Genomic DNA, 56,347 nt, shown 5'->3' on the forward strand with positions numbered 1-56,347 from the left:
AAACGCCGGAACAACAGGTCCGCCTGGAGGATCTACTGGCGGCCAACCAAGCGTTGATGACGGTCTACTTGATGAAGGCTGAACTCAAAACACTCTGGACCCCGAGTACTGCCTGGGGTTGGCGATCAGCCTGGAAGCAATGGCTGAGCCATGCTCAAGAAAGTGGAATACCGGCTCTGATCCAGTTCGCAAAGCGACTAAAGGGTTACTGGCGGGGCATCGTCAGCCGGGTTCGCTGGCCAATGCACACGGGCCAGCTGGAAGGCATAAACAATCGAATAAAGGTCATTAAGCGGATGGCGTACGGTTACCGGGACAGCGAATTCTTTTTCATGAAGATCAAGAGCGTCTTTCCCGGTAATCCGTGAAGAACCAAAAAAAAGCGGTGCCAGTGATGGGGGCGCTACATGCTTGGATGATCGCCCAGCGTGATCTTGTGCACGATGGTTCGGCTATCAGCAAAGCGTTGGACTACAGCCTGAAACGCTGGACGGCGCTATCGCGCTACCTCGATGACGGGGCCTTGTCCGTTGACAATAATTGGGCCAAGAACCAGATTCGGCCGTGGGCACTCGGGCGAAAAAACTGGCTCTTGGCAGGTTCCCTGCGCAGCGGAAAACGGGCGGCGGCGATCATGAGTTTGATCCTGTCGGCGCGGCTCAACGGGCGCCTACCGACGCAACGGGCAAGTGATATTGCGCAGCTGCTGCCGCATAGGTGGCAACCGGTTTAGTGACGCAAGACGGGAGACCCGGACGCATACCCTAGTTTGACGAATTGCATCGAGTGCCTCCTTGGGCTCTGTACTAAATATTATCGGACGAAGAGCGGTTACTGGATTCTTGGGCCAAATCCACCATAAGGTTTCAACGGTACAACAGAAGTAACTTCCAGCATCCCGGAATTTACCAATGGCAGCGTTGCCAGCTTTTCCCGAACGGCAGTCTCGTTTTCGGCTTCAACCAGTAGGCAGGCGCCCCCCATGTCACCACGGTGCCAGATGTTGCGGATAAATCCCTCCAGATAGAGAGCCCTGGCACGCTGAGCTTCGGCTTCGAGATGAGGCGCAAAATCCGCATCGGAAAAACGCTCCGAGACTCGACGCGAAAGCGTGATGAACTGCATATATATCCCCTTCAAGGCGTTCGTCGTTTAAACAGTTCACGGATAATTGCAAAAAATACTATTCTGGTCCAAGACGCGTTCTACATGACTTGAGACCCGATTCACATGACCTTAGATCTTCGATTGCTTGTTGCGTTTATCGCTGTCGCTGAAACTGAAAATGTCGGTCAAGCCGCCAGCCGTCTACATATCTCGCAGTCGCCTTTGAGTCGGCAAATCATTCAGCTTGAAGCGCAGCTTGGTCTGAGGTTATTCGAACGCGCACGTCAGCGCATGCGCCTGACTGACGAAGGACGTCTTTTCCTTCAGGAGGCGCGCAGCCTGGTCGCCCATGCATCTGAAGTCGAAGCAGCGGCGCGCTGTATCGCTCTTGGTGAGACAGGCCATATTGCCGTGGGTTATGTCGAAGCAGCCATGCACTCCAATGTATTACCGCGTGCCCTTGCGGGTCTGCAATCAGGCCATCAGGCTGCTACCTTCGAACTCCGTCCCATGGGCTCCTCAGAACAATCCGAGGCCCTGCTCGGTAGAGCGCTCGATTTCGGGCTGGTTTATTCAGTTCCTGAGAGCGCAGACATAGAGTCCATGGAGGTTTCAAGCGAAGCGCTACTGCTTGTTCTGGGAAAAAGACATGTTATGGCCACGCAAGCGAGCATTGCTCCTCAAGACTTGAACGGGGAGCGTTGGGTTGCCTTGGCCCGGTCAAAAAATCCTGCGGCCCGCCAGCGTTTTCTTGAGAACTGCTCCGCTTGCGGTTTCTTGCCTGACATCAAGGTAGAGGCGGATGACCTGCTGGCAGCCTTGCGGCTGGTGGCCTCAGGTTTGGGCATTACCTTTGTCCAGGCGAGTCTTCGGGATTTTCTTGCAGATAGCGTCATATTTCGCGAGCTGCCCTGGTTTCCTTCACGGGTCAGGGTCTATGCCATCTGGCGCAAGGACGACCCCAAGCCGCTTGTCGCGACGCTCCGGCAAGCGCTCTTGGCGGCCTAGCATTAATTCTGCAAGGACTAGATTCAACTCCATCTCCACATGAGGACTTGCGTGCCTGCGTGTTGGAGCCAAACGCACGCATTGGCCGTTTTGCCGTAAGCGCCCGCCGAAGGCATCTTGGCTAAGCTATTACAGAGTTACTGCCGCATAAATGGGCGACCGTTTAACTATGCAAGGTGTGTTCCGCGGACGCTTACTGTAAACCTCTGCCACGGCCAGCTCGCCAGCACAATTGTCCGACGCAAGGTCTGTTGGGCGGACGCTTACTGTTCAGGGCCAGGCCAGAAGGTTTTAGAAAACGCGGTTCAGTTGGAAGAGTTGTTCAGCTGCTGAAGCTCAAGTTGCTTGGCAGCACTGGCTTCGAGGTTTGCACGCTCTTCATCCAGATACCGATAAATGCTTTGGAAGTTGGCGATTTTCTGTCTGATTTCTGCCATCTTCTTTTCAATTAGCTTAGCGCCGTCAGCACAATCGATCAGCTTGTTCCTCTGCGCATCCAGAATCTCGCCTATTTCCCCCAGGGAAAATCCCATGCTTTGCGCGCGCTGGATAAAGTCCAGATCTTGCAGAGTTTGCGCTGTGTAAACGCGATAGTTGTTAGTTCGCCGCAGCGGTGAGATCAGACCGATTTGCTCGTAGTAACGCAGGGTATGGCGGCTGGCGCCGCTGCGGGCCTCGAGTTCGCCGATTTTCATGAATACATCGCTTGACTATAGAGTGGGGTCGATAGTTTACGCTTGATTTCTCACCTTACCAAGGAGCAGGGAAATGAGCGTGGAGTGCTTTGTCACGGGGGGGACCGGCTTCATCGGTCAACATTTGGTGGCGCACCTGAGTGCAAAAGGTCACACCATTCGGGTGTTGATGCGTCGCCCAGAGCGACTAGCTGCACTGCGGGAGCAAGTCGACAATTTGGGAGGGAACGCAACCCGGGTATTTGCCGTAGCTGGCGATCTGGAGCGGGACAACCTCGGGCTGAGTCTTGCTGACCGAGAAGTGCTAAGGCACGCCAGAGTCATATTCCACCTGGGCGCCCACTTCGCATGGGGGCTTTCAGTGGAGCATTCTCGTGCGGTGAATGTGGAAGGGGCAAAGCGCGTGGCGCTGTTGGCGGCTGAGCAAAAAAGCCGGTTAGTGATGATCGGTGGCTACATGCTGAAAAATCATGAACATCTGCAACGCATCGGAATTGATCCTCGTTATCCGGAGCTGACGAATTGGCCTGCCGTCTACCGACATGTCGGTGGTTACGAGGGGAGCAAGCTGGAGGCGCATTTTGCGACCCTGGAGGTCATGTCCGCCAAGGGCGGGGAGATTACCGTTGTCCACCCCGCGACGGTTTGTGGCCACAGCCGCACGGGGCATATCCTTAACGGTCAGCCGCTGGTGGAGCTGATACGCAACCTTGTGCAGGGAAAGCTGACTGCAGTACCCGGTACCGCCGAGCACTGGCTGCCACTGGTCACCGTGGATTACCTGGTTGAGCTGGTGGTGGTTTGTGCTTTTGATCCTGCCATGGTGGGCCAGGAACTGCTGGCGCTTGATGACCAAACTCCCAACTTGCGAGAACTCCTGGTACAGGTGGCACAACCTTTGGGCTTAAAGTCTCCCAAGCATTACATTTCACTCCGATTGCTGAAGTTGCTACTGAGTATTCCTCCCGTCGCGCGGTTTTTGAATACAAAACCCGAAGCCTTGGACTTTATCCAGACCACTCGTTTTGATACAGCGGCGGTCGAGCAATTTGCCAACAGGCATGGAATAGCCAAACCGGATATACGTCAGTCTTTGCAACACACTGCAACGTTCGTCAACTCATATTGCATAGCGAAGGGCAAGGCCCGCTGACTTCTCTTGGGGGCGACAAAGCCGTTAGCCCCGATTAAATGGACTTTCCTAAGGTAAGTAATGCGGATTCATCAACTTAGAAGTGCAACCATCGTGCTTGAAATCGGCCCTTGTCGAGTCATTGTCGATCCTATGCTGGGAGAGCAGGGTGCATATCCGCCTCTAAAGGTCTTCAGCAACAGGCAGCGCAATCCAACGGTGCCGTTACCAGCGACTGCAAATGTGCTGCTCGAGTCGATCACGCACTGTTTGATAACGCACTGCCAGAAAGGCCACTTCGATCATCTGGATCGGGCAGCAATAAAATGGTTGCGTGAGAAACAAATCCCGGTGATCTGTACGCCGCATGACGCCAGGTACTTGATCCGGCGCGGATTGAACGTCGCATCATTGCCAGACAATCATCACTGTCCGCAGCCATTTCTCGGCGGCAAGATCAGGACTGTTACATGCACCCATGGGCGGGGGCTTGTCGGTCGACTCATGGAACATGGTGTCGGGTATTTCATCGAGATTGTGGGAGAGCCCACCCTATACCTGGCCGGCGATACGGTACTCACCGACCAGGTTCGACGGTTTGTGGCTCTCCATCAGCCTGCGGTTTCGGTCGTTCCTGCCGGTGGTGCGTGTCTGGATGTCGGTAGCGAGATAATCATGGGGGTTGAAGAAGTCATCGAGTTCACACGGTCGGTTGCTGGCAGGGTCATTGCAAACCATTTGGAGGCCCTTAATCATTGTCCGGTGTCCCGCGAAGAGCTAGCAATGGCGGCAGAGCGCGCGGAAGTCGCTAAGCGATTGCTCATCCCATGTGACGGTGAGGTATTGAATATCCGAACCGTAAGGAGCGGGAGTAAGTACCGGGAAAATGGCCAGTTCTGCTGAAATAGTTGGCATTCGGGTTAAAAAAGACTTCGATAGATGACTTTGCCGGACGCATACGTTGCTGCCGCATAGATGGAAATAGGCTTAGCTCCGCAGAGCGTTTTGGCTCCGTGCGTGCTGTGCTGTGGAGTAGAATGAGAACTTCACTCTTTGGATAGAGACGGATGTGAATGGAAGCGTTAGCCACTTTTTCTACTAAGAATTTCAAACCAACAGGCCTGAGCCCAACCCCCGAGATTACTACCTCCTTGCCAGTGTCTATCAGCACTATGGAGAAATGTTACTCGGGTGCTATCGACGGTATTTCCTCAACAGTTTTTACTGCGGCATTCGACCAGACGACCAGGACGGGCAGTTACATCGCTATTGAGAGCTTCAAAGGTGCGGTGAATGGGAAAGAAGGCGCCTTCAATTTCATCCACTCCGCCTCCACAACCGGCACTGATCGGGCAGATGAATTTTTCTGCATAGTCGGAGGCAGTGGTACAGGTGATTTGAGAGGGATATCGGGATCAGGAGGAATCAAAATCGACACCGATGGCACGCACCATATTTGGTTGAATTACCAACTCGAATAGGTCAGAAATAGTTTTTGCCGCAGAGGACACCATTGCCCTGGATACTGCATCAGGGTAGGTGTCTTCGCCGGACGCTTACTCGAATAGGGCCATTCCAAGCGATGGGCGAGAGTAGGAATACTACGATAAGGAAAGCTACCTGGGACAGGTAGAACAGCTCCAGCCACTGTTGCTTCAATGCGACGTAAAAAGTGTTATGGATTACGTCGACCAAAATAATCGCTACCGTAAGCACGATTCCGGCTCTTGGCTTGATGAAAAGTAGCTAAGCTGCAAACGGGTCAAAAAACGTAAGCGCCCCCCAGAAAATACGGCTGGCCAAGTAAGTGTCAGGCCCGTATCCGTAATCCCAGAGCAGTCCATGCGAAACGTCTGTACGGATGTGATTAGCGGTTGCGATAAAAAGGCAGCCTGCGAACAAGATTCTGACGGCGAATGACAATTTTGCGGCTATACAGAGCCATGATCTCAGCTCTGAAAAGATAAGTTTTAAAGTCGTCAGCATTCATAATCACCGAGGCTCAGCGAGGCTGAAATCTTAGCCCCGCGACGCCAATGTACTGATCCTATTTTTGGCTGAGTGCCGCTATCGATACTCCCGAAGCAACGAAGGTGAGTCCTGCCCCCACGTTCAGGCCATTTACCAGTCGTGGCCTCTGGCGCAAAAATCGGGACAGTGCAGTGGCGAATACGCCCATCAGTGCGAATCCCACTGCCGTCAGTGCGGCGAACCATATGCCGTACACCAGCATCTGTACACTCACTGATCCGCGTTGTGGGTCGACGAACTGCGGGATGAACGCAAGGACGAAAAACCCAGGCTTCGGATTGAGTGCTGCCGAGAGTAATCCCGTGAGGAAAATGCTCGGCAGTGATTGCCGAGTGGCTGGCTGGAAACTAATCAGGCTACGAGAACGTAGGACTTTTATGCCAAGCCAAAGTAAATAACCGGCGCCGATGAGCTTGACGACCCAGAAGGCAACTGCGGACGTCTGCATAAGCAAAGTCAGTCCTAGCGAAGCGGTTGCCACATGAAAGAGAATTCCCGCCCCAGATGCCATGCCCGATACGATAGCGGCTATCCTGCCCTGACTGAGTCCTCGGCCTACGGCCAGCAGATTGTCCGGGCCTGGTGCAAGTACCAATAGCAAGCACGCGGCAGTATAGGCAAGCCAAATATTGATCGGAAACACGGCATTCTCCTTAAGCCTCACCGAGGCATCCATCCTCATGTAGCGCCAGACTGTGCCCGTGCCAGGTTGCAAAGTCAAAGCCACTGAGTTTAAGAAGATGTATTTGCCGAACGGTTGCGTTGTTTCACGCGTCACGCAGTGAAAAGCCCACTGAACCGGGGACGGTCAGTGGGCTTTTTTTGTTCGGTGTCTCGTCCTGAAACAGGTGTAAACCTGATTCAGGACGAGACATTGATTCAAGGATTCCGGTTGTTCGTGGCTTTTGACTGAAAACTTTAGGAGCTGAGGAGCTACCCTGGACTCAGGTGATTTGCCCGGGTGACTGCAATCGACGCGCTGCAGCCATTGAGATCTATTTGTTGTCGCTTTATGTTATTCGTTTTCATGGAGGAATCTGACTGATGGCACGCGTGGGCTTGATACTGACACCTGGTTTTGCGGACTGGGAATACGCTTTCATTGCAGGAACCGCATCCCCGTTTTACGGGATCGAGGTTAGGTTTTTTGCCTCTGCTACGGGGCAGTTCCGCTCGCAGGGTGGATTGGCTGTAACGGTGGATAGCAACTTGCAACAATGCCTCGACTGGAAGCCGGACGTTGTTGTCGTCATCGGTGGAATGATCTGGGAGCGTGCAGATGCACCGGATATTCGGGACTTTCTGCTTGCTAGTCGTTCAAGTGGAGCGGCAATTGCCGGTATCTGTGGGGGAACGCTGGCACTAGCGAGGGCCGGGCTTCTCGACTCGGTTTCTCATACTTCGAACAGCGCTGACTTCTTACAACAGAATGCCGTAGGTTATGAAGGCGCCGCGCTTTATCGAAGCAGTCAAGTAGCTGTGGTTGCCGACCGCATCATAACTGCTCCAGGCTCTGCACCCGTTAGCTTTACCGGCGCAGTGTTCGAAGCTGCCGGACTCTCTTCAGAGATCGTTTCGCAGTTCAGATCATTATTGGCAGCGGAACACGGGTAACTGCTTCGCCTAGAAAAATAGCCGATGAAGTGATGCGTTCGAGTGTCCGTTTCTGGCCAGGAAGCGGGCGCTGGAATCTACCCGAGGGAGCTCTGACACTTCTGCGTCGCCGAAGGATTCTTACTTTGCTATCTCGCTAATAATTGCTGAGTGCTTTGTAAGATATCCATGGGCTCACTCCGACAACCCAGCCAGCCTTAGTCCATCAGCAAACCGCGCAAAATCCTCGGAGCGTTGGATTGGCAGCCACTCCTTCAAGTTGGAAACGCGCAAAGACGGATCCAGCTCATGCAAACGCTGCATCGCCTGCTTCGCTTTGTCCATGTGTCCGCTGAGCGCATGACTGGCCGCCAGCAGGGCAACCGATGCCAAGAGGCAGGGCAGGTTTCTCAGCGCCTTTTCCGCCCAGGCAGCAGCGGGTTCGAAGCGCCCGGCGACGAAGTGCGCGAGCGCCATCCCGACCTGCATTCTGAACATTTCCGGATCCAGCGGGCTCAAGCGAACGGCATGCGTCAAATGCTCGATGGCGGCGTCTGTTTCACCGCGCAGTGCGCGCAGGATACCGCCGAGGAACCAGGCGGGGGCAAGGTTGGGGTTGAGCAGGCGTGCCCTGTCGAGCAGGGCAATGCCGCCATCGATATCGCCGGCGAGATGGGCAAGTGCATGTCCGCCTCGCGTCAGCGCCACGGCATCATCCCGGCCGAGTTCCACCGCCAGACGCGCAAGTCGTGCGCCCTCGGCGATCTCTCGAGGCCGATCGGTCATCCAGCCATTCAACTTGCGCCAGAAGTGGCACCAGGCTGCCATGCCGTAGGCTGATGCAAACTCCGGATCGAGCTCGATGGCCTTATAGAACAACGGCAGCGCTTGCTCGATGGCTTCGCGGGTGCCGTTGTGCAGTTTCGCCATTCCGCGCAGGTAATAGTCGTAAGCGTCCAGGCTTTCCGTTGGTTTGCGCTTGGCACGCTCGATTTCCGCTCGTTCCAGCTGCGGAGCAATGGCGCCGACGACACTCTCGGCGATTTGATCCTGCAGCTCGAAGATGTCGTGGAGCATGCCTTCGAAACGCTCCGCCCAAATGTGCGTCCCGGTCGTCGCGTCGATCAGCTGCCCGGTGATGCGTATCTTGTTCCCGGATTTGCGCACGCTACCTTCCAGTACGTAACGCACGCCGAGCGTCTGGCCGACGCCCTGGACGTCCACGTCCCGACCCTTGTAGGTGAAGCTTGAATTGTGTGCGATGACGAACAGCCAACGGATACGCGACAGGGCGGTGATGATGTCCTCTACCATGCCGTCGGCGAAATACTCCTGCTCCGGATCGCCGCTCAGGTTGTGGAAGGGCAGGACGGTAATGGAGGGTTTGTCCGGCAGGACGAGGGTGGGCGGAGGCGTTTGTTTCAGGTCCACGGGCGTGGGTTCTTCGATGTCAGGCTGTCGCGTTTCCCCTACCTCATCCACCTTGATTTCGCCTACGAAGCGGTATCCCTTGCGGGCGACAGTGCGCACCAGGCGCTGCTCCTCGCCGGTATCGCCGATGGCCTTGCGCACCGCATTGATGTGGCTGGTGATGGTCGACTCCGAGACGATCCGACCGCCCCACACGGCCTTGAGCAGGTCGTCCTTGCTCATCACGCGATCGCAGTTGCTGACGAGCTGCAGCAATAGATCGAAGACCTGTGGCCCGACAGCCACGACTTGCCCGCGCAAGGTCAGTTCCCGGCGCTCCTGATCGAGCACGTAGTCTTCAAACACGAATGGCAAGGTGAGGATCCCCTGGTCGAGCGCCCTCGACTCCGTGTCCGAGCTGGCGATGGGTAAGTGGTGTCGATAATACGGCAGCGCCCGCGGCAAGAGATACCCATTGAATAGCAGTTTTTCTGGACGAAAAACCAAGCTTCCCTGAAGGCAAACCCAAGGCCGGCACAAGGACTTCCCTGACACGCGCTGGCACTCTCAATCTAAATCGACAGCAATGGTGCAGTCGAGAAGCGGAGAGAAACCATGAAGATCGTCGTCATTGGAGGCACCGGCCTCATCGGATCGAAACTTGTGAATATCCTCCGCGAGCGCGGCCATGACGCGCTCGCAGCCGCCCCCAGCACGGGCGTGAACAGCATCACCCGCGAGGGCCTGGCCCAAGCGATGGATGACGCCGATATCGTCGTCGACGTGGCGAACGCGCCTTCGTGGGAAGACCAGGCCGTTCTCGACTTCTTCGAAACGTCGAGCCGTCACCTGCTGGCTGCGGAGGCGGCCGCCGGGGTTCGCCATCACGTTGCCCTGTCGATCGTCGGCAGTGAGCGGCTTCCCGAGAACGGCTATTTCCGGGCCAAGGTCGCGCAGGAAAACCTGATCAAGGCGTCCGGCATTCCTTACACCATCCTGCGTGCCACACAGTTCTTCGAGTTTGTCGGCGGCATTGCGCAGGCGGCCACCGTCGGCGAGGAGATTAGCCTGTCGCCGGCGCTGATCCAGCCGATGGCGTCTGACGACGTGGTGGCGGCGCTCGCCGAGGTCACGCTGGCAACGCCGGTCAATGGCACGGTGGAAGTCGCCGGTCCCGAGGCCATGCCACTCGACGAACTGGTCAGGCGCTTCCTGCGGGTCACTCAGGACACGCGTAAGGTCGTGCCGGATGTGCACGCGCGCTACTTCGGCTCGGAGCTCGACGATCAATCGCTGACCCCCGGCAAGAACCCGCGCCTGGGCGCGATCCGCTTCGAGGACTGGCTCGGTCAGTCGACGGCCAAAGCCGGGCGCTGAGGCTACCCAAGACTCATCAGGAAAGCGTCGGCTCGGTAACGGGCCGCGCCATCACAACACATACGCATAAAGGAGAATTGCCATGTTTACCCGATATCTCTTGGCCGCTGCCTTCGCAGCGCTGTCGATCACCGCAGCGTCGGCCGCTGAGCCGCCCGCAGGCAAGGTGACGGTCGTATTCGACCGCCCAATTCCCAACATCCCAGGCAAGAGCATGAAGGGTGTGCTGGTCGAGTACGGGCCGGGCGCCGCGTCGCCGTCCCACACCCATCCGAAAACGGCCTTCATTTATGCAACGGTCCTGGAGGGTTCGTTTCGCATCAAAGTCAAAGGCGAGCCGGAAAAGATCTACAACGTCGGCGAAAACTTCGTAGAGGAGCCGGGCTCCGTGCACGAAGTCAGCGCCAACGCCAGCGACACGAAGCCCGCACGCCTGCTGGCCGTGTTCGTCCTCGACAGCAACGAAAAGGAGCTCGTTACACCTATTAAGAAGTGAGCCGATCAACGCGCTCATCGACGCTCAACAGCCGGGCGGCAGGTCACTGCCGTCCTGTGGCTGCTACAGGTCCTTGGCATTGAACAGGAAACAAAAACATGAACTCGCTTCAGGACAAGGCCGCCACCGGCGCAAGCGTCGAGATCCCTGTCGTGGTGGCGCGGCAAAGCAAGAGAAAGGTGATCGGCATTCTGCTGTGCATCGGCGCCGTGGCGGTCTTGGCTGGCGGATGGGGCATGGCATTTTCGAGCGGTGCGACCTCCACCGATAACGCTTATGTGCGCGGCGACCTCACCTCGCTCGCCGCCAAAGTTGCCGGCTATGTCACGGCGGTAGAGGTCGAGGACAACCAGACCGTCCGGGCGGGTGACGTCCTGTTCCGGATTGACGATCGGGACTATCGCGCACGGCTTGCTCAAGCAGTGGCCAATGTCAGCGCTGCCCAGGCCCGCCTGACCCATGTCGATGCCGAAACCCAGCTTCAGCGTAGCCTGATTCGACAGGCCGAAGCCCAGCGACGCTCGGCCGGCGCCGAGATGAATCTGGCGACCAAGACCCATGATCGCAGCCGCAAACTTATCGTCAGCAACGCGGTCAGCCAGGCCCTTGTCGATGAAACCGGCACGGCACGCTCCAGAGCCGAGGCGACGGTATCGGCCGCTTCGGCAACGGTCGAGGCTCAACAGCAACGCATTGCCGTCCTTGTGGCCCAGCGAGAAGCCGCGGTTGCTGCTGTGGCGCAGGCACAGGCCGCGCGCGATTTGGCCCAGATCGATCTCGACAGCACCGTGGTACACGCACCTGTTGATGGCGTTGTCGGTAATCGTCAGGTCCGCGTCGGCCGGTTCGTTACGCCGGGTGGGGCCTTGCTCGATATCGTGCCGGTCAATGATGTGTGGGTCGAGGCGAATTTCAAGGAGACCCAGCTCGAACATATCCGGCCCGGTCAGCGCGTGCGCATTACGGTCGACGGCTACCCGAACGAGGCGCTTGAAGGCGTGGTCGACAGCTTTGCGCCGGGTAGTGGGTCGGCCTTCAGCTTGCTTCCCGCAGACAATGCCACAGGAAACTTTGTGCGTGTCGTGCAGCGGGTTCCGGTAAAGATCCGGCTTGCCCATAACCCGTTGCCGGGCCGCATCGTCCCTGGTCTGTCCGCGCGTGTCGAGGTTGCACAAGGGGGCGGCTCATGAACACGGTTGCCAGCGCCAGGCGGCGCAACGCCAGCGCTACGACCGGTGTCCTGCTCATTGCAGGCATCGTGCTTGCCACGCTGACGGAAGCGATTGCCAGCACCGTTCTGTCGCTCGGACGCAGCGACCTCATCGGCGACACCTATGCAACGCCTGATGAGTTTGCCTGGCTGGATATCGGCTACATCGCGCTCAAGCTGATCGGGTTCATGACCGCGCCTTGGCTGATGAACCGTTTCGTTGCGCGTCATGTGATCATCGGCTCAACCCTGGTCATGGGCTTGGCGTGCGGCATTGCCGCCATCACCGCTCGGCTGGATCTGTTGGTCGCACTTCGGGTTATTCAAGGCTTCGCTGGCGGCACCCTGCTGGTCGGGGGCCAGGCGATGATATTTCGCGCTTATCCGCGGTCCCGTCAGCCAATCCTCCAGGCCCTGTTTGCCATGGGCTCCGTTGTCGCGCCAGCGACGCTCGCCCCGGCGCTTCAAGGGTGGTTGATCGATAGCCAGTCCTGGGCATGGATCTTCTTCAGCGTTGTCCCGCTTGCCTTGGCGGCTAGCGGACTTTTGCTGATCGCAGATGGCCCACTGCCCGCCAAGGTCCGGCACCGGCCGTTTGACTGGATCGGCTTCTCGCTGATCTCCATCACCCTGTGCTGTTTCACCTACGTTCTCAGCCAGGGCAGCCGATGGGACTGGTTCGAGGAGCCTCGCATCCTGTGGCTAACCGTGATCGGCGCAGCCGCTCTGCTGGCATTTCTCGGTCAACAGGTGTTGGCCAAAGGGCAGGGGCTGCTTGATTTCACCCTGTTCAAATCGAGCGATTTTTCCTTCGCTTTTATCGTCAGTTTTGTCGCCGGCGCGGCCTTGTTCGGCAGCGCGTTCCTGATTCCGGCGTTTGCCCTGTCGGTCCTCAGTTTCACGCCTACCGATGCCGGCCAGCTCCTGTTGCCCAGTGGCGTTTTTTTTGTCGGCGCGCTCCTCATATCTGCCTGGCTCATGCAGGCCCACCGCGTTGCGCCGTTCGCCACCGTGCCTTTTGGAATCCTGATGATCATGGTGGCGATGTGGATGCTGTCCGGTTCGACCAGCGAAAGCGGCGCGGACAACATGATGGCCGCCATCCTGTTGCGCGGCCTGGGGCTTGGCTTCCTGTTTCTATCGATCACGCTGATCGCTTTCAGCCACCTCAACAGCCGAAACCTCGCTAGCGGAATAGGCCTTTTCAATACGGGTCGCCAGCTAGGTGGCCTTATTGGAGTCGCAGGGCTCCAGACACTGATCGACCATAACGTCGTCACCAATGCCGTGGTCCTCGGCGCCAACGTCACCCCAGGCGGCGCCGCGGTCATCGAACGGATGACGACCACGACAGCCATGCTGAGCGCGAAAGGAATGGATGCAGCGGCCGCTGGCCGGGCAGCGACGAGCCTTCTGGGCCGGTTAGTGACAAGTCAGTCCATGGTGATTGCCTTCGACACAGCGTTCATCGCAGTGGCCCTGCTTTTTGTCATCGCTGCCCCCATTCTGGTCGGCATCAAGATCGGATTCTCGCGATACGAGAAAGTGCGCGCTTCGCGAGCAGTAGCGTGAGACAGCCCCGGCTTGAGCTTTCGACTACTCCTACGGTCACCAGCTACCGAAGGGAACTCCGTACTTTTCAATGTAGTGCTTGGATGCTTCAGACTGCGGTCGGCTATTGCTCATGAATTACATTGATCGCCCCTGCCAACTGTTTGGCAACCGGTTGAATCCACAGCCAAGAGCGGTCGTTGGTGACGGGGGCTACGAGCTCGGCTGTCGGTGCCGGGCATAGAGTATTGAACCACCCACTCCCGACGTTCCTCTAGTTTGCAGTTCAAACGTATCCGGATACCCCTTGATCAACTCACTGAGCTTTTTATAACCATGGGTGCGAGGGTCGAACTCAGGTCTCAATTTGCTGATGTTGGTGCCCAGCGCACCCAAGTGAGCCCAGCCGTCCTCGTCGGCAATGTCATCCAAGATTTTTGCGATGAAACTTACTGGTGCCTTGGGTAGCTTTTTTACTTCGGGCGTACTGGCGACTTTGACGGCCTCGATTTCGGCGGGTGGCTCAGGTTCGGGTCGACCATGTCCATTGCTTGCAGCAACAAGCACTTCACCGCGCAGCAATTCGGTATAGATGAACTTGTCGCAGGCCGACACGAACGGTCTCGGGGTTTTTTCTTCACCAAACCCGTAGACCGTCAAACCCTCTTCTCGTAACCGCGAAGCGAGGCGGGTGAAGTCACTGTCGCTCGAAACCAGGCAGAAACCGTCGAAGCGTCGGGTGTACAGCAAGTCCATTGCGTCGATGATCAAGGCACTGTCTGTTGCGTTCTTACCTTTGGTGTACGCGAACTGTTGGATAGGTTGAATCGAATGGTCGAGTAGCACCTTTTTCCATCCACCCAACTGAGGGCCAGTCCAGTCGCCATAGATCCGCTTGACGTTGGCGATACCGTACTTGGCGATTTCTTCGAATAAACCTTCAACAATTGCTGCGGGGGCATTGTCGGCGTCGATTAACACTGCCAAGTGTTTTTGCGTGGGGGTGGGTGCGTGGATGGCCATGGGTCGTCCTTGAGTTGAGGACTTCAACATACCGTTAAATCACGGATGAACAAAGGGATCACCGCTTCGCGCTAGAGAGCGTGTTTTGCCAACGGCTACGGGTTTGCGGTGATGTGCAAAGCGGAACGATTAGCCAATGACTTTTAATCGACCGATAGCAGCCGCTGGACAGACTAGTGGCAAATAGTTAGCGTCCACCTTCTGCACTGAATCTTTACCGCAGCTGAGCTTGGCGTCATCCATGTCTCGTTTCTCCCTGGGCTATGTCGCGTTTAAACGCGACAGTGATGTCGCCAAATAGTAGTTAGGCGTATTAGTTGGAGGAGTTGCAATGACAACAATCGATGTGAAATCCCGATTCGAAGCAAAGCTTCTTCGTCCGGCAAAGCCTGGCAATGATACGTCGTGGGCGTTCGTAGTACTGCCAAGAGACGCGAGTGAACAGCTTCCGAGGCGAGGAAGGACGACAGTTGAAGGCACAATCAATGGGCACCATTTCCAGGCAACCCTTGAGCCGGATGGTCAGCTGAGCCATTGGCTGCAGGTAAGTAGAGAGTTACACGAAGCCGCAGGCGCGGCCGTTGGGGATATCGTTACAGTAGAGCTAACCCCTGTGAAGAAGGAACCCGAGCCTGACATCCCACCAGATTTTCAGGAGGCACTGGCAGCCACTCCTGAGGCTCGTAAAGTTTGGAACAATACGACGACCATCGCACGAGTAGACTGGATACACTGGATTACTTCAGCCAAGCAACTTAAGACGCGCGCAAAACGAATTGGTGATGCCTGCGATATGCTTGCATCCGGCAAGAAGCAGGTTTGCTGTTTCGACCAGTCTGGCTACTACAGTAAGGCCTTCCGTGCGCCCGAGGCAGAAAATTTTTAAATGGAACATTCCGTTGAATACGCCTAACAAGGCGCTCAACACCGCTCGCTTCGCTCACTGGACTCGCAAAAGCTACGCTTTTGCGAGTCCAGTGAGCTTAATCGTTAGGGTGCACTCAATGGTCGCGAGATGGGAATGCGTCTGTAAAAGTGAATCATGAGCCTGATCCAATCAGCAAAGCTCAATGGGCATGATCCGTATGCTTACTTAAAGGGCATCCTCACGCGCCTGCCGACACAACGGGCGAGTGAGATTACCGACATGCTGCCGTATCGCTGGGTGCTCGTAGGGTGAATCCACAGCGAGTCCGCCCGGCGGATGAGTTCAACGGCATGCCTACCCGCTACCAACTACACTTCCTCCAGCCAGTCCGGGCAATCGTCCGGGGGCACACTCCAGGAGGAATCATGACACGGAAGAATGTCTCCAGCCCCGAACCAACGGGTACAAAACCCAACGTGCTATTGAGCCCGCCTGACATAGGTGCTCTCGCAGAGATATCCATCACCGATCCTGACAAAACGCACCCTGCGTGGATCAAGGCGCAGTTCCCTGAGTACGTGGACCCGCACGCAGGACATGAGGCCAGGACTGTTCGCGAGATTAACCACAAAGGACACGTTGTCCGGATCGTGACCACCTACCAGGTGGAGGTCGATGGGACCCCGGTCCAGGCGCATCTGTTTGTGGACGATGCGGGCCAGGTCCATACGCACGCAACCCCATTCGTCACTTACGGATCGGCTCTCGATTTGATGACCGCGGTGATCGATGCCTATCCGGAATCCTTCGCCAAGGGCGATGGCGATGGGGGAGAGCACCCCGACCACCATGCCCACGGAGCACATCATGATCAGGTCTAATGCGGTCAATGATCTCCCGGCGCTTAAGAAATACGTTGAAGGGGTAAAGCGGCTCAAGGACCCCGCGCAGAATCCCTGGCCCGGACAGGCGAATCTCTCGATTTATGACTCCTTCGTGGCCTGGCACCACCGGGCCATGATGATTTCAACGCCTGCCGGGCAGATGGCGAGGAACGCTGCGCATGGCGGGCCATCATTCTTGCCATGGCATCGCTACTTCCTCGTGAGGTTGGAAACGTTACTTCGCAAGGCGATAAGCGACCCCAACTTTCGAATCCCGTACTGGGACTGGAACACTGACGCGGAACTGCAGGACCCGAGGGCTTCACTCATCTGGTCGGATGAGTACCTCGGACAGTTCGTAAGTGGGAAGTGGCGGGTGCGATTGACGGGTAATGGCCGCACCATGGAACTAGACAGGGTAAACCGCCCCTTGGTGCGCTATCTGGGAAGAGGTGGGTCGCTGCCCAGCCGAGCCAATGTGCGCAAGGTCATCCATGAAAACCCGGTGTATGACAAAGCGCCCTACAACGCGGCGCAATCCACCGGTGGTGCGCGCAACAGCATCGAGGGATGGGCGGGCGAAGAACGCATTCATAACAACGTCCATGTGTGGGTCGGTGGTGACATGGGGTTGTCGTCCTCGCCGAACGACCCAGTGTTCTTTCTACATCATTGCAATGTCGACCGGCTCTGGGCGGCATGGCAAGCGAAGCATCCCGCCGCAGCCTACGTACCGGCGGGAAATGCCCCGGATTCGCTCAAGTTCCATCGGATTGATGATCCGATGTACAGCCCCTTCCCGGAAAAGGTCACACCCCGGGATGTGCTGAATTACAGCCAGTATTACAAGTACGACACCTTGGGTGACTTGCTTTAGGCAGCGTCAAACGGTGGCGCCTCCAGTGAGAGTGAACACCTGCTCTTGCAGACTGGTTTGTATCAACGCAGCCAATTGTCGGGTGGCAGGCGCCAGGTGTTCTGCTCCACGATAAAGCACGTAACCGAGGGTCGGCAGCGTGGGTAGACCGGCAATGACGGCGAGATGTCCAGGCAGTCCAATGCGGGTTCGCAGCGTGAGGCCCAAACCGGCAGCAATGGCTGCCCAGATTCCACCAACGCTGGGGCTGGTCAGCGCGATTCGCCAGGGAATCCGCGCCTCATCCAGTGCCTGGGTTGCCGCGCTGCGCAACACGCAAGGGGCGTCGAACAGGATCAATGGCAGGGGCGAATCTACAGAGCAGTTGAGCGATGGCGTGTCGCGAAGTCCGATCCAGTGCATCTGCGTTTCACCCAGGCGCGTGGCATAAGGGGACTTGTGCCCTGTGTCCCAAGTCAGGGCCAGGTCCAGGCCACCGCTGTCGATCAACCTAAGCAGTTCGGTATTACGCGCGATCCTGACTTCGAGGCTCACCCTCGGGTACATCTTGACGTAGCGTCGCAGAATGTCGCTGAGAAAGTGCTCACCAAAGTCTTCCTGAAGCCCCAGACGTACCGTTGCGGCGGTCTGGCTTTCGTGCAGGGTCTGGAAAATGCTGTCGTTCAGTTCAAGCAGTCGGCGGGCATGGCTGAGCAAGGATTCACCCACCGGCGTCAACACCAGCCCTCGACCGGATTTGGACAGCACTGGCGTGCCTATCTGTTCCTCAAGCTTCTTGAGTTGTGCACTCACGGCAGACGTCGAGCGATTGAGCCGATCCGCCGCTTTGGCAAAGCTGTTGAACTCCACACCGGTCACGAAAGTACGCAGCACATCAAGATCGAAGGTCGGACGGCGCATCGAATCATCCACTCATTCAGGACTATGGTCGCCATTAAATCTGATATTCGGAATTATCGCGACTTGGTAGTTTTCTCCTGTCAGTGGGTTTTTCAGGAGTAGACCGTTATGCCATTTGCACGTATTTCATTGCACCGGGGAAAGTCGGCCGAGTATTTACAGGCCCTCTCACAGGGGCTGCACGACGCGTTAGTAGAAAGCTTCGAAGTGCCGATGGCTGACCGGTTCCAGGTCATTCACCAACATGAAGTGGGCGAACTGGTATTTGATCCCGGCTACCTGGGCGGTCCGCGCAGCCATGACTTTGTGCTGATCGCGATTACTGCCGGCCGTCTTCGAGACATCGAAACGAAACAGCGTTTCTATCGCAACCTGGTCGAGAGACTGAGTCGAGCGCCAGGTATCGACTCTGAGGACGTCATGGTGGTGATTACCACTACCGCGGCAGATGAATGGTCGTTTGGTGGCGGGCGGGGTAACTAGTTTTAGGCATGCAATAAAGAAGCTCTGGGCATTCGGTTCTATATTCCTTATTTCCTGTCACGCCATCGACTTCGCGCATGAAGATAAGCAGTCAAATCGCTGTAGCCCAATTGGGCTGCAATCTCCGTTAACGACTCGCCTTGCAATTCAAGATGCAGTTCCAGTTCTGCACGAATCTGATCGAGTAATTGTCTGAAGGTCGTGCCTTGCTCTTCCAGGCGTCTGCGTAATGTCCTGGGCGTCTGGTGCAGCGCCTTTGCCAGATCGTCCAGATTTGGCGTTTCACCCCTCACCAGAGATCGTCGCGCACCTTCGGCAACCTTGGCTGACCAACCGCTGAAGTTGCGATGCGCGGCGATCCGTCGATCCATTTCCTGAGTCAATAACTCCAACATCCCGTGATGACGGGTCTGCATCGGCAGACTCAAGCTTTGAGCACGGAAATAGAAGCAGTTAACCGGGCAGTCAAACTCGATACGGTCTCCAAACCACTGGCTGTATTGCTTGTAATACGACGGACGCGAATGCATGAATTTTGCCAGAATCGGCTGCACATCCTGCCCGGTTCCACGTCGCAATTGCGCGATGGACATCACGCCGTAGTGTTCGATGACATACCGCGCCAACTCTCCTGGCGCATCAACGCACAGTTCGATCCCCACGCCGTTTTCGTCATTCACCAACCTCACATTGTCGGTGTCCGATGCAAGCGGTGCGTACCGGGCCCAAAGGTGCATCGCCGACAAAACGTCGGGGCTGTACAGGCAAAGATAAGCCAGGACGTGCCAGTCCTGCGGCGTGAACAGTGCGAACAGTTTCAACCCGATTGCCGGATCAATGCGCGCCGCCTCGCGCCAAAGCTGATCCAGTTCGATCAGGCTGTAATCCGCGCTTTTTCGGGAAACCTGGCTATCAAGGAAGCGCTCCAGCACTTGGCCCAGCCTGCCTCGATGAAAGCGCTGGGGCGGGCGATTGGCCGGTTCTCGCTCAATTCTGTCCATTTCGCGCATTGGGAGGGCTGACTCCTGGGTTTCTAATGACAAGGCATTGCCCGCAAGGGCCTAAATCGAGAGTGCCATGAATATAACAATGCTCGCCAATAACCCTGCTTTGATAGTGGCCGGGATTTTCCTTGCCTTCATTTTGCTTGAGCTTGCCTGTTCCTCGTTTCGTCAGTCGTCAAGCGGTAAACGTGACGTACTCATTGAAATCGTCGGTTCCGGCATATTGGTGGCGATTACATTTCCTTTAGTCATGTGGCTAAGTGGCCAGATACTGAATCAGGCTGTACCGGACATGAAGGGCGCGCTGGCCGAAATTCCGTGGATGGCAGGATTTGTATTGTTTTTACTGCTGGATGACATGACCCAATATTGGTGGCATCGCCTGACTCATCGGGTTCCCGCACTTTATGCGTTGCACCGTGCACATCATTCCGCACCCTATATGAGTGTACGCATCGTCTATCGCAACAACAGTTTCTACTATCTTTTGATGCCCGGTATCTGGCTATCAGGCATGCTGATTTATCTTGGGCTTGCACACGTTTATTACGTTTATTTGATTGTGAAAATGACCGTGATCTTCGCTGCACATAGCAGCATTGCGTGGGACGACAAACTGTATCGAATCCCCGCGTTACGCCCGATTGTCTGGGTGTTGGAGCGAACCTTCTCCACACCCTCCACTCACTCTGCGCATCACGGTTTGACTGCCGAGGACGGTGTTACATATTACAAAGGCAATTTCGGCAACCTGTTATTTCTTTGGGATGTACTGTTCGGAACAGCAAAAATTACCCGTCGGCGTCCGCCGGCCTACGGAATCGAACGCTTGTCACCGATAAGCTGGAAAGAAGAATTGTTCTGGCCCATCGTGCGTTCCCGCCGTTCCGCACCCAAGGTAAACGCTAACCAGAAGGTGGCGCGATGAGTCGTCGGATTGTTCGGGGTTCGGCGTCGTGCTGATCCGTTTTTTTTTGGGCTATCTGCATCTGTAATGCACCACGCCTGCGGCTCAGAATGACAGCACGGTCAGCAGCTGCGGTAGCCACTGCACCGCAATCTCATAACGTAGGAGGCCCCATGGGCAAGATGGCATTTTTCCTGGGTGGATTTCTGGTGTTGACCCTTTTGATTGGTGCGCTCGCCACGATTTCTCCTGTTTAATCTTCCTGCGATCAGCAAAAAGCACAACGCCTCCACACAGGGAGGCGTTGCGGGTTTTCAGCAATGCTGCTCACCTCATCTCAAATCAAACCGATCCAGATTCATCACCTTGTCCCAAGCCGCAACGAAGTCTTTCACAAACTTCTCCTTCGCATCGTCGCAGGCATAGACCTCAGCCAATGCCCTCAACTGCGCATTCGAGCCAAACACCAGATCAACACGTGTACCCGTCCATTTAAGGTCGCCAGTTTTCCGATCGCGTCCTTCAAACTCTTCATTGGCCTCCGACACCGGTTTCCATTCCACGCTCATATCGAGCAGGTTTTTGAAGAAGTCGTTGGTCAACGCTTCTGGCTGTTTGGTGAAGACGCCGTGTTGGGTTTGTCCGACGTTGGTATTGAGCACGCGCATACCACCCATGAGCGCGGTCATTTCTGGCGCGGTGAGTGTCAGCAGTTGCGCCTTGTCGATCAGTAAGGCCTCGGCCGGTACGCTGTAGCGGGATTTGAGGTAGTTACGGAAGCCATCGGCGGCGGGTTCGAGGAAGCCGAAGGATTCAACGTCCGTTTGTTCTTGCGAGGCGTCCATCCGTCCCGGCGTGAAAGGCACCGTGACGGTTTGGCCGGCGTTTTTTGCCGCCTGTTCGACGCCGGCACAACCGGCGAGCACGATCAGGTCTGCCAGCGAGATTTTCTTGCCGCCGCTGTTGAACTCGTTCTGGATGCTCTCGAGTTTCGCCAGCACGTTCGCCAGTTGCTCGGGTTGGTTGGCCTGCCAGGATTTCTGCGGGGCCAGGCGCAGGCGTCCGCCGTTGGCACCGCCGCGTTTGTCGGAGCCGCGGAAGGTGGAGGCCGCCGCCCAAGCAGTTGATACAAGCTGCGAGACAGTCAGGCCCGAGGCGAGGAGTTTGCCCTTGAGTGCGGCGACGTCGCTGTCGTTGACCAAGGCATGGTCGACCTCCGGAATCGGGTCTTGCCACAGGAGTTCTTCGTTGGGCATTTCCGGGCCGAGGTAGCGGGAGAGGGGGCCCATGTCGCGGTGGAGGAGCTTGAACCAGGCTCGGGCGAATGCGTCGGCCAACTGGTCCGGGTTCGCCAGGAAGCGTCGCGAAATCGGCTCATAGATCGGGTCGAATCGCAGGGACAGGTCCGTGGTCAGCATGGTCGGGTTACGCCGTTTCGACGGGTCATGAGCATCCGGAATGATGCCCGCGCCAGCACCGCCTTTCGCCGTCCACTGGTTGGCACCCGCCGGGCTCTTGGTCAGTTCCCACTCGAAGCCGAACAGGTTTTCCAGGTAGTTGTTGCTCCATTTGGTGGGCGTGGTGGTCCAGGTCACTTCCAGGCCGCTGGTGATGGTGTCGCCGCCCTTGCCGCTGCCGAAGGTGCTCTTCCAGCCCAGGCCTTGAGCTTCGAGGCCAGCGGCTTCGGGCTCGGCGCCGACGTTGTCGGCAGGGCCGGCACCGTGGGTCTTGCCGAAGGCGTGGCCACCGGCGATCAGTGCCACAGTTTCTTCGTCATTCATCGCCATGCGCCCGAAGGTTTCGCGGATGTCCACCGCAGCGGCGAGCGGGTCCGGGTTGCCTTCCGGGCCTTCCGGGTTGACGTAGATCAGGCCCATTTGCACCGCGGCGAGCGGGTTTTCCAGGTTGCGTCCTCCGTCGGTACGGCTGTCCTCATTTTCCCCCGGCTCAGCAACGAGTGGGCCTTCGCCGGGTTCTTGCATGGGTTCCTTTTTGTCTTTTTCGTAGCGGGTATCGCCGCCCAGCCACTTATTTTCCGAGCCCCAGTAGACGGCCTCATCCGGTTCCCAAACATCTGGCCGACCGCCGGAAAAGCCGAAGGTCTTGAAACCCATGGATTCCAGCGCGACGTTACCGGTGAGCACGATCAGGTCGGCCCAGGAGATGTTGCGACCATACTTTTGCTTGATCGGCCAAAGCAGCCGGCGCGCCTTGTCGAGGCTGACGTTGTCCGGCCAACTGTTGAGCGGCGCAAAGCGCTGCTGACCGGAACCGGCACCGCCACGACCGTCACCGGTGCGGTAAGTGCCGGCGCTGTGCCAGGCCATGCGAATAAACAGCGGCCCATAGTGACCGAAGTCCGCCGGCCACCAGTCTTGCGAATCGGTCATCAGCGCATGCAGGTCTTGCTTGAGCGCCGGAAAGTCCAGGCTTTTGAACGCTTCGGCGTAGTTGTAGCCCTCGTCCGTGGGGTCGGACAGCCGCGAATTCTGGTGCAGGATCTTCAGGTTCAGTTGGTTCGGCCACCAATCGCGGTTCGTCGTACCACCGCCCGCGGCGGCGTGATTGAACGGGCATTTCGATTCATTTGCCATGTGTGCGCTACCTTTGGTCGTATTCATCCGGCTATCCGGCCCGGGGTGGGCGCGCAATAGCGACGAGCGAAATCAATGACATAGGCTGCAGCCGTTCGATCAACCGATCGTCGTGGTCACACGGGAAATCTGGAGAGCAGCAATCGAGTTGCCAATACGGTGGCCCACGGCAAGCCTAGTACGCTTCTGACTCATTCGTATCTTTTATCAAGTCTCAACCGGCCGGCTGACGCCAGCGCTCCAATAAGGTTAGACGCCTATAAAGCAGTCAGCTAATAGGTGGAGTATTGGGGGGTGATAGGCATTTTCTTTTATCTGGTCCTTCGCAATATTCACCATCGGCGTTTCCTGGGCCGGGATTTGCGGTGGGTGTTTGGGCCTCTTCGCGGGCAAGCCTCGCTCCTACAGGTTCTGTGGCGTTTGTAGATTCTGTAGGAGCGAGGCTTGCCCGCGAAGACGGCAGCACAGACGCAGCAACTCTCGGATCAGCCCGGTATCGTATGATGAGCCCTTTCCATCGACGCCCACCCAAGGACCCTTACCCGATGTCTTTAAGCAAACGCGATCAGGCCCACATCGAACGTCGCCTGGTCGCCACCCTGACCGAGGCGTGTGAAACCGCTAAAGCGGAAATAGTCGGGTTCTGCTGGCTGACCCACGAAATCGACTACGACGTCTTTCCTTCCAGCCTGCGGGTGATCTGGGTCTTCGATACGCAGGCCAACAAGGATCAGGCGCTGGCGAGCGGGCAGGGCGAGCGCATGGTCGAACTGACGGCCATGGCGTTAAGTGAAGCGGACGTTCTCGTCAGCCCGGTAGCGGCCCATGTGCAGTTTGATTCTGAAGAACAATGTCAGCGCGCCAAAGCCGGCAACTGGCAGCAACGCCTGGCGCCCAAGCGCTCGACGCGGGGTTGAAACGTGGCCAAGGATATCGAAAATCCGTGTGTTTCCATTTGCCAGCTGAGTGGCGAGCTGTGTGTCAGTTGTGGCCGCACCAAGGACGACATCAGAAAATGGAAACGCATGAAGCGTCCGGAAAAAATGGCGGCGGTACAGCGGGCGAGTTTGCGGTTGAAGGGGCTGCAGAAAAAATGAAGCGGTCAGGTCTGAAATTCTAGGGCTGCGCACAAACCTCTCGAACACAACCACGCAACCACCGATGCGCTGAATCGGCATCCATCCGTGGGTGCCAGAGCATCGAAATGGTGATCGGCGGCAGGTCGAACGGAAGGTCAAAACTGTGCAGGCCGGCGCGCAGGTTTCGGGTGTGTTGCGCGGGCACGGTGGCAATCAGGTCGGAGGCGCGAGCGAGCGCCAGCGCGGCCGAGAAGCCGCCGACGATGGTGGTGATCTCCCGCTCTAGCCCCAGTGCTTCCAAGGCTTCATCCATCGGCCCCTTATCGAGCCCGCGCCGTGAGACCAGGATGTGTTTGCCAGCGGCATAACGGGAAGCGGTGACCTGACCCTGGTTCAGTGGATGCCCCATACGCACGACGCCGATGAAGCGATCTTCGAACAACGCCCGGCTGCGCACTTCCGGGCTCGTCGTGCCGCCGACCACGCCAGTTTCCAGGTCGACCGAACCGTCGCGTAGCGCGGCGCTGTCTTTGTTCAGCTTCTGCACAAAGTGCAAGCGCACGTCGGGCGCTTCCTCACTGACGCGAGCTATCAACGCCGGGCCGAAGTTTTCGACGAAACCGTCGCTGGTGCGCAGGGTGAACGTTCGCACAAGTTGCTTGAGGTCGAGTTGTTCGGCGGGGCGCAAAACGGCTTCTGCGTCTTGCACCAAGCGACTGACATGTTCGCGCAGTTCCAGCGCCCGGGGCGTCGGCACCAGCCCGCGTCCGGCCCGGACCAGCAGCGGGTCGCCGGTGGTTTCGCGCAACCGCGCCAGCGCCCGGCTCATGGCCGACGGGCTCAGCCGCAGTCGTTGAGCGGCGCGGGCGACGCTGCCTTCGGTGAGCAGCACATCCAGGGTGATCAGCAAATTCAGGTCGGGAGTCGTCATGCCTCAACGTTAGCACGGTGTGTGGGTGACATGGCGTCAAACGCATCTATCAAGTGCAAGTGGTGCGTCTTCCGCCATGTCACGGCCAGGCATACGCTGCTGATCTACCTTTCAGACGTGGCCAAACCATGAAACTCATCACTCAATCAGGCTCGGTCCGCTGGGCACTCGTCAGCCTTTCGCTGTCGATGTTGATGCCCTCACTCGATACCAGCATCGCCAACGCGGGATTGCCGACACTGGCCGAGGCGTTCGATGCTTCCTTTCAGCAAGTGCAGTGGATCGTTCTGGCATATCTGCTGGCGATCACCACGCTGATTGTGAGTGTCGGACGACTCGGTGACCTCGTCGGCCGTCGACGTTTGCTGCTGGCGGGCATCGGCATTTTCACCCTGTCATCGCTGGCGTGTGGTGTCGCGCCGTCGCTTTGGTGGCTGATCGGTGCCCGGGCGGTGCAAGGGCTCGGGGCAGCCATCATGCTGGCGCTGACCGTGGCGTTTGTCGCCGAGACAGTGCCGAAAGCGCAGACCGGCAGGGCCATGGGATTGCTCGGCACGATGTCGGCGATCGGCACCACGCTGGGGCCGTCGCTCGGTGGGATGTTGATCGCAGGCGCAGGCTGGCAGGCTATTTTTCTGCTCAACGTGCCGCTGGGTGTTCTGAATATCTGGCTCGCGTATCGCTATTTGCCGGCGGATCTTCAGCGGTCGAAAGCGCGGCGGGTGGGTTTCGACAAGGCAGGCACGTTGCTGTTGGCGCTGACGCTTGCGGCGTATGCGCTGGCCATGACGATCGGGCGCGGTGATTTTGGTCCGCTCAATATCGCGCTGCTGCTGACGGCTGTTTTCGGCGTTGGGCTTTTCATCTTCGTAGAGGCCACGGTTGCATCACCACTGATTAAATTGGCGCTGTTCCGGGAGCCGGGATTGAGCGCGAGCCTGGCCATGAGCACGCTCGTTTCGACGGTGATGATGGCGACGCTGGTGGTCGGGCCGTTTTATCTTTCGGGTGCGCTTGGGCTCGGTTCGGCGCTTGTCGGCCTTGCCTTGTCGGTCGGCCCGTTGGTGGCGGCGCTGACCGGGGTGCCGGCCGGTCGTCTGGTGGACCGTTTTGGTACTCGGCGCATGACCCTTGTCGGGCTCGTCGCAATGGCGCTCGGCACGGGTGCTTTATCGATGATGCCGGCGAGTTTCGGCATCCTCGGTTACCTCGCGCCCATCGCGGTGATCACTGCCAGTTACGCGTTGTTCCAGGCGGCCAACAACACCGCGATCATGACCGACATCCGCCCGGACCAGCATGGCGTGATTGCGGGGATGCTCAGCCTGTCGCGCAATCTCGGACTGATCACCGGGGCCTCAGTCATGGGCGCGGTGTTTGCCTTTGCCTCGGCGACGGCAGACATCAGCACAGCATCTCCCGCAGCCATCGCCAACGGTATGCGAATAACGTTTGCCGTCGCTGCGCTGTTAATCGTTCTGGCCCTCGCTATTGTGCTGACGCTGCGAGTTTCACACTGCTGCACTGTGTGCAGTAATGAACTGCAGTGAAGCTGTATTGTTCACCTGAAATCGAATGCCGATACTTCCCGCACATGGCGCAGATGGGCTGCGCTGAAGTGAAGGAGTCTGGCAATGGTTTCTGTCGTTCGTATCGCACACACCGGCGCACCTGAGGTGATGACCATCGAGCAAGTGTCGGCGCGTGAGCCGGGGCCGGGTGAAGTCTGGCTGGAGCAGGAGGCGATTGGCGTCAACTTCCTCGATGTGAGTCAGCGTAAGGGCGCCGTACCGCTGCCATTGCCGTCGGGTCTTGGCCTTGAAGGGGCGGGCCGGGTTGCCGCCATCGGCGCGGGAGTGAGCAACGTCAAGGTGGGTGATCGGGTGGCCTACGCAACAGGGCCTATCGGCGCTTACGCCAGTGCGCGCCTGTTTCCGGCCGACCGGCTGGTGTCGATTCCCGATGCGTTGACGGCTGAAGAGGCCGCCGCGGTGTTGTTCAAAGGCATTACCGCGCAGTACCTGCTGAAGACGACGTATCCGGTCGGCCCCGGTACCACCCTGGTTCTGTATGGCGTCGCGGGCGGCCTCGGGCAGATCATGGCGACGTGGGCCAAACACCTGGGGGCTTTTGTCATCGGAGTTGTATCCCGGGCCGAAAGTGTCGAGACCGCCAAGGCGCTGGGCTGCGATGCGGTGCTGGTGTTCAATGCACAAACATTGGCCGCGGATGTCGCAAAGATCACCGACGGCAAGAAAGCCGATGTGGTCTACGATCCCATCGGGCGAGTATCGTTCGAAGCGTCGCTCGACTGCTTGCGACCGCGTGGGTTGATGGTGTCTTTCGGGGCATCCTCCGGGGCGCCGACAGCGGTCGAAGTGGGCACGCTCAATGCCAAGGGCTCGTTGTTCCTGACCCGTCCTTCACTCGCCGCGCACACCACGGATATCGCCGAATACCGGCAACGGGCCGATGATGTACTGGCCGCGGTCGAGGCGGGCATAATCAAGCCCGGCATCTGGGGCCGCTATGCATTGGTCGATGTGGCCAAGGCCCATGCCGATCTGGAACGCGGCCAATCTCGCGGAGCGATCGTCCTCAAACCCTGATCGCTTGTTACCTGAAAAAAGAGTGTTTTGTGAACCCACTGGACAGCCGCCACATCGATGAAATTGCAGCGCTTCTCGCGGTTGCCTCGGCGCATTCGTTCGTGGCCGCCGGACGGTTGCTGCAACGCCATCCGACGGTGATTTCAAAGCGCCTGGCGGCCATGGAAAAGCGCTTGGGCGTGCGACTTATGGAGCGTACGACGCGACAAGTGCGGTTGACCGATGCCGGCAACCGCCTCGTTGAACGTCTGCGCTCTGCCACGGGGTTGATCATCGAGGCCGAACAGGAAGCGTCACTCGGCGCGGCGCAGGTTCGTGGCGTTTTGCGCCTGGCTTTTCCTGCTGCGATGGGGCGCCTGTGGCTGGCGTCGATGTTGCCGGAATTTCTGGCGGCTCATCCGCTGGTCTCCGTCGAGGTGGATTACAGCGATCGCGTCGTCGACATCATTGGGGAAGGATTCGATGCGGCGATTCGTATTGGCGAATTGAACGACAACCGCCTGGTCGCGAAGAAGCTCAGCGATCATCGCCGCATTCTCTGCGCTTCACCGAGTTACATAGAACAGCATGGTTTACCGGCCAGTCCGAAAGAACTGACCGAGCACAATTGTCTGGGCTTCACTGGCCTTGCGGCGTTTCCTGAATGGCGTTTGTCGAAGGGTGATAGGCAGGAGAGGGTCATCACCAAGGGAACCTTGACCTCGAACGACGGCGAGGCGTTGCTCGTCGCGGCCAAGGCTGGCGTCGGTATTTTGGGCGCTGGCGAGTGGCTGATGAGCCGGGAGATCGCCAATGGCCAGATGGTTCGCGTTCTGCCGGAGTGGGATTTGGACGCCCAGGGGGGGATTTACCTGGTGCGAGCATCTGCCGCGTTTACACCGGCGACGCTCATGGCATTCAAGGAATGGCTGAAGGCAAGATTTGCGGATGGGCCGCCTTGGTCAGTTAAGCCGTAAACCACCTGTAGCAGCTGCCGAAGGCTGCGTCGGCTGTAGCAGCTGTCGAGCCTGCGAGGCGGCGTTCGGCTGCGCAGCAGTCGTCAAACCAGAATTTGCGGTGCATCAGGCAAACCGCGTCTACCGGATTCACGACTGCTTCGCAGCCGAACGCCGCCTCGCAGGCTCGACAGCTGCTACAAATAATGCGTCTTAGCGGTGCTGCACCCCCAACAGACCGGTCAGGGTGTTGATAATCGCTTGTTGCCGCGCACGGTCTGTCTGGTGCACAGCTTCAGCGGCGGCGACATCGGCGTCACAGTGGGGGCAGGTCACTTCGTGCGCATGGATGTATTGCAAGCAGCCGCGACACAGCGCCAGTTGCGGTGGAATACGTCCTTCGTCCGGCGATTTCTGGCCCTGGTTCGCCCAGGCCAGTTTGATCACCTGGCCGCTGTCGCTGACGCTGTTGACCTTCTCGCCGGTATCGATGCGTTCGGTGATCAGGTCAAAACGTCCGACGGCGAAGGAGGTCTTTGCCGCGTCTTCGAGTTTGACGATACGCTCGCGCAGCCCGCGTTTTTGCAGGTCCAGCGCGCGGTAATGGCAGTAGGGGTTGTTGCCGGGTTTGCCGAGCAGGGAGTGTGACGTCCAGGTGCAGCCGCCACGGCAAACGTCGTTGTAGTAACAACTTCGGCAGTAACCCCACAGGTCTTCGACGCCGCGCAAGCGACCAAAGTGCATGCCTTCGCTGTAGTGCCAGATATCGTGCAGGCTCATGGTGCGTACGTTGCCGCCCGAAAACCCCACCGTTGCCAATGACGGGCAACCCTTGACGGTGCCGTCGGCTTCCAGCGCCAGCACGGTCTGGCCGGCGGCGCAGCCACTCCAGTGCACACGGTCGTCACCGAAACCACGCCACATGTGTTCATAAGGACCGTAGTAACCAATGTTGTTGCCCACGTTCATCAGCAGGCCGCGGTCGACACCTTCGCGATACAAACGCGCCAGCAACGGCATCACTTCCAGCAGTTGATACGGCTGCAATAACAGCTCCGGATGATCGACGGCATTGCCCATCGCGACCGTCAGCTGGATCTGCCAGTGAGTGGCGCCAAGGCCGATGATCAGGTCCATCAACTCAGGCAAATCGGGCAACGTGGCCGCGCCGATTTGGGTGTTGACGCTCACCGCAAGCCCGGACTGTTTGGCCCGTCGCAAGGTGTCTACCGCCTTGTCGAACGAGCCCGGAACATTGCGCACCGCGTCATGTAGCGGGGCCAATCCATCCAGTGAAACACCGACGCCATTGAGCCCGGCATCCACCGCGGCTTGCATTTTCGCCGGTGTCAGATTGCGTCCACCGGTTTGTATGGCGCAATACATGCCGTGATCGTGGATGGCCTGGATCAATTGCGTCCAGTCCTTGCGCAAATAGGCTTCACCACCGATCAGGGTGATTTCGCGAGTGCCAAGGGCCGCCAGGGAATCGATGACGTCCAGGCATTCCCGGGTGTTCAATTCGTCGGGGCGTCGATGGCCCGCGCGTGAGCCGCAATGCAGGCATTTGAGATCGCAGGCCAGGGTGATTTCCCAGACCACATGCACCGGCACGTAGCGTTTGAGGTCGGTTTCACTGAGGTAGCGGGCGGGGCGACTGTCTGACATGGGAAATCCTTGCGCACAACGCGTGCGCGGCACGAATCCATCGAAGTGTTCGCGCCTTCCTTGGGACAGTGGCGCGACCGGATTTACCTTTTGCGCGGAACCTGTAGGAGCGAGCTTGCTCGCGAAGGCAGCGGCACAATCAGCATTGATGTCGCCTGACACACCGCTTTCGCGAGCAAGCTCGCTCCTACATGGATTGCGTTGTTACGTGGGTTAGCGAGCCTCCAGCCGGGCGATTTCAACGTTCAACTGGTCCAGCGCATTACGCAGTGCACCGCTATGGGCGAGTTGCTGCTCACCCTGACTGACCACGGCCTTCAATTGCGCCAGGTCACCACTGGTTTGCGCTTGCTGGACCGCGACGGCGTAGAGCGGCACGGCATGGTGCGGATGCTCTGGGCGCACAATAACGGAAGCCTGGCTGACAGCGGCGTGTTTCACGTAATGCCATTGGCCCTGATTTTCGTACTTGTAGTCGGCATAACCGCTCGCCCAATCGCCGCCTAAAATGCCCTTCAAACCGAAGGTCTGGGCGATCTGGCTGAGAGGGCCGCTTGGGCTGCCTGCGAGGGTAAGGATGATGTGGTTTTCGGTCGTCGGCACCAGTTTGGCCTCGGCGTACTCACCCCATACACGGGCACGGAAGTTGAGGGGCGGGTAGGTGCTTTGGTAAATACTGGCAATCCCGCTGACTTTTTTCTTTACGGTGTCCACCAGCAGATCCAGGGTTAAAACCGGTGCGCCCAGCAGGTGATTGCTGACGTTTAGGCGGGTATGAAAAAGTCCGATTGACATGGTGCTACTCCCTTATTTGTATTCAAGACAAGTCGGGCATATTTCGTGGTCGAGTCAGCGGCGTTCCTGCCGGCTGATTTCTTCCTTGGCCGTTTCAAGCGCACTCTGCAGTTGGGGTTGCTGATCCAGTTGCTGCTGGGCCAGACGCGACAGGTTTTTCATCTGGGCCAGGTCACCACTGGCCATTGCACTTTGAATCGGTGCGGCGTACAGCGGCATGATGGGCGGATAAGATGACTCCGGCGGAATCACCGGGCCGGGCTCCAACGGCAGCGGGGAGACGTGGGACGGCACCGCCTCAATGAGATGGGCGGGCGCATTGTTGACCTCGACCCACTGCTGACCATTCAAGTACGAGTAGTTGGCGACGCCTTCTTTCCAGTCGGTGCCCACCACCAGTTGCAACTTGAAATTCACGATGGAGTTCGAGCCTAGGCCTCCGTGATTGCCTTGGGCGGTGATCAGGATTTTGCTGACGCCGGGTGACATGACCGTCAGGTAGGTGTACTCGCCCCAGACATCGGAATGCACATCCAGCGGCGGGTTGGTCGCCTGAGTGATTGCAGCGGTGCCATTGACAGTCTCATCAGGGGTAAAAACCAGAAGATTGAGTGCCAGACTTTGTGCCCCTGGCATCGAAGTACCAATTCGGTAGCCGAGCGGGAACAAACCGACAAGTTGTTGATTAGAACCAGACATGGTTATTGCCTCCATTGCAATAAGGGGAGCGGAAATAGCGGTTAGTGCTTTTCCAGGCGTGCGACTTCCTTGGCCAACTGCTCGTAAGCGGTATTTAGCTCTTTGTTTTCTGGTGTGGATGCATCGCGTTGTTTCAACAGCGTCTTCATTTGCGGCAGGTCGCCTGCCTTGATCGCGCCTTGGATGGCCACCCCATAGGGGGGCATGCTATGGCGAATTGAACTGCTCATAACGATTCCTTCCGTGGTGTTTTGCGGACACTGCTGTTATCAGCAGTTTGTGCAGTTAAGCAGGCACGGATGAATATGCAATGGACAATGGAAGAGTAATTTTTAATATTATTTTATTAATCGCGACGGGTTAGGAGGCAATATGTTCAATATTAAGATTGGCGATGAAGGAAGGCCTGTTCAGTTACTTCTTCATAAACGTTAAGTTCTTTATCGCCATTGTTTGCATTTGATTAAGCCGTTGTCGCTAAGCCAGGTAGCGCCGAAACCAGGCCAGTGTTCTGTCCCAGGCAAGCCTGGCGGCGGCATCATCGTATCGAGGCGTGGAGTCGTTATGGAAACCGTGGTTAACGCCTGGGTAGATATAGGCTTCATACGTCTTGCCGGCCGCTTTCAACGCCTGTTCGTAGGCGGGCCACCCTTCATTGATGCGTGTATCCAGTTCACCGTAATGAAGCAGTAGGGGCGCCTTGATTCTGGGGACATCTTCTGCCTTTGGCTGACGGCCATAAAAGGGCACGGCGGCCCCCAGCTCCGGATAGGCCACAGCCGCGGCATTGGCGACTCCACCGCCATAACAGAAGCCGGTGATGCCGACTTTTCCGCTGGTGGCGTCATGTTTCATCAGCCACTCGATGGCGGCGAAAAAGTCATTCATGAGTTTTTCCGGATCGACTTTCTGCTGCAATTCCCGGCCTTTGTCATCGTTGCCAGGATAGCCGCCCACCGACGTCAGGCCGTCAGGGGCGAGTACGATGAACCCCGCTTTGGCGAGACGCCGGGCGACATCCTCGATGTAAGGATTGAGCCCACGGTTTTCATGCACGACCACCACCGCCGGCACCTTGCCGGTGGCTTTGGCAGGGCGCACCCAATAGCCACGAACCTGCCCGTGACCCTTGGGCGAGGGGTAAGTGATGTACTCGGCAATGATGTCCGGGTCGGTAAATTGCACCTGTTCGGCCAGCGCATAATTCGGGCTCAGGGCGGCGAGGAGGGCCGAGGCCGTCAAGCCGCCCAAGGTGAACAGCGCCGCACGATCAAGAAACTCTCGCCGGTTGATTTTGCCGTGGGCGTAGTAGTCGTAGAGTTCGAGCAGTTCAGGGGCAAAATCTTTCGCCGTGAGACGGTCCATCTGCGTGCTTCCCTTTGGTTGATCGCGATTCGGCGGCTTTTGGTAGGAGCCAGGCATGCCGGCGAAGGCGCTCTTAAGGGCGCCTTCGCCGGCAAGCCTGGCTCCTACATTTACAATGGCAATCAGCTCTCAGCCTGTTTATTCAACGCCTCTTCAGCCGCTGCGATTTCTGCCTGACGCTTGATGATCATCTCGCCCACGGGCGGGCCCTGGAAGCGTCGGGTTTCAAAGCCGAACCAGACGATCGCCGTCAGAATCAGAAAACCGAGCGTGATGTACAGCGCCCAATCGTTCGGTGGCTGAATGCCGATCACAAAGATCAGCACCATCGAGAGGATCGAGAGGATGGCGAACAACGAGTACAACCCGCGCCCCATGTTCCATGGCCCCATGTGTGGCCACTTCGAGGTCCCGTAGGTAAACAGGCCCAGCACGATGGGAATGATGAAAGAGAAGAACAGGAAGATCACCGTGCAGGAGACCACAATCGTGTAAACCGGCGTTTCACCGATCGATACCAGGGACGATCCCCACACGAACAACACCGCAAGAATGGCACCGGTCCAGATCGCTGGCACGGGGCTGCGATGGGTCGGAGAGACTGAGGCCAATGCTTTGGAGAAGGGCAGGCCGCCGTCACGGGAGAACGCGAAAATCATGCGCGAAACCGAGGTCACGGTCGCCAGCCCGCAGAGCACCTGCGAGATGAAAATCGCCAGGTAAAGCGCCATCTTGATCGCCGGGTTTACCTGAGTGTCCATCGCCCAGAAGAACACATTCCAACCCTGCTTCGCCGCTTCGTCCATGCTCGGCAGCATCAGTACAAACGAGCAGAGCATGACCCAGCCGAACAGCAACGACCAGGCCACCGAGCTGACCATCCCGACCGGTACCGACACGGATGCCTGATGGGTTTCTTCGGACGTATGCGCCGAGGCGTCATAGCCGGTGATGGTGTAGATCGGCAAGAGCAGGCCGAGCATGAAAATCCAGCCGTTCGACACCTGTGGCCAGACGTTGCCGCCGGCCTCGCCGGAATAGTTGCCGAAGGTCACCAACCGGGCGAACTCATAGCTGGGTGCGGCGATCAGGCAGACGATGGTCAGCGCGAGCGCCGTGGCGAAGATCAGGTAGCCCGAGAAGTCGGTGAGCTTTGCCGTCAGGCCGATGCCGAAGTGGTTACACAAGGCCTGGAGGCCAGTCAGGATCGCCAGGAAAGTGATCCGTGTGGTGATGGTGTCTTCCATTCCCAGGGCCGGTCCGAAGGCACCGAAAAAGAAGTAATAGGTACCGACGTTGATCGCGCCAAGGACCGTGATTAGTCCCAGCAGGTTGAACCAGGCCGTCAGCCAGCCGGTGAAGCGGTTACCGAGAATCGAGCCCCAGTGATAGAGGCCGCCAGCGGTTGGGTAGGCCGAGGAAATCTGGGCCATGGCCATGGCGAAAACCCCGGAGATCAGGCAGCCGAGTGGCCAGCCGATGCCGATTGCCGCACCGCCCGCACCCGAGGTGCCTTGTGCCAGCGAGTTGATGCCACCCGAGAGGATGCAGATGATCGAAAAGGAAATGGCGAAGTTAGAGAAAACGCCCATGCGTCGAGAGAGTTGCTGGGCATAGCCCATGCTGTGCAACACCTTGAGGTCGTCGTCTTGTGGCGCGGTGGCGCCGGGTTGGCTTACTGGACTCATAGCGTGTGCTCTTGTTCAGGTTTTGATCCACATCCATCCGCGTGGTGCGTTTCCGAATGGGTTCGTCTTCAACCCCCTGTCGTACTGCTCCTGCCTCTAACGGTTGAAACCCATCCAGGTTGCGTGCTCACACGTTGGCCATGGACAGACGATTGCTCTAGAGACGGCCGTGAAACGCCGCGTCGAAAATTTCTGCCGCGCCAGTTCGTGTCAACGGCAACGGGTTACCGCTGGCGCAGGGGTCGACAATCGCCATGTCCGCGATCAAATCGGCTTGCTTGTCATCCACCCCCAGCTCAAACAGCGTATGCGGCACGCCGATGTCTTTGCGCAGCTTGAGAACGAAGGCCAGAAAGCTGTCGAACCCCGGGGAGGGCAGACGCAGATAGGCTGCCAGACGGGTGATGCGTTCTTCAATGGCCGGGCGATTGAACTTGAGCACATAGGGCATGAAGGTGGCATTGGTCATGCCGTGATGGGTGTCGTACAGGGATCCCACCGGATGCGAAAGCGCGTGAATTGCGCCCAGACCTTTCTGGAAAGCGGTAGCGCCCATCGCGGCCGCAGCGAGCATTTGCGCGCGCGCGTCGAGGTCGGAGGGGGTGTGTACGGCGCGTACCAGCGCATTGGCCACCAGGCGCATGCCTTCCACCGCAATGCCTTCGGCCATCGGATGAAAACCGGGAGCGCAGTACGATTCCAGGCAATGGGCAAATGCATCCATGCCGGTGCCAGCGGTGACTTTTGCCGGCATGCCGACGGTGAGGGCCGGGTCGCTGATGACCACTCGCGGCATCATCTTCGGGTGAAAAATGATGCGTTTGGTGTGTGTACGTTCGTCGATGATCACCGCTGCACGGCCGACTTCGGAACCCGTACCCGCGGTAGTTGGCACCGCAATGATCGGGGCGATGTTGCCTTCGTCGGCGCGTGTCCAGTAGTCGCCGATGTCTTCGAAATCCCAAACTGGTCGGGTCTGGCCGCTCATGAACGCGATGAGCTTGCCCATATCCAGGCCACTGCCACCGCCAAAGGCGACCACGCCATCGTGTTTGCCGGCGCGCCAGGCGTCGAGTCCTCCTGCCAGATTGGCTTCAATCGGATTCGGCTTGAGGTCGCAAAACAGCGCGACACCGAGGCCAGCAGCGCGCAAGGATTCCAGTGCCGCCGTGGTGATCGGCGTACGCGCCAGGCCGCTGTCGGTGACCAGCAACGGTCGCTGGATACCTTGACTGCGGCAGACCTCGGCCAATTCGGCGATGCGGCCGACGCCAAAGCGGATGCTCGTGGGGTAGTTCCAGTTCGCGGTCAGGCTCATGGCTCAGATCTCGTGGCGCAGATGGAAGGATTTCGCTCGGGTCAGGTGTTCATAGCCAAGGCGCGACAGCGTTACGCCGCGCCCGCTGTTTTTCACCCCGGTCCAGGCCAGGGCCGGGTCCAGATAATCGCAGCGGTTCATGAACACGGTGCCGGTGGCGATTTCGTCGCCGATGCGTTCGGCGGCGGCCAGGTCCTGTGTCCAGATGGAAGCGCTGAGCCCGAACTCACTGTCGTTCATCAACGCGATGGCTTCGTCGTCGTTGGCCACCGGCATGATGCCGACCACCGGGCCAAAGCTTTCTTCGCGCATCACCGACATTTGGTGGGTGACGTCCACCAGTACCTGCGGCGCGAGGTAGGCGCTGCCCGGTGCATCGGTGGGAAAGTCCTTTGGATCGATTAGTGCCCTGGCCCCTTGTGCCAGTGCATCGGCGATCTGTCGGCGAACGAATTCAGCGGCGCTCGGTGTGATCAAGGGGCCGAGGGTGGTGGCTTCGTCCAGCGGATTGCCGAGTACGTATTGGCGGGTCAAGGCGACGAAGCGCTCGACAAAGGCCGGGTAAATTTTTTCATCGACATAGATACGTTCGACGGCGCAACAGCTTTGTCCGGAGTTGAAGAAGCTGCCGTCCACCAGGTTTTCCACCGCATGCTCAAGGTTGGCGTCTGCCCGGACGTAGGCGGGGTCTTTGCCGCCGAGCTCCAGGCCCACGCCGAGGAAGCATCCGGTGGCGGCGCTTTCCATGGCCTTGCCGGCATCGACTGAACCGGTGAAGTTCACCTGCTGCACGCGTCCCGAGGCGATGATCGCGGTGGTCTGCTGATGATCGAGCAGCAGGTTGTGAAACAGGCCTTCGGGCAGATTGGCGCGGCGAAACGCCTCGGCGAACCGTTCGCCCACCAGCAGCGTTTGCGTGGCGTGTTTGAGGATGACGCTGTTGCCGGCCATCAGCGCCGGAATGATCGTATTCACCGCCGTCAGATAGGGGTAATTCCACGGTGCGACAACCAGCACCGTACCCAGCGGTTCACGTTTGATACCGCGCCGAAAACCGGCGACAGGTGCAGGTTCAATCGCTGCCAATGCCTCAGGCGCAATGGCGATCATGTGCCGCGCACGTTCTTCGAAGCCACGCAGCTCGCCGGCACCAAAGCGTACCGGGCGGCCCATCTGCCAGGCCAGCTCCGGCACGATCTCGACCTTCATCGCCAGCATCGCGTCCACGGCGGTGCTGCAAAACGCGGCACGTTCGCTCAGTGGTCGGCGCTTCCATTGCGCCTGGGCGGCTGCGGCCGCCGCCAGAGCCTGCTCGATCTGCGCTGCATCGGCACGGCGGCGTTCGGCGTAGACCCGGCCATCGACCGGGGAGATAAGTTGAACGATTTCAGTCATGGTGTGTGCTCAATAGCGCTCGAAGCCGCGCTGCAGTTCCCAGTCGGTGATCCGCCGGTCGTACTCTTTCTGTTCCCACTCGGCGGTGTGCACGTAGTGGTCGATCACTTCATCGCCGAACGCTTCGCGCAACATGCTCGACGCCTTGAGCGCGGCGCAGGCTTCGCGCAGGGTTTTCGACACTTCAGGCAAGTGCTCGTCGACGTAGGCATCGCCCTCGAAGGGCGGCGCCAGGCTGAGTTTTTCGTCGATACCGGCAAGGCCCGCGGCGATCAAGGCAGCAAAAGCCAGATAGGGGTTGAGGTCGGCACCGCCGATGCGGCATTCGATGCGAATAGCCTTGCTGCCTTCCGCGCACAAGCGAAAGCCTGCGGTACGATTGTCCCGGCTCCACACCGCCCGCGTCGGGGCGAAGGTGCCGGCCTGAAAGCGCTTGTACGAATTGATATAGGGCGCGAGAAAACAGGTGATGTCGTTGGCGTATTTGAGCTGCCCGGCCACCCACGAACGCATCAGCTTCGACATGCCGAACTCGGCCTTGGGATCGAAGAAAAGTGATTTTTTGCCATTCTTGTCCCACAGCGAATTGTGCACATGGCTGCTGGAACCGGCGGCGTCATAGCGCCACTTGGCCATGAACGTGATCGCCTTGCCCTGCAGTTGCGCGATCTCCTTGCAGGCGTGCTTGATGATCACATGGTGATCGGCCATGGTCAGGGCGTCGGCATAACGGATGTTGATCTCTTCCTGCCCCGGCCCCCATTCACCCTTGGAGTTTTCCACCGGGATGCCGGAGGCTTGCAGATGTTTGCGAATCGCCCGCAGGACCGGCTCCTCGCGGGTGGTCTGCAGGATGTTGTAATCCTCGATGTAATGGCCGGCGGTCTTCGGCTTGTGATAGTTGCGCTCGTGGATCGCCTGGTAACTCTCGTCGAACAAATAGAACTCCAGCTCCGAGGCGAACATGCCGGTATAGCCGCGCTCGCGCAGGCGCTCGACCTGCTTTTTCAGGATCGCCCGGGGGCTGTGCGGCAGGTCGCGCCGGTGGTGATGATCGAGTACGTCGCAGAGCACCAGTGCCGTGCACTCAAGCCAGGGCACGCGACGCAACGTGGCCATGTCGGGTTTCAGGACAAAATCGCCATAGCCTTTGCTCCAGCTGGCTGCGGCGTAACCCGGCACCGGTTCCATGTCGATATCGTCGGCCAGCAGGTAATTGCAGCAGTGGGTTTCTTCATGACCGCTGTCGATGAAAAACTCGACCTGGAATCGCTTGCCGACCAGTCGTCCTTGCATGTCGACCATGCAGACCAACACGGTATCGATCTCGCCTGCGGCAGCGGCGCGCTTGAGTGCATCAAAGCTGAGGAGGGGCTCGGTCATCACGTCAATCCTGCGTGAAAGGTTTGGGCCTGTCTGAAATAGCTGTTGCAGACGCTCTCCAGAAAAAACCAAAACCTGCAGAATCGAGCATCGTGAGCAATGAGCTGCTGAAAGCTTAGCCTACTGTTGCTATGCGCAAGTTTCGGCCTGATGTGAATGGCCCGGGCTGTGACCCCGGGCCATGGTTAACAGCAGTCCCTCGGTTAATTCCCGCCCACCACCATATGGCTGAACGGGGCCACATACGCCTGCAACGTCACCAACCCGCCGACCAGAATCGCCAGCACCACGGAGTGGAAAAACACGTAGCGCAGGATTTCCCCTTCATGGCCGTACCAGCGAGTGGCGGTGGACGCGACCACGATCGACTGGGCGTCGACCATCTTGCCCATGACCCCACCGGAACTATTGGCCGCGGCCATCAATACCGGGCTCAGGCCCAATTGCTCGGCCGTTACCCGTTGCAAGCCGCCGAACAGCACGTTGGAGGCCGTGTCCGAGCCGGTCAGGGCAACGCCGAGCCAGCCGAGCAGCGTGCCGAACATCGGGTAGAAAATGCCCGTTGCGGCGAAGGCCAGACCCATCGTGGCGTCGAGGCCCGAGTAGCGGGTCAGGAAGCCCAGGGCGAGCATGGCCACAATGGTGATGAGCGAGTAGCGCACCACCCATATCGTTCGCAGGTAATGGTGCAGCAGCTGCGGGATGGAATAACCCATCAGCAGCCCGCCGAGGATCGCCGCCAGCAAGATGCCGCTGCCGGTGCTGGTGAACCAGTTGAACTTGTAGACCGCGTCCTCGGTTTTAGCCACGGGCACTACGGGCGGGACCTTTTCGATCTGTTGGTGAATGGTGGTGAAGGTCAAGGTCGGGGCAAAGATCGGGTTCGCCTCGCGCATCGGCTTGCCTTGAGGATCGAGCTTGGCCGAGCTGGTTTGCGGATCTATCGCCGGGCGGGTATCGAACAGGTTTTTGAAGCTTTGGGTGCCCCAGGCGAAGACGAAGACGGTGAGGATGATCCACGGCAACCATGCCCGCATCACGGCAGGTTTTGCATCGCTGGCAAAGGTAGCTGTGGGTTTCTCGTCCGGGTCCGCCTCTACCCTGGAGTCGTCGGTCCGGCCTGACAACGCGGCGGAGGTATGCACAGTGGCCGGCTTCCAGACCTTGAGGAAACCGGTCAGGCAGGCCATGGAAATCAGCGCCGCGATCACGTCGACCAGCATCGGCCCGTGATAGTTGGACACGAGGAATTGCGGTATGGCGAAGCTGACCCCGGCGACCAGAATCGCCGGCCAGATTTCCAGCATCTTGCGCCAGCCGGCGAAGGCCCAGATCAGCCAGAACGGCACGATCACCGAGAAAAACGGTAGCTGCCGGCCGACCATCATCGACAGCTCCATTTCATCCAGCCCGGTCACTTTGGCCAGGGTGATGATGGGCGTGCCCAAGGCGCCGAACGCCACGGGCGCGGTATTGGCAATCAGCGCCAGGCCAGACGCGGCCAAGGGCGAGAAGCCCAGCCCGATCAGAATGGCCCCGGTCACCGCCACGGGGGTGCCGAAACCGGCGGCCCCTTCGAAGAAAGCACCGAAGCAGAAGGCAATCAGCAGCAGTTGCAGACGTCGATCGTCAGTGATGCGCGCCAGGGAATCCTGCAGCACTTTGAACGAGCCGTTCTCGGTCGTCAGCCGGTGCAGAAAGATGATGTTGAGCACGATCCAGCCGATCGGCAACAAACCGTTGGCTGCACCGTAAAGCGCGGCCGAGCCCGCCATGTTCGCCGGCATGCCGAAGGCGAAGATCGCAATCAGCAAGGCCGAGCCCAAAGCTAGCAACGCCGCCAGATGCGCCTTGATGTGGAAAAACGCCAGGGAGACCAGCATCACCACCACCGGCACCGCCGCCATGATGGTTGATAGCATCGGGTTATCGAAAGGGTCGTAGATTTGCTGCCAGACCATGTTCCACCTCTGCTTTTTATTGTGGGTAGCGCAGACCCCCGTGGGGGAAGGTGGCTTGGAGTATAGGTGGCATTACCCTGCTGTCCTGGCGGGGCCAGCCGTTCAGGTTTCGAGGCCGTCCCCGAGGCGTGCACTCCTTTCGACCATCGCCACGATCGTTGCGAAAAGTTCGTCCTGTGCCTGCACTGGCGTGATCTCGCCAGTGCAGGCGGCATGGGACAGCGCCTCGGCTGCACCGAGCATCGCCCGAAGACTTGCTGGCGTGATTTCGCCTATCCCGGCAAAGGGGAGGAGGGCATCGCGGCACTTGTCCATGAAGATCGCTTCGTACTCGCGCTTGATCTTTTCCAGCTCGGGCGAGCTGGTCAACGCGGCGATCACGCCGGGTATCTCGCGGCCCTGAAGAAGGACGCAATCAACGTAAGATGAGGCGATGACCATTGCCTTGCTGGCCAGGGTCTGTTCACTGGTTTGCAGCGCGGCGTCCATGAGTGCGGTCTGACGTGCGTCGAACTCCTGATACAGCGCCGCCAGCAACCCGGGACGGGTGATGAAATGGTCATAAACCACCGGTTTGGTCACCCCTGCCTGTTCGGCGAGCCGGCCCAGGGTCAACGCTTCCGTACCTTCCTCTCGAACCAGCTGCCAGGCGACATCCAGCAACTGGCGCTGGCGCTCTTCGCGCGACATCCGGCGACGCGGTTGCGGGCTGGAATCCTGCTCAGGTATTTCAGTGCTTGACATGCTTATATACCAAAAGTAGCTTACCGATCATAACTTACCAAGAGTATATAAGGCTCGCTTCTAGCCCTCAATCACTCATTCCGTAGCAGGAGGTTTCGACATGCACGCACTCATTGTTGTAGCTCACCATGATCCACGCTCGCTCACCCATAGCCTCGCGAGGCAGATCGCCGAAGGTGTATCCGCGGCTGATTCCGACCACTCTTTCGAAATCGCAGACCTTTGGGCGCAAGGGTTCGATCCGAGGTTCGGCGCGGCCGATCTCGCCGTCCATCACCGGGAAGCACCACCCTCCGCCGATGTTGCGGCCGAGCAGGCGAGGATTGATCGCGCCGATGCGCTGGTGCTGGTGTATCCGGTTTATTGGTGGTCGATGCCGGCGCTGCTCAAAGGCTGGATCGATCGTGTGTTCGCCAATGGCTGGGCATTCGATTTCAGTGCGGATGCCAAGTTGGAGAAGAAACTTCGCCACCTGCGGGTTCACCTTGTGGGTGTCGGTGGCGCCGACGCGGGAACCTATGCGCGCCATGGTTATGCCGACGCCATGAAGACGCAGATCGACCACGGGATCTTCGATTATTGCGGTGCCAGCGTTGTGACGTCCGAGCTGCTGCTCGACTCGGAAATCCAGGCGCCGACGGTTCATCTGGAGGCTGCGCGGGTGATCGGTCATGAACTTTTCGGTGCATCCAGGCGCAGCGACACGGCCCAGGATGTTCACTATTGCCGACCGGTCAGCGTCGATGCTTTTTGAAAGACAAAAAAAGAGCCTCGAAGCTCTTTGATGGGGAGGAAGTAGAGCCAGAGGCTCAAGATGCGCATGAAACAAGTGGTGAGCTTATTGGGGTTCAGTTCACTCACCACCTACGCAACGGCCTTAAACCTCCAACCGCTACGTATCAGTATCGTAAGAAGCCGCGGGCTGGCACTCAAGTACCATTAGTCTAATCCCCCGGCCGACCGGCCTGGTGTTGGATCAATATCAAAAGCTCTCTAACTACCCCTGTATGAACACCAACGCCTTCAACCCGCACTCAACATCAGCATCGGGAAACTCCGGCGGATTCTCCAGCCGCTGTTCAAACCGCAAGCTCGGCGCTTCGCGGGTGACGCCATCGATGAGAAAGTCCGCACCGAAAGCCGGATCGTTCATGCAAGCCAGTACCGTGCCCTGAGGGCTGAGCAATTCCGGCAGGCGGCGCAGCACGCGCTGATAATCCTTGGTCAGGAGAAAACTGCCTTTCTGAAAGGACGGCGGGTCGATGATGACCAGATCGTATGGACCCTTGCCGATCACCTTGCCCCAGGACTTAAACAGGTCGTGGCCGAGAAAACTCACTTTGCTCAGGTCATGGCCGTTGAGCCGGTGATTGTCGCGGCCACGGCTCAGGGCCGGGCTGGACATGTCCAGATTGACCACATGCAACGCGCCCCCCTCGATGGCCGCTACCGAGAAGCCGCAGGTGTAGGCGAACAGATTCAACACGCGTTTGCCCTGGGCATTGGCCCGCACCCAGTCGCGGCCGTAGCGCATGTCGAGGAACAGGCCGGTGTTCTGTTTGCGACCCAGGTCCACGCGATAATGCAGGCCGCCCTCGGTGATTGTCATCTCGTCGATCGGCTCCCCGAGCAGCCATTCGGTGGTGCTTTGCAGCAGATAGCGATGTTGCAGCAGCAAGGTGTGCGCGCCGGATTGTTTCCACTCCGCCACCTGAGTGATCTCCATCAGCAACCGCTTCAAATCCTCCAACTGCGCAGGCTCTGGCTCCTTGAACAGCGAGACCAGCACCACGCCCTGCAGCCAGTCGACAGTCAACTGCTCCAGCCCCGGCCAACAGCGGCCACGGCCGTGGAACAGCCGACGGGTTTCTGCGGGCGCAGCCGCAAGGGCAGTCAGCAAATGGTCGTGGAGGACGGAGAGGGCGTCTGGGTTCATCGGGCAAGGTCGGTCATGTAAAAGGGGCGGCATTTTAACCACAATTGGCCCCCCACGAACCAACCGCGCACGCGTTTACCAATCCACCGAATAGCTGACCGCCAATCGACGCCCTTCGGCATGAGGGTAAGGCGCGGCCGCATTGGCCTGCATGTAGAGCGTTTCATAGTTGCGATCGCTCAGGTTGTAGACGCCCATGTCCAGTTTGCCCACCGGCAGCTCCACGCCGGCCAGCAGATCGACCGTGGTATAGCCTTCGATTTTACGACCGTTACCATCCTGAAAACCGGCGTCATAACTGTCCAGGCGCATGGCCTGCAAGCGCAGGTTGTAGTCGTCCTGCTCAAAGGCGACGAAGGCGGTGGTTTTGGCCGGTGAGATGCGCGTGGCCGGCAGGTCGAGCCATTCGCCGTTCTGGCGGGTTTCGCCTTTGGTCCAGGCGTAGGTTCCGCCCAGTGACCAGGCTTGATCGAGGTGATACGTCAGGCTGGTCTCGACACCGCGCACGCGTTCTTTCTGATCGATCAGCCGTTGCGCACGGGTGACGGAGTCGTAGTACTGCGTTACGTCCGAGCGGTTCTCGAACAGGGTAACGTTGGCCTGCAACGACTCCCAGTCTCCGCGCCAGCCGAGTTCGTAACTGTCGACCTTGATCGCTTGAGCGTTGAGGTCCTGGATGTTGTAACTGCCGCGCACATCACGCAGGAAGCGCTGCACATCGGGCAGCGAGAAGCCCTGGCTGAAGTTGACGAACACATCCTGCGCACTGCTGATGTGATAGACCGCGCCGAGGTTGTAGAGAGTGTCTTCGTACTTCAGCGTGCCGCCGGGCAACACCTCGCTCACACCCGCTTGCCAAATGCCGCCAAAGGCAATGCTGTCGGCGACGTCGCTGTGAATCCACTCGTGCCGCGCACCGCCGCGCAGGGTCCAGTCGCCGATGTCCCAGCTCGATTGCGCGAAGAGTGCCGTGGTGTTGGTTTCAATGTCCGGGCCGAAGGCGTAGCGCTGGCCGGTTGGCGTGTAGGCCAACCCGTCGACGTTGTAGCGGTCACCCTGCTGGCTGATTTGTTCGTTCTCGAAGTCGGCGCCCCAGACCAGGTTGCCGGTGGCGCTGCCAATCGAGGGCAGGGTGCTTTCCACGGCGGTGCGCAGGCCATAGACCTCGGCTTCGCTCTCGGAAGCTACGACCCCGGCGTTGGCGCCCCAGTTGTATGGGAAGAACCGCGCCTGCTGTTTGCGCCAGTAGCTTTCCACCATCAACTGCTGGCCGAACAGATCGCGATCGCTGTAATTGAAATTCACCGCCTGGTTATGGGTGAACGGCTGGTCGCTCAACTGCAATCCTTTGATCGCCACCGACTCGCCATTGCGAGCGCCGGCCACATAGCCGGTGTCTTGTTTGTCCTCATATTCCTGCAGAGACAGGCTCAGGCGTCGATCGTCATCCAGATCGAAGCCGAATTTGGCGTGCAGGTCATGGCTCTCGGTGTCCATGTTGCTGCCCTGAAACGCTTCCTGGGCGATGCGATTGCCGTTGCCATCGAACTGGTCATTGCGTTGCAACAGGTCCGCGGACAGGTACCAATCGAAGGCTTTTTCGCGCCCGGTCACGCTCTGGAACACTTCGTAGGCAAAACCTTTGCGGTTGAGGTTGTCGGCGCTGCTGAGGCCCACGCGGCTGCTCATCGCCAGGGATTGCCCCTCGTTACGCTTGGTGATGACGTTGATGATGCCACCCGAGGCGCCCGCGCCGTAGAGGCTGCTGGCACCGGAAACCACCTCGATGCGTTCGATACTCGATGGCGCGATGCTGTTGAGCTGGCGCGAAACGTCGCGACTGGCGTTCTGCGAAACACCGTCGATCAGCACCAGCACGTTACGTCCGCGAATGGTCTGACCGTAGTTGCTCATAGTGCCGGAAGAAGGCGCCAGACCGGGCACCAGCGTGCCGAGAATATCGGCCACCTTGCGCCCGGCAGCCGATTGTTGCGCGATCTCCTTGGCCTGAATCAACTGCACGGTGCCGGGAATCGAGGCGATGCTGGCCTCGCTGCGTGTGACCGACACCACGGTGTCGGACAGGGACAGCGAGCCGCTGCCCAGTTCCAGCGGCGCAGGAGCCGGTTGTAGCGTGACGCTGTTTTTCCCGCTGAAGCGGCATTGCAGACCACTGTCGCGCAACACGGCATTCAGTGCCTGTTCGGTGCTGTAATCACCCTTGAGCGACGGCGCCGTTTTGCCACGCAACAGCGCCGCATCGACGCCAATGGACAGCCCGGTCTGCGTGGCCAGTGCCGTCAGTGCCGAATCCAGTGGCTGGCTCGCCAGTTCGAAGTGATAAGTGTCTGTCGCGGAGTCGGCGAAGGCCGGTACCGCGCAGCTCAAGGCAAGTGCCAGAGTGCTTAGGCGAAAGAAGGAAAAGGTCTGGTTGGTCATTGTTGTTGCTCATGGAATCGACTGTATTAACTCCAATGACCGGGCTGAAATGAAATCGGGCAGTTGTCTTGAAGATTTTTTTGCTCAGCGCCGCCGCACCTGTACCAGGTATTTGCTGTAGGTCTCGATACGAATCGGCAAGGCTGCTTGCAACAAGGCCAGTGCGGCATCGCTATCTTGCGCGGGCAGTACGCCGGTAAAGCGCAGGGTTTGTAATTGCGCATCCGACGTCCAGATAACGCCCCGACGATGCTGATCAATTTCGGCCAGTACTTCGGGCAGTGGCCTGTCGTGGAAAATCAACCGAGCGGGGGTCGAAGCGATCGTCTGCGTGGCGGGCGCCATCCAGCTCTGCACCGGCAGCCACTGGCCGAGGGCGATCGCCGCCGGCAACACCAGGGCTGCGCCTATCAGGCGGGCGCGACGAGACCGGTTTTTCGGTGGCGGCGAGAAGGATTGCCAAAGCTGCTGAAGTTGTTCGAACAGTTGCGCATGGCGCACATCTGCAGCGTGCCAGGCGTTGAATTCGGCCAGAACTTCAGGTGAGGGCGCCTCGTCCAGACGCACCAGCCAAGCGGCAGCCTGCTCGCGAATCTGATCCTGGGTGAGGATTTCACTCATCACTTAACACCTCAGGCAAGGCGTCGAACAAACGGGCATGGCAGTGCGCAAGCGACTTTGCCAGGTACTGCTTGACGCTGCTTTCGGAGACCTGAAGATGTCTGGCAATTTCGGCATAGGAACAGCCATCGACACGCGCCATCAGAAAAGCCTTGCGCGGTTTCTCTTCCAGCTCTTCGAGCAGCAGCAACAGCACTTTCCCGAGCAATTGGCGCACGGCAATGATCTGTTCCGGGCCTTGTTGGGCTTGCTGATCGAGCAGTACGACCATACTGCGCAGGGTTTCTTCCTCGACCCGGCGCCGATGATACTGATTGATCAACAGACGATTGGCTGCCACCAGCAGATAAGCCCGTGGTTCCTGCAATGTCGGCAAAGCGTCCAGGCCCAGCAGTTTGACGAAGGTGTCATGGGCCAAGTCGGCCGCGTTGTCGGGGCAGCCGAGCTTTTTGCGCAGCCAGCCGAACAGCCAGCCGTGATGCCCACGGTAAAGCTCGGAAAGGGACGAAGCGGACTGACCCGACACGACGAAACCTCGAACGAAGACAATTCGCAAATGGGAAGTTGTTGCAAATGCGAATGCTGTCATGTTGCCGCGTGACGTTCAAGTCTGATGCGATGAGCCAAGACTCGGTTGCTACAAAGAATGCGTTTCAGCTGATTTCGCCGTCTGGCTGTATCAAAAATGAATTTTCCGCGAAGTCCGCTGCTCATACCTGTAGGTGGCGGATTTGAGCCCGCGCAAATTTACGTAATCAGGGAGTGACACAGTCATGGGTCCAGTATCAGCGGCGGGCGCGCACTTGTCTGACGGTTTGATTCTTGTGGTTGAGGACGACCCGTTGATCCTGGAGTTTCTTTGCGAAATTCTTCAGGAGGAAGGCTTTGCGGTTGAACCCAAGGTCAGCGCGGACGCCGCGTCGCAGTTTCTGGAGCAGCATGCGCCAGAGGTAGGACTGTTGCTGACGGACATCACCATGCCGGGCAAGCTCAATGGCGCAGACCTGGCGAATCAGTTCGGCGACCGTTGGCCGGACAAACCGATCATGATCATGTCTGGCTTCGAAACCCCGAAAAGTTCTGGGGTCAAGCACCCGGTTGCGTTCATCAAGAAACCTTGGGCGGTGGGCCAATTGCTCGATTGTGTGCAAAACGCCTTGCAGTCGAATCGAACCCTGTAGGCGCTGTCGCGGGTGATGTACATTGCTTGAAAATACTCGCCTGGTTCTTGCGAAAGGAAGTCCGCCCTTTGTCCGTTCAAGCATCCGTGTTCAACACCTCATACCGCGCCTTCCTGTTCGATATGGACGGAACCGTCCTCAACTCCATCGCTGCCGCCGAGCGGATCTGGACCACCTGGGGCCTACGCCACGGGATCGATGTCGATACCTTCCTGCCGACCATCCACGGCGTTCGCGCCATCGATACCATCACCCGTCTGGCCTTGCCCGGGGTAGACGCTGAAGCTGAAGCAGCGTGGATCACCGAGGCGGAAATCGAGGATGTGGAAGGGATTGTCGAGGTGGCCGGCGCGGCGAATTTCCTCAAGTCGCTGCCCGCCAATCAATGGGCGATCGTCACCTCCGCGCCACGGGCGCTGGCCCTGCGCCGAATGGCGGCGGCAGGCATTCCCGAACCTGGCGTGATGATCACCGCCGAAGACGTCAGCACCGGTAAACCTGACCCAGCGGGCTATTATCTGGCCGCTCGTCGGTTAGGGGTCGAGCCCACTGATTGCCTGATCTTCGAAGACGCCGCCGTGGGGATTCGCGCAGGTGAAGCGGCGGGTGCCCACGTCATGGTCATCACCGCGACCCATGTTCATCCGCTCCAGACTCCGCATGCGACCCTGGCCAGCTACAACTTGGTCGAGGCTCGTGCGGACACCGATGGCCGAATCTGCCTGCATTCTTTCTGATCGACCGCGTCCCCTGTGGGAGCTGGGCTTGCCCGCGATGGCGTTGGCACAGACAACATAAATCCCTTGGCAGACCGCAGCGGCCCCATCGCGAGCAAGCTCGGCTCCGACAATGATTGATGTGAGTCAGTAAACCCTGGGAATCAATCGCCAACTACGGGCGCAATAAGCCTCGTATTCACTGCCGAATTGCGCGCGTAACAGCGCTTCTTCGGAGCGAATGCGGGCAATCAGCGGGATCAACGTCAGCACTACCAGTAGCAATCCGACCCCGGAACGAAAGGCCAGCGCCCAGCCCACGCCATTGATCAGCAGCCCCAGATAGCTAGGGTTGCGCAGTTTCCGATAAATCCCGTCGGTGACCAGACGGTGCCCCGGCTGAATCGCCACCAGTCCGCTGAAGCGTTTGCCCAGTACAAACACCGGCCACATCCGCAGTGCGCCGCCGCCGATGAACAGCAACGTGCCGAGCCAACGCACACCCTCGCCACCGAAGGTCCAGAAGTCGATCCGGTCGGTGTAGGCCGGCAGATACCCACTCAACAACCCGAGCACCCCGAAAACCGGCAGCACCCAGCGATTGGCCCGGTCTTCGCGCTCGCCGGAACTCAGGTTGCCTTCGCTAAACAAAGACACGATCGCCATCACCAGGGTTGCCAGTGCAATGACCACCAGCGGAGGGTGCGAGAAAAAAGCTGCCAGCCCGCCCAGCCCGAACACCGCGAGCGCGAAGTAGGCAAGGGTACTAACGAGGGTGAAAAACGCGAGTTTGGCCGAGATTTTCATGACTGACATCGCAAGGGACATAAAACCAGTGTAGATACCGTACGCCGTTCCCGGAGTAGGAGCTGGCTTGCCAGCGAAGGCGGCCTCACGGCATGTAGCGCCCATGAAAACGCCTTCGCCGGCAAGCCGGCTCCTACACGGGGCATCGTGTTATGCCCGAACGGTAGCAGGGGGGTGGGTGAACTAAGCTTGGATAAGGATAAGTCTATCCGTTCATTGTTGGCTCATTGAAAGCTCTCAGTGAGCCGGTGCTGCCACAAGGAGCACACGATGCTTCACATCAGAACGCCCCTGATTTTGCACCCGGGTCTGTCGACCCCGGCCCGGCGAATCTGGCTCAAGCTGGAAAACCTGCAACCCAGCGGCTCGTTCAAACTGCGCGGCATGGGCCTGCTGTGCAGCCAGGCAGCGGAGCAGGGCAAGCGCAAAGTGGTTTGTCCTTCCGGTGGTAACGCCGGGTTGGCCACCGCGGTAGCCGCCGCCAGCCTAGGGCTGAAAGCCTGCATCGTGGTGCCGAACACCACCCCGGAAACCACCCGCGCCAGGATCAGGAAAACCGGTGCCGAGGTGATCGTCCATGGCAAAGTCTGGGACGAAGCCAATCAACGGGCGAAAGAGCTCGCAAAGGGCGCGGACACCGAATATGTGCCAGCCTTCGATCATCCTGTGTTGTGGGAAGGGCACAGCACGATGGTCGATGAAATTATCGAGGACTGTCCTCAGGTCGATGTGTTGGTAACGTCGGTGGGCGGCGGTGGTTTGCTGGCGGGGCTGCTCACTGGACTGATCCGTCATCGGCGCATGGATTGTCGGATCGTTGCTTGCGAAACCCGGGGCGCGGCGTCTTTCGCGGCCGCCGTCAGTGCCGGCCACCCGGTCAGGTTGCCGCGCATCGATACCGTCGCCACGTCACTTGGCGCGGCACAAGTGGCGGCCTGGCCGGTGCAGCACATCCTCGACTTTGCGCACGAATGCGTGGTGCTCAGCGATGATGAGGCGATCATGGGCGTGGTTCGTTACGCCAACGACCTGCGTCAATTGGTCGAACCGGCGTGCGGGGTTTCATTGGCGGTGGCATACCTGGACCATCCGGCGATTGCCAAGGCCCACGATGTGGTCATTGTGGTGTGTGGCGGCGTCAGCATCAGCGCACAGTTGGTAGCCGGCTGGGCGCGCCTGTCCCCTGGGGCGCAAGCAACCTAGGGCTCGAACACTGTCCGGTGTTGCGAGCCCCACGGCTGACTTTTGCAGGTTTCAGCGATCGTCTGGACCTTACTGAGCGAGGATCGCTCTGGCCAGCTCCTCGTCGCTTGCTTTGAGGTCGGGATGATTTTGTCGAATTTCCTTCAACACCGATTCCAGGTAAACGCCGCGAATCGTACCGCCACTCGCCACGAAGCTAGAGGCGTCATCCCGTGCGGGAATCACGATTTTGTCATCCTTGAACGTCGAATACAGCGATGCGGAGACCCCGGCCGAAGTGGCGACATCTTTTGCCTCCACATCGGCCATGGCCGAACCCACGGGCAAACAAAGCACTAGCGAAGATATGAGCAACAGATGGCGCATGACGGCGTCCTCCGAAAGCGTAAAGGAAGTAACACATAATTTAGGATGCTTGACGCTGCTCAGGAGTTCCCTGCTGTTTCGATATATGCATGGGCAGCCGCTCAGGACCGCATGGTCGCGGTAAATACGAAGCCTGTGGGAGAGCTTACTTGCGATAGCGGTGTGTCAGGCGACATCAATGTTGACTGTGCCGCCGTCATCGCGAGCAAGCTCGCTTCTACACCACCACAGGGTGTTCAGACGATCGCCGAAGATCAAAAGATCGCAGGCTGCGCCAGCTGCTACACAGGTCGTGTTGCGCGAAGTGCCGGTTATCAGCGATTTCGATGCTGCCAGCCGCGAGGGCTATTCTTGGCAATGCGCCCATCGTCATGGGAGACCTCTGATGATCAACGTACGCACTGCCCGCATGCTCGCCGATTACAGGCGCTGGGCCGATCAGCGACTCTTCGACAGCCTCATGGCGCTGCCACCGGAAGAGCTCAACCGCAAACGGGTGTCGGTGTTCAACAACATCATCGGCACCTTGAACCATATCTACGTGGTCGACTGCATCTGGCAAGCGCATCTGGAGGGGCGCGGCCACGGCTTCAAAACCTCCCATGATCTGCTCCATCCCGAACTCACCGAGCTGCGACTGGTGCAGCAGGAGATCGATCAATGGTTCTGTGGATGGAGCGCGGCCCAGACCGACGATTCGCTGGATAAACCCATCGAATTCAACTCCGTCGCGGGGGAAAGCGGGGTCATGAGCGCTGGCGCAATGCTGTTGCATGTGGTCAACCACGCCAGTTATCACCGAGGCTGGGTGGTCCAGATGTACTGCGAAATTCCGGCCCTGCCGCCGATCACTGATCTGCCGGTGTTTCTGCGCGAGGTTCCGGGGTACTGAATCGAGTTCCCGGCCTAAGCAAGTCCCCGGTGGGAGCGACCTGTGGCGAGGGGGCTTGCCCCCCGTTGGGTTGCGCAGCTGCCCCAAAATTTCTGATGTACCAAAGATCTTGTGAGTGCTGCGCACTCAAACGGGGGCAAGCCCCCTCGCCACAGGCCGCTCCCACATTGGATCTTCTTTGTGATGGAGATTTGGGTCAGGCCTGAGCAATCAAACGCTGCCGGCAATCGAGCACCAACAACGCACCACCCAGTTCGCTGCTGCCCACTTCCAACGTAAACCCATGCAGGCTGACAATCGCCGCGACGATCGACAATCCCAGCCCGAAACCACTTTGCGGGTTACCGCCCTCGGCGCGATAGAAGCGCTGAAACACCGCCTCACGTTCGGCCAACGCTATGCCGGGGCCGGAGTCGAGTACTTCAATCCGTGTGTGCCCAGCGTCATTCACCCCACGCAAAATCACCTCGCCACCGGGCGGTGTGAATTTGATCGAGTTGCTCAGCAAATTCGCCACGGCTTCGAACAGCAACGCCCGGTCGCCGTTGAGTTGGGGCAGTGATTCGGGCAGTTGCAGTTCAAAAGTCAGTTGGCCTTCTTCCGCCAGCGGCAGATAAAAGTCATGCAATTCTTGCAGCACCGGCACCGGGTCCAGTTGCACGAAACCCGAACGGCGCTGGCGATCCTCCAGCTCGGAAATCCGCAACAGTCCACGAAAACGCGCCATCAAGGTATCGGCCTCGCCGAGCACCGAATCCAGTTGCACGGCCAGCGTCGAACCGTCATCGGCCTGCTGCTGAATCCGGTACAGCTGCGCCCGCAGGCGCGTCAGCGGTGTGCGCAGGTCATGGGCGATGTTGTCGCACACACCCTTGACCTCGTTCATCAAGCGCTCGATGCGTTCGAGCATGGCGTTGACGATGGCGGCGAGCATGTCCAGTTCGTCGCGGCGATTGGACAGCGGCAGGCGCCGGGTCAGGTCACCGGCGACAATGGCTTCGGCGCTGGCCTGGATCGCCCGGATCCGCCGTAGCGGGCGTCGTCTTAATAAATGCCAGCCGGCGATGCCGGGCAGAATGGTCAGCGACACGCCCCACAGCAGCGCGTGCAGGATGATCCGGGTCACGGCAAACAGCGAACCGTTGTCCCGCACCAGCACCAGCCAGCGCCCATCCAGGGTTCGAGTCGCCACGGCGTCGCAACTGTCAGTGGGCAGGGTCGGGTCGTCGGCGTCGACGCAGTCGCTGAGGATGTGAATCTTGCCGTCCAGCGGCAGGCCTTGGGGGATCTGGCGCAAGGGGCCGTTGAGGTAGCGCTGCTGGTCATCGAACAGGCCATAGGCATCGATGCCGCGAACGTCGAAAGTCACACTGGCCGCGAGGGCGTCCTCCAGTTGCTCGCCCGAAAAGCGGGAAAATAGATGCTGACGTTGCATCAACGAATGCTTGGCCAGGGTGTCCAGGTAGCTGGATACCTCGTAGTACATCACCCCCATGAGAATTCCGCTCCAGGCCACGAACAGCGAACTGTAGAGCGCCAGCAAGCGGCTGCTCGAGGAGCGCCAGCCTTTAGAGGGGTTCAGCAATGACATAACCCGAGCCTCGCACAGTCCGAATCAGTGGGACGTTGCCTGGCGGGTCGATCTTCTTGCGCAGACGGCCAATGTGCACGTCGATCAGGTTGGTGCCGGGGTCGAAGTGATAGCCCCAGACTTCTTCGAAAATCATCATCCGCGACAGAATCTGCCCGGTGTTGCGCATCAGAAACTCCAGCAACTTGTACTCGGTAGGCAATAGCGTCAGCAATTGACCGTCGCGGCTGGCCTCGTGGCTGATCAGGTTCAACTCCAGATCGGCCACGCGCAAGGTGGTGGCCTGGGCAGTCACGGTGTTCTGCCGGCGCAGCAAAACTTCGACCCGTGCGGCCATTTCATCGGTGGCGAACGGTTTGGTCAGGTAATCGTCGCCGCCGGCACGCAGGCCGCGAACCCGTTCATCGACATCGGAGAGAGCGCTGATCATCAGGATCGGCGTGGCCACGCCCATGGTGCGCAAGGTGGTGACAATCGCCAGGCCATCGAGCTCCGGCAGCATGCGGTCGAGGGTGATCAGGTCGTAGTTGCCGCTGACTGCACGCTCCAGGCCTTCGCGGCCATTGTCGACCCAATCCACGTCGAGGCCGTGGCTACTCAGTTCGGCGACGATTTCCCGGGCGGTCACGGCGTCGTCTTCGATGGTCAAGATGCGGGTCATAGGGCTTGCCTGATTAGGTGTTCAAGACGTTGCGCGACATTTTGCCAAGAAATGATCGATGGTTTTCTAAATAAAACTTCATGCAGGCGCCGTTTCAAGCAATGCATAAAACCCGCCGATTAGACCTGCGCCTTGCAAACTGCATGACCCGGAGAAATTCATTGATTTCAATTCATTGAAATAAAACGATTTATTGAAGTGGCGCGACTGGCACGTTGACTGCAATTGCTCGTTTGACGAGTTGTAACACCTGCCTGGAGCACTACAAAAATGAACAGATCCTCTGATGGTTTTTATCCTGTCGCAGATGAGTTCAGCACGCTCTCGGGCGTGTCTTGGGCCGCTATCTTCGCCGGGGCCGCGGCGGCTGCGGCGTTGTCGCTGATTCTCGTGCTGCTTGGGTTTGGTCTGGGTTTTTCGGCGGTTTCACCGTGGGCCCATGAAGGCGTCAGCGTCAAAAGCCTGGGTATCTCGACGATTGTCTGGCTGGCCTTTACCCAGATCGTGGCCTCCGGGCTCGGCGGCTATATCGCCGGTCGACTGCGAGTGAGGTGGGCCTACATGCACGGCGATGAGGTCTACTTCCGTGACACGGCCCATGGCTTCCTGGCCTGGTGTATCGCGACGCTGGTGACCGCGACCTTGGTGGTTGGTTCGGTCAGCAACATCGTCAGCGGCGGCGTGCAGGCCGGGGCAACGGTCGCCGGCGGTGCCGCCAGCGCCATGACCCAGGCTGCCGGCAGCGCGGTCGATAATACCGACAGTGATCCATACGGCTACTTCATCGACAGCCTGTTTCGCGATGATCGGCCAGTCGCCGTCAGCGATGACGCCCCCAATGGCACCGTCACCCGGATCTTCGCGCGCAGCCTGCGCAACGACGGTCAATTGGCGCCCGAGGATCGGGCTTACCTGGCACAACTGGTCGCCCAGCGGACCAACCTCACTCAAGCGGACGCCGAGCGTCGTGTCGACGAAGTCTATGCCCGCACCCAAAAAGCCGTTGCCGACGCCAAACTGGCAGCACAACAAGCGGCCGACACCGCAGCCAAAGCCGCAGCCTTGACGGCGTTGTGGATGTTCGTCGCGCTGCTGGCCGGGGCATTTTTTGCCAGTCTCAGCGCGATCTTCGGCGGTCGTCGTCGGGATGCCGTGGAGTATCTGGAAACCGATGCCTACGTGACCACCACCACAACCACGACGCTGCCACCGATTCGCTAACCCAGGAGAACCATCATGCGCTCTATATTGCTGTTCTTTCTCGGCGTACCGATCCCGATCATCATTCTGATTGCCTTGCTGACGTGAGCCCTTTAAGGCGCTTTGCCTGCGCCGCTTCTATTTCTGGTAGAAGCGGCGTTTTGCTTTTCGGATGCCCAAGCAGCGAGAATCGTCCCAGCGGCAGGACATGCGCTCCCACTTCTAATTTTGTGTTGCCTGACGGGAGAAATACCGTGGACAAAAAGGAAAGCAAACGGCAACTGGTGGCGATGCTCGAAAGCGGGCATTCGAAGACCGAAATTTTCAAGACGCTGTCCGGCGGGGAGGTCAAGGATCGGGTGCTGGCCTACTGGATCGGTGCCTATGCTGACCCCGCGTTGTGTCAGCGGCACTCCGGCAAGATCAAGACATTACTTTTCCTGACGATTGCTCAAGCGTTGCTCGGTGCAGTCCTCGGGTTCTTCCTCGGCTCGATGATCGGGCCAGGTGCCGCCGTGTTTTTCACCCTGTTTGCCGCAGTGGTGCCGCTGCTGTTCGCCTGGGGTTTTTATAAGAACGTTGCGCAGGCCTACACCATTTACGTGATCCTGTCCCTGAGCCAGTTTCCGCGAATGTTCCAGGGGTTTGAGGAGGATCCGCTACTGACGCTCGTCGGTGCCGGGATCACCCTGGGCATGGTGTTTTTCGTCGCCTACCTTAAAACGCTGTTGTTCCCGGATCTGGGGTTTCTGGGTTCGAAGAAGGTCAAAGGACGCTACGTGTTTTCCAGCTGAAGATCGGTGCCGAGTGCGGCAGAAATGGAATGCTTGAGGGCGCCTTCGCGGGCAAGCCTCGCTCCTACAGGTCATGCGCCGATCATGCGGGCACCGATCCCCTGGATGATCGTTCCCACGCAGAGCGTGGGAACGATCGTTGTGGCTCAGTTAATCGGCGTACCGACAAACACCTCAAGCCCCTCGGCATACTCTGTGAACGCGCTGATCCGCGGAAACT

The 56,347-nt window shown here is 58.7% G+C and carries 56 protein-coding genes and 2 pseudogenes (1 of these 58 cut by a window edge); 29 read left to right on the forward strand and 29 right to left on the reverse strand.

Going from position 1 to position 56,347, the window contains the following annotated elements:
- On the forward strand, positions 1-368 hold a 368-nt coding region (locus CKW20_RS27745; RefSeq protein ID WP_141228990.1), incomplete at its 5' end, for a transposase.
- Between the two features lie 5 nt (positions 369-373).
- Positions 374-733: pseudogene (locus tag CKW20_RS27750) on the forward strand (transposase); the annotation flags it as partial.
- Between the two features lie 98 nt (positions 734-831).
- Here CKW20_RS27750 and CKW20_RS27755 read toward each other — a convergent pair.
- A complete protein-coding gene (locus CKW20_RS27755) occupies positions 832-1,125 on the reverse strand; it encodes a muconolactone Delta-isomerase family protein (protein WP_095055732.1) in 294 nt (97 codons plus the stop codon).
- 105 nt (positions 1,126-1,230) lie between these two features.
- On the opposite strand from CKW20_RS27755, the gene CKW20_RS27760 reads away from it, so the two are divergent.
- Complete coding sequence (locus CKW20_RS27760) at positions 1,231-2,115, forward strand: LysR family transcriptional regulator (protein WP_095055733.1); 885 nt, start codon at positions 1,231-1,233, stop codon at positions 2,113-2,115.
- 305 nt (positions 2,116-2,420) lie between these two features.
- On the opposite strand, the gene CKW20_RS27765 is transcribed toward CKW20_RS27760, so the two are convergent.
- Positions 2,421-2,810: a MerR family transcriptional regulator gene (locus tag CKW20_RS27765; RefSeq protein ID WP_095055734.1), complete on the reverse strand. Its 390-nt coding sequence runs from the start codon at positions 2,808-2,810 to the stop codon at positions 2,421-2,423.
- A gap of 73 nt (positions 2,811-2,883) precedes the next feature.
- On the opposite strand from CKW20_RS27765, the gene CKW20_RS27770 reads away from it, so the two are divergent.
- The 3 genes from CKW20_RS27770 (at position 2,884) to CKW20_RS27780 (ending at position 5,423) form a co-directional block, all read left to right on the forward strand.
- Positions 2,884-3,963 carry an SDR family oxidoreductase gene (locus CKW20_RS27770; RefSeq protein ID WP_095055735.1) on the forward strand — a complete coding sequence of 360 codons (1,080 nt, stop codon included), beginning with the start codon at positions 2,884-2,886 and terminating at the stop codon, positions 3,961-3,963.
- A gap of 60 nt (positions 3,964-4,023) precedes the next feature.
- Positions 4,024-4,845, forward strand: a complete 822-nt coding sequence (locus CKW20_RS27775; protein ID WP_095055736.1) for an MBL fold metallo-hydrolase — start codon at positions 4,024-4,026, stop codon at positions 4,843-4,845.
- Positions 4,846-5,015: 170 nt separating this feature from the next.
- A complete protein-coding gene (locus CKW20_RS27780) occupies positions 5,016-5,423 on the forward strand; it encodes a DUF3224 domain-containing protein (protein WP_095055737.1) in 408 nt (135 codons plus the stop codon).
- Positions 5,424-5,989: 566 nt separating this feature from the next.
- On the opposite strand, the gene CKW20_RS27790 is transcribed toward CKW20_RS27780, so the two are convergent.
- Positions 5,990-6,649 (reverse strand): LysE family translocator, encoded by a 660-nt coding sequence (locus CKW20_RS27790; protein ID WP_095055738.1) that lies wholly within the window; start codon positions 6,647-6,649, stop codon positions 5,990-5,992.
- Positions 6,650-7,017: 368 nt separating this feature from the next.
- On the opposite strand from CKW20_RS27790, the gene CKW20_RS27795 reads away from it, so the two are divergent.
- Complete coding sequence (locus tag CKW20_RS27795) at positions 7,018-7,587, forward strand: DJ-1/PfpI family protein (RefSeq protein ID WP_095055739.1); 570 nt, start codon at positions 7,018-7,020, stop codon at positions 7,585-7,587.
- Between the two features lie 174 nt (positions 7,588-7,761).
- On the opposite strand, the gene CKW20_RS27800 is transcribed toward CKW20_RS27795, so the two are convergent.
- The gene (locus tag CKW20_RS27800; RefSeq protein WP_095055740.1) at positions 7,762-9,351 is read right to left on the reverse strand and encodes a winged helix-turn-helix domain-containing protein; all 1,590 of its coding nucleotides are present in this window, start codon (positions 9,349-9,351) and stop codon (positions 7,762-7,764) included.
- Positions 9,352-9,591: 240 nt separating this feature from the next.
- On the opposite strand from CKW20_RS27800, the gene CKW20_RS27805 reads away from it, so the two are divergent.
- From CKW20_RS27805 to CKW20_RS27820, 4 genes are all read left to right on the forward strand, one after another.
- Positions 9,592-10,353, forward strand: coding sequence for an SDR family oxidoreductase (locus CKW20_RS27805; RefSeq protein WP_095055741.1), 762 nt, complete (start codon positions 9,592-9,594; stop codon positions 10,351-10,353).
- An 82-nt stretch (positions 10,354-10,435) separates the two neighbouring features.
- Positions 10,436-10,849 (forward strand): cupin domain-containing protein, encoded by a 414-nt coding sequence (locus CKW20_RS27810; RefSeq protein WP_095055742.1) that lies wholly within the window; start codon positions 10,436-10,438, stop codon positions 10,847-10,849.
- Between the two features lie 98 nt (positions 10,850-10,947).
- Complete coding sequence (locus CKW20_RS27815; RefSeq protein ID WP_095055743.1) at positions 10,948-12,039, forward strand: HlyD family secretion protein; 1,092 nt, start codon at positions 10,948-10,950, stop codon at positions 12,037-12,039.
- Positions 12,036-13,631, forward strand: a complete 1,596-nt coding sequence (locus tag CKW20_RS27820) for a DHA2 family efflux MFS transporter permease subunit (protein ID WP_095055744.1) — start codon at positions 12,036-12,038, stop codon at positions 13,629-13,631. Before CKW20_RS27815 ends, CKW20_RS27820 begins: the two co-directional genes overlap by 4 nt.
- A 192-nt stretch (positions 13,632-13,823) precedes the next feature.
- Here the strand turns inward: CKW20_RS27820 and CKW20_RS27825 are convergent, their stop codons facing one another.
- Entirely contained in the window at positions 13,824-14,633 is an 810-nt protein-coding gene (locus CKW20_RS27825; RefSeq protein ID WP_095055745.1) for an NYN domain-containing protein, read from the reverse strand.
- 331 nt (positions 14,634-14,964) lie between these two features.
- On the opposite strand from CKW20_RS27825, the gene CKW20_RS27830 reads away from it, so the two are divergent.
- From CKW20_RS27830 to CKW20_RS27845, 4 genes and pseudogenes are all read left to right on the forward strand, one after another.
- A complete protein-coding gene (locus CKW20_RS27830; protein WP_095055746.1) occupies positions 14,965-15,519 on the forward strand; it encodes a YdeI/OmpD-associated family protein in 555 nt (184 codons plus the stop codon).
- A 153-nt stretch (positions 15,520-15,672) separates the two neighbouring features.
- Positions 15,673-15,813, forward strand: a pseudogene (locus tag CKW20_RS27835) (transposase domain-containing protein); the annotation flags it as partial.
- Positions 15,814-15,926: 113 nt separating this feature from the next.
- Entirely contained in the window at positions 15,927-16,382 is a 456-nt protein-coding gene (locus CKW20_RS27840; protein ID WP_095055747.1) for a hypothetical protein, read from the forward strand.
- Positions 16,369-17,262 (forward strand): tyrosinase family protein, encoded by an 894-nt coding sequence (locus tag CKW20_RS27845; protein ID WP_095055748.1) that lies wholly within the window; start codon positions 16,369-16,371, stop codon positions 17,260-17,262. Before CKW20_RS27840 ends, CKW20_RS27845 begins: the two co-directional genes overlap by 14 nt.
- Positions 17,263-17,268: 6 nt before the next feature.
- On the opposite strand, the gene CKW20_RS27850 is transcribed toward CKW20_RS27845, so the two are convergent.
- Entirely contained in the window at positions 17,269-18,162 is an 894-nt protein-coding gene (locus CKW20_RS27850) for a LysR substrate-binding domain-containing protein (protein WP_095055749.1), read from the reverse strand.
- A 108-nt stretch (positions 18,163-18,270) separates the two neighbouring features.
- Between CKW20_RS27850 and CKW20_RS27855 the strand changes: the two genes are divergently transcribed.
- Positions 18,271-18,645: a tautomerase family protein gene (locus tag CKW20_RS27855; protein WP_095055750.1), complete on the forward strand. Its 375-nt coding sequence runs from the start codon at positions 18,271-18,273 to the stop codon at positions 18,643-18,645.
- Positions 18,646-18,692: 47 nt separating this feature from the next.
- On the opposite strand, the gene CKW20_RS27860 is transcribed toward CKW20_RS27855, so the two are convergent.
- On the reverse strand, positions 18,693-19,655 hold the full coding sequence (locus CKW20_RS27860) for an AraC family transcriptional regulator ligand-binding domain-containing protein (protein ID WP_095055751.1): 963 nt from the start codon (positions 19,653-19,655) through the stop codon (positions 18,693-18,695).
- Positions 19,656-19,722: 67 nt separating this feature from the next.
- Between CKW20_RS27860 and CKW20_RS27865 the strand changes: the two genes are divergently transcribed.
- Positions 19,723-20,577, forward strand: a complete 855-nt coding sequence (locus tag CKW20_RS27865) for a sterol desaturase family protein (RefSeq protein ID WP_095055752.1) — start codon at positions 19,723-19,725, stop codon at positions 20,575-20,577.
- A gap of 311 nt (positions 20,578-20,888) precedes the next feature.
- Here the strand turns inward: CKW20_RS27865 and katG are convergent, their stop codons facing one another.
- Complete coding sequence (katG, locus tag CKW20_RS27870; RefSeq protein WP_095055753.1) at positions 20,889-23,177, reverse strand: catalase/peroxidase HPI; 2,289 nt, start codon at positions 23,175-23,177, stop codon at positions 20,889-20,891.
- A 518-nt stretch (positions 23,178-23,695) separates the two neighbouring features.
- On the opposite strand from katG, the gene CKW20_RS27875 reads away from it, so the two are divergent.
- Positions 23,696-24,067 (forward strand): hypothetical protein, encoded by a 372-nt coding sequence (locus tag CKW20_RS27875; protein ID WP_095055754.1) that lies wholly within the window; start codon positions 23,696-23,698, stop codon positions 24,065-24,067.
- A gap of 3 nt (positions 24,068-24,070) precedes the next feature.
- Positions 24,071-24,247, forward strand: coding sequence for a DUF1289 domain-containing protein (locus CKW20_RS27880; protein ID WP_038982653.1), 177 nt, complete (start codon positions 24,071-24,073; stop codon positions 24,245-24,247).
- Positions 24,248-24,266: 19 nt separating this feature from the next.
- Here CKW20_RS27880 and CKW20_RS27885 read toward each other — a convergent pair whose 3' ends face one another.
- Positions 24,267-25,160 carry a LysR family transcriptional regulator gene (locus CKW20_RS27885; RefSeq protein WP_095055755.1) on the reverse strand — a complete coding sequence of 298 codons (894 nt, stop codon included), beginning with the start codon at positions 25,158-25,160 and terminating at the stop codon, positions 24,267-24,269.
- A 128-nt stretch (positions 25,161-25,288) separates the two neighbouring features.
- Between CKW20_RS27885 and CKW20_RS27890 the strand changes: the two genes are divergently transcribed.
- The 3 genes from CKW20_RS27890 to CKW20_RS27900 all read left to right on the forward strand — a co-directional run bounded on the left by CKW20_RS27890 (position 25,289) and on the right by CKW20_RS27900 (position 28,725).
- Complete coding sequence (locus tag CKW20_RS27890) at positions 25,289-26,710, forward strand: MFS transporter (RefSeq protein WP_095055756.1); 1,422 nt, start codon at positions 25,289-25,291, stop codon at positions 26,708-26,710.
- Between the two features lie 84 nt (positions 26,711-26,794).
- Positions 26,795-27,769, forward strand: coding sequence for a quinone oxidoreductase (locus CKW20_RS27895; RefSeq protein WP_095055757.1), 975 nt, complete (start codon positions 26,795-26,797; stop codon positions 27,767-27,769).
- A gap of 29 nt (positions 27,770-27,798) precedes the next feature.
- Positions 27,799-28,725, forward strand: coding sequence for a LysR family transcriptional regulator (locus CKW20_RS27900; protein WP_095055758.1), 927 nt, complete (start codon positions 27,799-27,801; stop codon positions 28,723-28,725).
- A 192-nt stretch (positions 28,726-28,917) separates the two neighbouring features.
- Here CKW20_RS27900 and CKW20_RS27910 read toward each other — a convergent pair whose 3' ends face one another.
- The 11 genes from CKW20_RS27910 to CKW20_RS27960 all read right to left on the reverse strand — a co-directional run bounded on the left by CKW20_RS27910 (position 28,918) and on the right by CKW20_RS27960 (position 41,720).
- Positions 28,918-30,372: a GDL motif peptide-associated radical SAM/SPASM maturase gene (locus CKW20_RS27910; RefSeq protein WP_095055759.1), complete on the reverse strand. Its 1,455-nt coding sequence runs from the start codon at positions 30,370-30,372 to the stop codon at positions 28,918-28,920.
- Between the two features lie 213 nt (positions 30,373-30,585).
- On the reverse strand, positions 30,586-31,167 hold the full coding sequence (locus CKW20_RS27915; RefSeq protein ID WP_095055760.1) for a DUF1842 domain-containing protein: 582 nt from the start codon (positions 31,165-31,167) through the stop codon (positions 30,586-30,588).
- Positions 31,168-31,221: 54 nt separating this feature from the next.
- Positions 31,222-31,866, reverse strand: coding sequence for a DUF1842 domain-containing protein (locus CKW20_RS27920; RefSeq protein WP_095055761.1), 645 nt, complete (start codon positions 31,864-31,866; stop codon positions 31,222-31,224).
- Positions 31,867-31,907: 41 nt separating this feature from the next.
- Complete coding sequence (locus CKW20_RS27925; protein ID WP_095055762.1) at positions 31,908-32,096, reverse strand: DUF1843 domain-containing protein; 189 nt, start codon at positions 32,094-32,096, stop codon at positions 31,908-31,910.
- Between the two features lie 247 nt (positions 32,097-32,343).
- Positions 32,344-33,231 carry a YghX family hydrolase gene (yghX, locus tag CKW20_RS27930; protein WP_095055763.1) on the reverse strand — a complete coding sequence of 296 codons (888 nt, stop codon included), beginning with the start codon at positions 33,229-33,231 and terminating at the stop codon, positions 32,344-32,346.
- A gap of 122 nt (positions 33,232-33,353) precedes the next feature.
- Positions 33,354-34,919 (reverse strand): amino acid permease, encoded by a 1,566-nt coding sequence (locus tag CKW20_RS27935; RefSeq protein WP_095055764.1) that lies wholly within the window; start codon positions 34,917-34,919, stop codon positions 33,354-33,356.
- A 157-nt stretch (positions 34,920-35,076) separates the two neighbouring features.
- Positions 35,077-36,237, reverse strand: a complete 1,161-nt coding sequence (locus CKW20_RS27940; protein ID WP_095055765.1) for an iron-containing alcohol dehydrogenase — start codon at positions 36,235-36,237, stop codon at positions 35,077-35,079.
- Between the two features lie 3 nt (positions 36,238-36,240).
- Positions 36,241-37,632: an aldehyde dehydrogenase family protein gene (locus CKW20_RS27945; protein WP_095055766.1), complete on the reverse strand. Its 1,392-nt coding sequence runs from the start codon at positions 37,630-37,632 to the stop codon at positions 36,241-36,243.
- Positions 37,633-37,641: 9 nt separating this feature from the next.
- Entirely contained in the window at positions 37,642-39,015 is a 1,374-nt protein-coding gene (locus CKW20_RS27950; protein WP_095055767.1) for a glutamine synthetase family protein, read from the reverse strand.
- Between the two features lie 203 nt (positions 39,016-39,218).
- Positions 39,219-40,976 (reverse strand): L-lactate permease, encoded by a 1,758-nt coding sequence (locus CKW20_RS27955; protein WP_095055768.1) that lies wholly within the window; start codon positions 40,974-40,976, stop codon positions 39,219-39,221.
- A 102-nt stretch (positions 40,977-41,078) separates the two neighbouring features.
- A complete protein-coding gene (locus CKW20_RS27960) occupies positions 41,079-41,720 on the reverse strand; it encodes a TetR/AcrR family transcriptional regulator (protein ID WP_095055769.1) in 642 nt (213 codons plus the stop codon).
- A gap of 100 nt (positions 41,721-41,820) precedes the next feature.
- Here CKW20_RS27960 and CKW20_RS27965 point away from each other — a divergent pair, with 100 nt between their 5' ends.
- A complete protein-coding gene (locus tag CKW20_RS27965) occupies positions 41,821-42,474 on the forward strand; it encodes an NAD(P)H-dependent oxidoreductase (RefSeq protein WP_095055770.1) in 654 nt (217 codons plus the stop codon).
- Positions 42,475-42,717: 243 nt separating this feature from the next.
- On the opposite strand, the gene CKW20_RS27970 is transcribed toward CKW20_RS27965, so the two are convergent.
- The 4 genes from CKW20_RS27970 to CKW20_RS27985 form a co-directional block, all read right to left on the reverse strand.
- Entirely contained in the window at positions 42,718-43,656 is a 939-nt protein-coding gene (locus CKW20_RS27970) for a class I SAM-dependent methyltransferase (protein WP_095055771.1), read from the reverse strand.
- Between the two features lie 75 nt (positions 43,657-43,731).
- On the reverse strand, positions 43,732-46,095 hold the full coding sequence (locus tag CKW20_RS27975; protein WP_095055772.1) for a TonB-dependent receptor: 2,364 nt from the start codon (positions 46,093-46,095) through the stop codon (positions 43,732-43,734).
- Between the two features lie 84 nt (positions 46,096-46,179).
- Positions 46,180-46,716 (reverse strand): DUF4880 domain-containing protein, encoded by a 537-nt coding sequence (locus CKW20_RS27980; RefSeq protein ID WP_095055773.1) that lies wholly within the window; start codon positions 46,714-46,716, stop codon positions 46,180-46,182.
- On the reverse strand, positions 46,709-47,242 hold the full coding sequence (locus CKW20_RS27985; protein WP_095055774.1) for a sigma-70 family RNA polymerase sigma factor: 534 nt from the start codon (positions 47,240-47,242) through the stop codon (positions 46,709-46,711). The genes CKW20_RS27980 and CKW20_RS27985 overlap by 8 nt, the downstream gene beginning before the upstream one ends.
- Before the next feature lie 247 nt (positions 47,243-47,489).
- Here CKW20_RS27985 and CKW20_RS27990 point away from each other — a divergent pair, with 247 nt between their 5' ends.
- Together CKW20_RS27990 and CKW20_RS27995 are read left to right on the forward strand one after the other, a co-directional pair.
- A complete protein-coding gene (locus tag CKW20_RS27990) occupies positions 47,490-47,897 on the forward strand; it encodes a response regulator (RefSeq protein ID WP_095055775.1) in 408 nt (135 codons plus the stop codon).
- A 68-nt stretch (positions 47,898-47,965) separates the two neighbouring features.
- Entirely contained in the window at positions 47,966-48,634 is a 669-nt protein-coding gene (locus CKW20_RS27995; protein WP_095055776.1) for an HAD-IA family hydrolase, read from the forward strand.
- Positions 48,635-48,760: 126 nt separating this feature from the next.
- Here CKW20_RS27995 and CKW20_RS28000 read toward each other — a convergent pair whose 3' ends face one another.
- Positions 48,761-49,420, reverse strand: a complete 660-nt coding sequence (locus CKW20_RS28000) for an isoprenylcysteine carboxylmethyltransferase family protein (RefSeq protein WP_095055777.1) — start codon at positions 49,418-49,420, stop codon at positions 48,761-48,763.
- Between the two features lie 270 nt (positions 49,421-49,690).
- Between CKW20_RS28000 and CKW20_RS28005 the strand changes: the two genes are divergently transcribed.
- Positions 49,691-50,623: a pyridoxal-phosphate dependent enzyme gene (locus CKW20_RS28005; protein WP_095055778.1), complete on the forward strand. Its 933-nt coding sequence runs from the start codon at positions 49,691-49,693 to the stop codon at positions 50,621-50,623.
- A 69-nt stretch (positions 50,624-50,692) separates the two neighbouring features.
- Here CKW20_RS28005 and CKW20_RS28010 read toward each other — a convergent pair whose 3' ends face one another.
- A complete protein-coding gene (locus tag CKW20_RS28010) occupies positions 50,693-50,989 on the reverse strand; it encodes a DUF2388 domain-containing protein (protein ID WP_095055779.1) in 297 nt (98 codons plus the stop codon).
- A 385-nt stretch (positions 50,990-51,374) separates the two neighbouring features.
- On the opposite strand from CKW20_RS28010, the gene CKW20_RS28015 reads away from it, so the two are divergent.
- The gene (locus tag CKW20_RS28015) at positions 51,375-51,881 is read left to right on the forward strand and encodes a DinB family protein (protein ID WP_095055780.1); all 507 of its coding nucleotides are present in this window, start codon (positions 51,375-51,377) and stop codon (positions 51,879-51,881) included.
- A gap of 196 nt (positions 51,882-52,077) precedes the next feature.
- Here CKW20_RS28015 and CKW20_RS28020 read toward each other — a convergent pair whose 3' ends face one another.
- Complete coding sequence (locus tag CKW20_RS28020) at positions 52,078-53,472, reverse strand: HAMP domain-containing sensor histidine kinase (protein WP_095055781.1); 1,395 nt, start codon at positions 53,470-53,472, stop codon at positions 52,078-52,080.
- A complete protein-coding gene (locus CKW20_RS28025) occupies positions 53,450-54,133 on the reverse strand; it encodes a response regulator transcription factor (protein WP_095055782.1) in 684 nt (227 codons plus the stop codon). Before CKW20_RS28025 ends, CKW20_RS28020 begins: the two co-directional genes overlap by 23 nt.
- A 270-nt stretch (positions 54,134-54,403) precedes the next feature.
- On the opposite strand from CKW20_RS28025, the gene CKW20_RS28030 reads away from it, so the two are divergent.
- Both CKW20_RS28030 and CKW20_RS28035 read left to right on the forward strand, forming a co-directional pair.
- A complete protein-coding gene (locus CKW20_RS28030) occupies positions 54,404-55,354 on the forward strand; it encodes a hypothetical protein (protein WP_095055783.1) in 951 nt (316 codons plus the stop codon).
- A 233-nt stretch (positions 55,355-55,587) separates the two neighbouring features.
- Positions 55,588-56,127: a hypothetical protein gene (locus CKW20_RS28035; RefSeq protein WP_095055784.1), complete on the forward strand. Its 540-nt coding sequence runs from the start codon at positions 55,588-55,590 to the stop codon at positions 56,125-56,127.
- A 146-nt stretch (positions 56,128-56,273) separates the two neighbouring features.
- Here CKW20_RS28035 and CKW20_RS28040 read toward each other — a convergent pair whose 3' ends face one another.
- Positions 56,274-56,347 carry the end of a glutathione S-transferase gene (locus CKW20_RS28040; protein ID WP_095055785.1) on the reverse strand. The gene runs 538 nt beyond the window's last position, so 74 of the gene's 612 nt are visible here — the last part of the coding sequence; its start codon lies beyond the right edge, outside the window; it ends in the stop codon at positions 56,274-56,276.

Origin of the sequence: Pseudomonas sp. Irchel s3b2 (assembly GCF_900187445.1) — a bacterium.
Taxonomy (GTDB): domain Bacteria; phylum Pseudomonadota; class Gammaproteobacteria; order Pseudomonadales; family Pseudomonadaceae; genus Aquipseudomonas.

Coding starts and splice junctions, on each gene's coding strand:
- CKW20_RS27830 (WP_095055746.1), top strand. CDS start 14,965: ATGACAACAATCGATGTGAAATCCCGATTCGAAGCAAAGCTTCTTCGT.
- CKW20_RS27865 (WP_095055752.1), top strand. CDS start 19,723: ATGAATATAACAATGCTCGCCAATAACCCTGCTTTGATAGTGGCCGGG.
- CKW20_RS27850 (WP_095055749.1), bottom strand. CDS start 18,162: ATGCGCCGTCCGACCTTCGATCTTGATGTGCTGCGTACTTTCGTGACC.
- CKW20_RS27855 (WP_095055750.1), top strand. CDS start 18,271: ATGCCATTTGCACGTATTTCATTGCACCGGGGAAAGTCGGCCGAGTAT.
- CKW20_RS27775 (WP_095055736.1), top strand. CDS start 4,024: ATGCGGATTCATCAACTTAGAAGTGCAACCATCGTGCTTGAAATCGGC.
- CKW20_RS27765 (WP_095055734.1), bottom strand. CDS start 2,810: ATGAAAATCGGCGAACTCGAGGCCCGCAGCGGCGCCAGCCGCCATACC.
- CKW20_RS27980 (WP_095055773.1), bottom strand. CDS start 46,716: ATGAGTGAAATCCTCACCCAGGATCAGATTCGCGAGCAGGCTGCCGCT.
- CKW20_RS27790 (WP_095055738.1), bottom strand. CDS start 6,649: ATGGATGCCTCGGTGAGGCTTAAGGAGAATGCCGTGTTTCCGATCAAT.
- CKW20_RS27860 (WP_095055751.1), bottom strand. CDS start 19,655: ATGCGCGAAATGGACAGAATTGAGCGAGAACCGGCCAATCGCCCGCCC.
- CKW20_RS27805 (WP_095055741.1), top strand. CDS start 9,592: ATGAAGATCGTCGTCATTGGAGGCACCGGCCTCATCGGATCGAAACTT.
- CKW20_RS27780 (WP_095055737.1), top strand. CDS start 5,016: ATGGAAGCGTTAGCCACTTTTTCTACTAAGAATTTCAAACCAACAGGC.
- CKW20_RS27915 (WP_095055760.1), bottom strand. CDS start 31,167: ATGTCAATCGGACTTTTTCATACCCGCCTAAACGTCAGCAATCACCTG.
- CKW20_RS28020 (WP_095055781.1), bottom strand. CDS start 53,472: ATGTCATTGCTGAACCCCTCTAAAGGCTGGCGCTCCTCGAGCAGCCGC.
- CKW20_RS27770 (WP_095055735.1), top strand. CDS start 2,884: ATGAGCGTGGAGTGCTTTGTCACGGGGGGGACCGGCTTCATCGGTCAA.
- CKW20_RS27825 (WP_095055745.1), bottom strand. CDS start 14,633: ATGGCCATCCACGCACCCACCCCCACGCAAAAACACTTGGCAGTGTTA.
- CKW20_RS27895 (WP_095055757.1), top strand. CDS start 26,795: ATGGTTTCTGTCGTTCGTATCGCACACACCGGCGCACCTGAGGTGATG.
- CKW20_RS27910 (WP_095055759.1), bottom strand. CDS start 30,372: ATGTCAGACAGTCGCCCCGCCCGCTACCTCAGTGAAACCGACCTCAAA.
- CKW20_RS27845 (WP_095055748.1), top strand. CDS start 16,369: ATGATCAGGTCTAATGCGGTCAATGATCTCCCGGCGCTTAAGAAATAC.
- CKW20_RS27840 (WP_095055747.1), top strand. CDS start 15,927: ATGACACGGAAGAATGTCTCCAGCCCCGAACCAACGGGTACAAAACCC.
- CKW20_RS28005 (WP_095055778.1), top strand. CDS start 49,691: ATGCTTCACATCAGAACGCCCCTGATTTTGCACCCGGGTCTGTCGACC.
- CKW20_RS27950 (WP_095055767.1), bottom strand. CDS start 39,015: ATGACCGAGCCCCTCCTCAGCTTTGATGCACTCAAGCGCGCCGCTGCC.
- CKW20_RS27975 (WP_095055772.1), bottom strand. CDS start 46,095: ATGACCAACCAGACCTTTTCCTTCTTTCGCCTAAGCACTCTGGCACTT.
- katG (WP_095055753.1), bottom strand. CDS start 23,177: ATGAATACGACCAAAGGTAGCGCACACATGGCAAATGAATCGAAATGC.
- CKW20_RS28030 (WP_095055783.1), top strand. CDS start 54,404: ATGAACAGATCCTCTGATGGTTTTTATCCTGTCGCAGATGAGTTCAGC.
- CKW20_RS27940 (WP_095055765.1), bottom strand. CDS start 36,237: ATGAGCCTGACCGCGAACTGGAACTACCCCACGAGCATCCGCTTTGGC.
- CKW20_RS27965 (WP_095055770.1), top strand. CDS start 41,821: ATGCACGCACTCATTGTTGTAGCTCACCATGATCCACGCTCGCTCACC.
- CKW20_RS27815 (WP_095055743.1), top strand. CDS start 10,948: ATGAACTCGCTTCAGGACAAGGCCGCCACCGGCGCAAGCGTCGAGATC.
- yghX (WP_095055763.1), bottom strand. CDS start 33,231: ATGGACCGTCTCACGGCGAAAGATTTTGCCCCTGAACTGCTCGAACTC.
- CKW20_RS27875 (WP_095055754.1), top strand. CDS start 23,696: ATGTCTTTAAGCAAACGCGATCAGGCCCACATCGAACGTCGCCTGGTC.
- CKW20_RS27970 (WP_095055771.1), bottom strand. CDS start 43,656: ATGAACCCAGACGCCCTCTCCGTCCTCCACGACCATTTGCTGACTGCC.
- CKW20_RS27955 (WP_095055768.1), bottom strand. CDS start 40,976: ATGGTCTGGCAGCAAATCTACGACCCTTTCGATAACCCGATGCTATCA.
- CKW20_RS27760 (WP_095055733.1), top strand. CDS start 1,231: ATGACCTTAGATCTTCGATTGCTTGTTGCGTTTATCGCTGTCGCTGAA.
- CKW20_RS28015 (WP_095055780.1), top strand. CDS start 51,375: ATGATCAACGTACGCACTGCCCGCATGCTCGCCGATTACAGGCGCTGG.
- CKW20_RS27795 (WP_095055739.1), top strand. CDS start 7,018: ATGGCACGCGTGGGCTTGATACTGACACCTGGTTTTGCGGACTGGGAA.
- CKW20_RS27945 (WP_095055766.1), bottom strand. CDS start 37,632: ATGACTGAAATCGTTCAACTTATCTCCCCGGTCGATGGCCGGGTCTAC.
- CKW20_RS27885 (WP_095055755.1), bottom strand. CDS start 25,160: ATGACGACTCCCGACCTGAATTTGCTGATCACCCTGGATGTGCTGCTC.
- CKW20_RS28010 (WP_095055779.1), bottom strand. CDS start 50,989: ATGCGCCATCTGTTGCTCATATCTTCGCTAGTGCTTTGTTTGCCCGTG.
- CKW20_RS27935 (WP_095055764.1), bottom strand. CDS start 34,919: ATGAGTCCAGTAAGCCAACCCGGCGCCACCGCGCCACAAGACGACGAC.
- CKW20_RS27755 (WP_095055732.1), bottom strand. CDS start 1,125: ATGCAGTTCATCACGCTTTCGCGTCGAGTCTCGGAGCGTTTTTCCGAT.
- CKW20_RS27960 (WP_095055769.1), bottom strand. CDS start 41,720: ATGTCAAGCACTGAAATACCTGAGCAGGATTCCAGCCCGCAACCGCGT.
- CKW20_RS27810 (WP_095055742.1), top strand. CDS start 10,436: ATGTTTACCCGATATCTCTTGGCCGCTGCCTTCGCAGCGCTGTCGATC.
- CKW20_RS27925 (WP_095055762.1), bottom strand. CDS start 32,096: ATGAGCAGTTCAATTCGCCATAGCATGCCCCCCTATGGGGTGGCCATC.
- CKW20_RS27820 (WP_095055744.1), top strand. CDS start 12,036: ATGAACACGGTTGCCAGCGCCAGGCGGCGCAACGCCAGCGCTACGACC.
- CKW20_RS28000 (WP_095055777.1), bottom strand. CDS start 49,420: ATGAAAATCTCGGCCAAACTCGCGTTTTTCACCCTCGTTAGTACCCTT.
- CKW20_RS27920 (WP_095055761.1), bottom strand. CDS start 31,866: ATGTCTGGTTCTAATCAACAACTTGTCGGTTTGTTCCCGCTCGGCTAC.
- CKW20_RS27990 (WP_095055775.1), top strand. CDS start 47,490: ATGGGTCCAGTATCAGCGGCGGGCGCGCACTTGTCTGACGGTTTGATT.
- CKW20_RS28025 (WP_095055782.1), bottom strand. CDS start 54,133: ATGACCCGCATCTTGACCATCGAAGACGACGCCGTGACCGCCCGGGAA.
- CKW20_RS27890 (WP_095055756.1), top strand. CDS start 25,289: ATGAAACTCATCACTCAATCAGGCTCGGTCCGCTGGGCACTCGTCAGC.